Source organism: Acinetobacter sp. COS3 (assembly GCF_000475335.1).
GTDB lineage: Bacteria > Pseudomonadota > Gammaproteobacteria > Pseudomonadales > Moraxellaceae > Acinetobacter > Acinetobacter venetianus.
In genome coordinates this window covers 1-57,671 of record NZ_AXCD01000003.1, presented here as the reverse complement: position 1 = coordinate 57,671, position 57,671 = coordinate 1, and the positions used below count along the sequence as shown (strand labels likewise).

At 37.9% G+C, this 57,671-nt stretch carries 52 protein-coding genes, 1 tRNA gene and 1 riboswitch (1 of these 54 running past the window's edge); of the genes, 27 read left to right on the top strand and 26 right to left on the bottom strand.

The genetic code is table 11. The annotated features are described in order from the left end of the window. The 8 genes from IO68_RS18700 to IO68_RS18665 all read left to right on the top strand — a co-directional run. Positions 1-131, top strand: the 3' end of a protein-coding gene (locus IO68_RS18700) for a hypothetical protein (protein WP_004880080.1). Its footprint begins 295 nt before the window's first position; the window shows 131 of its 426 coding nt (coding positions 296-426); the start codon falls outside the window, past its left edge; it ends in the stop codon at positions 129-131. Positions 132-332: 201 nt separating this feature from the next. Continuing rightward, on the top strand, positions 333-1,697 hold the full coding sequence (yegQ, locus tag IO68_RS18695; protein WP_023012513.1) for a tRNA 5-hydroxyuridine modification protein YegQ: 1,365 nt from the start codon (positions 333-335) through the stop codon (positions 1,695-1,697). Positions 1,698-1,700: 3 nt separating this feature from the next. Then, positions 1,701-1,955 (top strand): YfhL family 4Fe-4S dicluster ferredoxin, encoded by a 255-nt coding sequence (locus IO68_RS18690; RefSeq protein ID WP_023012512.1) that lies wholly within the window; start codon positions 1,701-1,703, stop codon positions 1,953-1,955. Between the two features lie 175 nt (positions 1,956-2,130). After that, positions 2,131-3,066 (top strand): ABC transporter permease, encoded by a 936-nt coding sequence (locus IO68_RS18685; protein WP_031234651.1) that lies wholly within the window; start codon positions 2,131-2,133, stop codon positions 3,064-3,066. A gap of 2 nt (positions 3,067-3,068) precedes the next feature. Then, positions 3,069-3,947, top strand: coding sequence for an ABC transporter ATP-binding protein (locus tag IO68_RS18680; protein WP_023012510.1), 879 nt, complete (start codon positions 3,069-3,071; stop codon positions 3,945-3,947). Positions 3,948-4,001: 54 nt separating this feature from the next. Next, positions 4,002-5,018, top strand: coding sequence for an isopenicillin N synthase family dioxygenase (locus tag IO68_RS18675; RefSeq protein WP_031234650.1), 1,017 nt, complete (start codon positions 4,002-4,004; stop codon positions 5,016-5,018). Next, a complete protein-coding gene (locus IO68_RS18670) occupies positions 5,015-5,890 on the top strand; it encodes a hypothetical protein (protein ID WP_023012508.1) in 876 nt (291 codons plus the stop codon). Before IO68_RS18675 ends, IO68_RS18670 begins: the two co-directional genes overlap by 4 nt. A 10-nt stretch (positions 5,891-5,900) precedes the next feature. Then, on the top strand, positions 5,901-6,230 hold the full coding sequence (locus IO68_RS18665) for a DMT family transporter (RefSeq protein WP_004880095.1): 330 nt from the start codon (positions 5,901-5,903) through the stop codon (positions 6,228-6,230). 49 nt (positions 6,231-6,279) lie between these two features. On the opposite strand, the gene IO68_RS18660 is transcribed toward IO68_RS18665, so the two are convergent. The 7 genes from IO68_RS18660 to IO68_RS18625 all read right to left on the bottom strand — a co-directional run bounded on the left by IO68_RS18660 (position 6,280) and on the right by IO68_RS18625 (position 16,239). Next, on the bottom strand, positions 6,280-7,311 hold the full coding sequence (locus IO68_RS18660) for an ABC transporter substrate-binding protein (protein ID WP_023012507.1): 1,032 nt from the start codon (positions 7,309-7,311) through the stop codon (positions 6,280-6,282). A gap of 81 nt (positions 7,312-7,392) precedes the next feature. Beyond that, on the bottom strand, positions 7,393-7,830 hold the full coding sequence (locus IO68_RS18655) for a CopG family ribbon-helix-helix protein (protein WP_031234648.1): 438 nt from the start codon (positions 7,828-7,830) through the stop codon (positions 7,393-7,395). 301 nt (positions 7,831-8,131) lie between these two features. Then, positions 8,132-11,734: an urea carboxylase gene (gene uca / locus IO68_RS18650; protein WP_023012505.1), complete on the bottom strand. Its 3,603-nt coding sequence runs from the start codon at positions 11,732-11,734 to the stop codon at positions 8,132-8,134. Positions 11,735-11,746: 12 nt separating this feature from the next. Next, positions 11,747-12,391 (bottom strand): urea amidolyase associated protein UAAP2, encoded by a 645-nt coding sequence (locus tag IO68_RS18645; RefSeq protein ID WP_023012504.1) that lies wholly within the window; start codon positions 12,389-12,391, stop codon positions 11,747-11,749. Positions 12,392-12,408: 17 nt separating this feature from the next. Beyond that, positions 12,409-13,146: an urea amidolyase associated protein UAAP1 gene (locus IO68_RS18640; protein WP_023012503.1), complete on the bottom strand. Its 738-nt coding sequence runs from the start codon at positions 13,144-13,146 to the stop codon at positions 12,409-12,411. 48 nt (positions 13,147-13,194) lie between these two features. Then, a riboswitch (guanidine-I (ykkC/yxkD leader) is annotated at positions 13,195-13,290 on the bottom strand. Positions 13,291-13,495: 205 nt separating this feature from the next. Then, on the bottom strand, positions 13,496-14,749 hold the full coding sequence (gene glyA / locus IO68_RS18630) for a serine hydroxymethyltransferase (protein WP_023012501.1): 1,254 nt from the start codon (positions 14,747-14,749) through the stop codon (positions 13,496-13,498). A 254-nt stretch (positions 14,750-15,003) separates the two neighbouring features. Continuing rightward, positions 15,004-16,239, bottom strand: a complete 1,236-nt coding sequence (locus IO68_RS18625) for an alpha/beta hydrolase (protein ID WP_023012499.1) — start codon at positions 16,237-16,239, stop codon at positions 15,004-15,006. A gap of 252 nt (positions 16,240-16,491) precedes the next feature. On the opposite strand from IO68_RS18625, the gene IO68_RS18620 reads away from it, so the two are divergent. From IO68_RS18620 to IO68_RS18610, 3 genes are all read left to right on the top strand, one after another. Beyond that, positions 16,492-17,184 carry a putative quorum-sensing-regulated virulence factor gene (locus IO68_RS18620; RefSeq protein ID WP_023012498.1) on the top strand — a complete coding sequence of 231 codons (693 nt, stop codon included), beginning with the start codon at positions 16,492-16,494 and terminating at the stop codon, positions 17,182-17,184. A 139-nt stretch (positions 17,185-17,323) separates the two neighbouring features. Continuing rightward, on the top strand, positions 17,324-17,899 hold the full coding sequence (locus IO68_RS18615; protein WP_023012497.1) for a hypothetical protein: 576 nt from the start codon (positions 17,324-17,326) through the stop codon (positions 17,897-17,899). 125 nt (positions 17,900-18,024) lie between these two features. Continuing rightward, a tRNA-Arg gene (locus tag IO68_RS18610) sits at positions 18,025-18,100 on the top strand. Between the two features lie 606 nt (positions 18,101-18,706). Here the strand turns inward: IO68_RS18610 and IO68_RS18600 are convergent. Then, a complete protein-coding gene (locus tag IO68_RS18600) occupies positions 18,707-18,979 on the bottom strand; it encodes a hypothetical protein (RefSeq protein ID WP_004880128.1) in 273 nt (90 codons plus the stop codon). A gap of 377 nt (positions 18,980-19,356) precedes the next feature. Between IO68_RS18600 and IO68_RS18595 the strand changes: the two genes are divergently transcribed. The 8 genes from IO68_RS18595 to IO68_RS18560 all read left to right on the top strand — a co-directional run bounded on the left by IO68_RS18595 (position 19,357) and on the right by IO68_RS18560 (position 26,398). After that, the gene (locus IO68_RS18595) at positions 19,357-20,292 is read left to right on the top strand and encodes an ABC transporter ATP-binding protein (RefSeq protein WP_007482099.1); all 936 of its coding nucleotides are present in this window, start codon (positions 19,357-19,359) and stop codon (positions 20,290-20,292) included. After that, on the top strand, positions 20,289-21,062 hold the full coding sequence (locus IO68_RS18590; RefSeq protein ID WP_007482100.1) for an ABC transporter permease: 774 nt from the start codon (positions 20,289-20,291) through the stop codon (positions 21,060-21,062). The genes IO68_RS18595 and IO68_RS18590 overlap by 4 nt, the downstream gene beginning before the upstream one ends. Beyond that, the gene (gene queF, locus IO68_RS18585) at positions 21,059-21,874 is read left to right on the top strand and encodes an NADPH-dependent 7-cyano-7-deazaguanine reductase QueF (protein WP_023012495.1); all 816 of its coding nucleotides are present in this window, start codon (positions 21,059-21,061) and stop codon (positions 21,872-21,874) included. Before IO68_RS18590 ends, queF begins: the two co-directional genes overlap by 4 nt. A 33-nt stretch (positions 21,875-21,907) precedes the next feature. Then, entirely contained in the window at positions 21,908-22,567 is a 660-nt protein-coding gene (locus IO68_RS18580) for a hypothetical protein (protein WP_023012494.1), read from the top strand. Positions 22,568-22,732: 165 nt separating this feature from the next. Continuing rightward, a complete protein-coding gene (rodA, locus tag IO68_RS18575) occupies positions 22,733-23,875 on the top strand; it encodes a rod shape-determining protein RodA (RefSeq protein ID WP_004880139.1) in 1,143 nt (380 codons plus the stop codon). A 19-nt stretch (positions 23,876-23,894) separates the two neighbouring features. Further along, complete coding sequence (mltB, locus tag IO68_RS18570; RefSeq protein ID WP_004880141.1) at positions 23,895-24,896, top strand: lytic murein transglycosylase B; 1,002 nt, start codon at positions 23,895-23,897, stop codon at positions 24,894-24,896. 289 nt (positions 24,897-25,185) lie between these two features. Beyond that, positions 25,186-25,797 (top strand): septal ring lytic transglycosylase RlpA family protein, encoded by a 612-nt coding sequence (locus IO68_RS18565; RefSeq protein ID WP_004880143.1) that lies wholly within the window; start codon positions 25,186-25,188, stop codon positions 25,795-25,797. 148 nt (positions 25,798-25,945) lie between these two features. Further along, positions 25,946-26,398, top strand: coding sequence for a DUF962 domain-containing protein (locus tag IO68_RS18560; RefSeq protein ID WP_023012493.1), 453 nt, complete (start codon positions 25,946-25,948; stop codon positions 26,396-26,398). Positions 26,399-26,436: 38 nt separating this feature from the next. Here the strand turns inward: IO68_RS18560 and IO68_RS18555 are convergent, their stop codons facing one another. Both IO68_RS18555 and sthA read right to left on the bottom strand, forming a co-directional pair. Beyond that, the gene (locus tag IO68_RS18555) at positions 26,437-26,907 is read right to left on the bottom strand and encodes a DUF3465 domain-containing protein (RefSeq protein WP_023012492.1); all 471 of its coding nucleotides are present in this window, start codon (positions 26,905-26,907) and stop codon (positions 26,437-26,439) included. An 80-nt stretch (positions 26,908-26,987) separates the two neighbouring features. Then, a complete protein-coding gene (gene sthA / locus IO68_RS18550) occupies positions 26,988-28,403 on the bottom strand; it encodes a Si-specific NAD(P)(+) transhydrogenase (protein WP_023012491.1) in 1,416 nt (471 codons plus the stop codon). A 191-nt stretch (positions 28,404-28,594) separates the two neighbouring features. Between sthA and lipA the strand changes: the two genes are divergently transcribed. Together lipA and IO68_RS18540 are read left to right on the top strand one after the other, a co-directional pair. Beyond that, complete coding sequence (gene lipA / locus IO68_RS18545) at positions 28,595-29,608, top strand: lipoyl synthase (RefSeq protein ID WP_023012490.1); 1,014 nt, start codon at positions 28,595-28,597, stop codon at positions 29,606-29,608. Between the two features lie 347 nt (positions 29,609-29,955). Beyond that, a complete protein-coding gene (locus IO68_RS18540) occupies positions 29,956-31,659 on the top strand; it encodes a DUF4394 domain-containing protein (protein ID WP_023012489.1) in 1,704 nt (567 codons plus the stop codon). Positions 31,660-31,711: 52 nt separating this feature from the next. Here IO68_RS18540 and IO68_RS18535 read toward each other — a convergent pair whose 3' ends face one another. The 3 genes from IO68_RS18535 to IO68_RS18525 form a co-directional block, all read right to left on the bottom strand. Next, complete coding sequence (locus IO68_RS18535) at positions 31,712-32,818, bottom strand: beta-ketoacyl-ACP synthase III (protein ID WP_023012488.1); 1,107 nt, start codon at positions 32,816-32,818, stop codon at positions 31,712-31,714. Between the two features lie 46 nt (positions 32,819-32,864). Then, positions 32,865-36,719: an ATP-dependent RNA helicase HrpA gene (gene hrpA, locus IO68_RS18530; protein WP_023012487.1), complete on the bottom strand. Its 3,855-nt coding sequence runs from the start codon at positions 36,717-36,719 to the stop codon at positions 32,865-32,867. Between the two features lie 100 nt (positions 36,720-36,819). Further along, positions 36,820-37,980 carry a sterol desaturase family protein gene (locus IO68_RS18525; RefSeq protein WP_023012486.1) on the bottom strand — a complete coding sequence of 387 codons (1,161 nt, stop codon included), beginning with the start codon at positions 37,978-37,980 and terminating at the stop codon, positions 36,820-36,822. A gap of 591 nt (positions 37,981-38,571) precedes the next feature. Here IO68_RS18525 and ahpC point away from each other — a divergent pair. Further along, positions 38,572-39,135: an alkyl hydroperoxide reductase subunit C gene (gene ahpC, locus IO68_RS18520; protein WP_004880160.1), complete on the top strand. Its 564-nt coding sequence runs from the start codon at positions 38,572-38,574 to the stop codon at positions 39,133-39,135. Between the two features lie 253 nt (positions 39,136-39,388). Continuing rightward, complete coding sequence (locus IO68_RS18515; protein WP_023012485.1) at positions 39,389-39,622, top strand: KTSC domain-containing protein; 234 nt, start codon at positions 39,389-39,391, stop codon at positions 39,620-39,622. A 16-nt stretch (positions 39,623-39,638) separates the two neighbouring features. Here IO68_RS18515 and IO68_RS18510 read toward each other — a convergent pair whose 3' ends face one another. Beyond that, positions 39,639-40,835 carry an alkane 1-monooxygenase gene (locus IO68_RS18510; RefSeq protein ID WP_023012484.1) on the bottom strand — a complete coding sequence of 399 codons (1,197 nt, stop codon included), beginning with the start codon at positions 40,833-40,835 and terminating at the stop codon, positions 39,639-39,641. Positions 40,836-40,957: 122 nt separating this feature from the next. On the opposite strand from IO68_RS18510, the gene IO68_RS18505 reads away from it, so the two are divergent. Next, entirely contained in the window at positions 40,958-41,989 is a 1,032-nt protein-coding gene (locus IO68_RS18505; RefSeq protein ID WP_023012483.1) for a helix-turn-helix domain-containing protein, read from the top strand. On the opposite strand, the gene IO68_RS18500 is transcribed toward IO68_RS18505, so the two are convergent. Beyond that, complete coding sequence (locus IO68_RS18500; RefSeq protein WP_023012482.1) at positions 41,982-42,569, bottom strand: O-methyltransferase; 588 nt, start codon at positions 42,567-42,569, stop codon at positions 41,982-41,984. The two genes, IO68_RS18505 and IO68_RS18500, sit on opposite strands and share 8 nt — an antisense overlap. A 39-nt stretch (positions 42,570-42,608) precedes the next feature. Then, the gene (locus tag IO68_RS18495) at positions 42,609-42,827 is read right to left on the bottom strand and encodes a DUF1653 domain-containing protein (RefSeq protein WP_004880168.1); all 219 of its coding nucleotides are present in this window, start codon (positions 42,825-42,827) and stop codon (positions 42,609-42,611) included. A 232-nt stretch (positions 42,828-43,059) separates the two neighbouring features. On the opposite strand from IO68_RS18495, the gene ahpF reads away from it, so the two are divergent. Together ahpF and IO68_RS0116810 are read left to right on the top strand one after the other, a co-directional pair. Next, positions 43,060-44,625 (top strand): alkyl hydroperoxide reductase subunit F, encoded by a 1,566-nt coding sequence (ahpF, locus tag IO68_RS18490; protein ID WP_023012481.1) that lies wholly within the window; start codon positions 43,060-43,062, stop codon positions 44,623-44,625. 161 nt (positions 44,626-44,786) lie between these two features. Then, the gene (locus tag IO68_RS0116810) at positions 44,787-45,131 is read left to right on the top strand and encodes a hypothetical protein (RefSeq protein WP_004880170.1); all 345 of its coding nucleotides are present in this window, start codon (positions 44,787-44,789) and stop codon (positions 45,129-45,131) included. Between the two features lie 60 nt (positions 45,132-45,191). On the opposite strand, the gene IO68_RS18485 is transcribed toward IO68_RS0116810, so the two are convergent. Together IO68_RS18485 and IO68_RS18480 are read right to left on the bottom strand one after the other, a co-directional pair. Then, a complete protein-coding gene (locus tag IO68_RS18485) occupies positions 45,192-45,803 on the bottom strand; it encodes a glutathione binding-like protein (protein WP_007482805.1) in 612 nt (203 codons plus the stop codon). Between the two features lie 212 nt (positions 45,804-46,015). Next, positions 46,016-48,454: an ExeM/NucH family extracellular endonuclease gene (locus IO68_RS18480; protein WP_031234647.1), complete on the bottom strand. Its 2,439-nt coding sequence runs from the start codon at positions 48,452-48,454 to the stop codon at positions 46,016-46,018. Positions 48,455-48,638: 184 nt separating this feature from the next. Between IO68_RS18480 and trmB the strand changes: the two genes are divergently transcribed. After that, positions 48,639-49,355, top strand: a complete 717-nt coding sequence (gene trmB / locus IO68_RS18475; protein WP_004654068.1) for a tRNA (guanosine(46)-N7)-methyltransferase TrmB — start codon at positions 48,639-48,641, stop codon at positions 49,353-49,355. 81 nt (positions 49,356-49,436) lie between these two features. On the opposite strand, the gene IO68_RS18470 is transcribed toward trmB, so the two are convergent. The 8 genes from IO68_RS18470 to IO68_RS18435 form a co-directional block, all read right to left on the bottom strand. Further along, the gene (locus tag IO68_RS18470; RefSeq protein WP_023012479.1) at positions 49,437-50,162 is read right to left on the bottom strand and encodes a putative type VI secretion system effector; all 726 of its coding nucleotides are present in this window, start codon (positions 50,160-50,162) and stop codon (positions 49,437-49,439) included. Continuing rightward, positions 50,143-50,895, bottom strand: coding sequence for a putative type VI secretion system effector (locus IO68_RS34100; protein ID WP_023012478.1), 753 nt, complete (start codon positions 50,893-50,895; stop codon positions 50,143-50,145). Before IO68_RS34100 ends, IO68_RS18470 begins: the two co-directional genes overlap by 20 nt. After that, on the bottom strand, positions 50,876-51,625 hold the full coding sequence (locus IO68_RS18460; protein ID WP_023012477.1) for a putative type VI secretion system effector: 750 nt from the start codon (positions 51,623-51,625) through the stop codon (positions 50,876-50,878). The genes IO68_RS34100 and IO68_RS18460 overlap by 20 nt, the downstream gene beginning before the upstream one ends. Then, positions 51,606-52,340 carry a putative type VI secretion system effector gene (locus IO68_RS34095; RefSeq protein ID WP_023012476.1) on the bottom strand — a complete coding sequence of 245 codons (735 nt, stop codon included), beginning with the start codon at positions 52,338-52,340 and terminating at the stop codon, positions 51,606-51,608. Before IO68_RS34095 ends, IO68_RS18460 begins: the two co-directional genes overlap by 20 nt. After that, the gene (locus tag IO68_RS18450) at positions 52,321-53,070 is read right to left on the bottom strand and encodes a putative type VI secretion system effector (RefSeq protein WP_023012475.1); all 750 of its coding nucleotides are present in this window, start codon (positions 53,068-53,070) and stop codon (positions 52,321-52,323) included. Before IO68_RS18450 ends, IO68_RS34095 begins: the two co-directional genes overlap by 20 nt. Positions 53,071-53,072: 2 nt before the next feature. Continuing rightward, the gene (locus IO68_RS18445) at positions 53,073-55,877 is read right to left on the bottom strand and encodes a T6SS effector BTH_I2691 family protein (protein ID WP_023012474.1); all 2,805 of its coding nucleotides are present in this window, start codon (positions 55,875-55,877) and stop codon (positions 53,073-53,075) included. Further along, positions 55,870-56,796: a hypothetical protein gene (locus tag IO68_RS18440; protein WP_023012473.1), complete on the bottom strand. Its 927-nt coding sequence runs from the start codon at positions 56,794-56,796 to the stop codon at positions 55,870-55,872. Before IO68_RS18440 ends, IO68_RS18445 begins: the two co-directional genes overlap by 8 nt. A gap of 1 nt (position 56,797) precedes the next feature. Continuing rightward, positions 56,798-57,671, bottom strand: an 874-nt coding sequence (locus tag IO68_RS18435) for a type VI secretion system Vgr family protein (protein WP_023012472.1), incomplete at its 5' end; no start/stop codon positions are given.

Sequence of the window (57,671 nt, the reverse complement as noted above, 5' to 3'; positions counted from 1 at the left end):
GTGGTTACATCGGTGCAGCAGCGGGTGCTGCTGGTGGTGCAGCTTTAGGTCGTCAAGTTGGTCAAGATCGTTATTATGACAATCACCAATCTAAAAAATATAAGAAAAAACGTAAACATCGTCATCACTAATTCAAAAGCACCTTCGGGTGCTTTTTTATTATCTAAGCAAGATTTCTGGAGATTCTATAAATTTAGACTTATTTAAAGGTGAGACTAGCATTGGCAAATAAGGATTTAATGCTAAAAATCCTGACTTAAATACTTGGTTGAATCCTTTTCTTGTTCTTCCTAGAATAATCCCCTATTTTTTATATGCCTTTGTGTTTTTACATGAATACCGAATTACTCTCGCCTGCTGGCTCTCTTAAAAATATGCGTTATGCCTTTGCTTATGGAGCAGATGCAGTCTATGCAGGTCAACCTCGTTATAGTTTACGTGTTCGTAATAATGAGTTTGATCATGACAATTTAAAAATCGGTATTGATGAAGCACATGCCTTAGGTAAAAAATTCTATGTTGTTGTCAACATTCAACCACATAACAGTAAGCTGAAAAATTTTATTCGAGATATTGAACCGATTATTGCGATGCAACCTGATGCCTTGATTATGTCTGATCCCGGTTTGATTATGATGGTGCGTGAACATTTCCCTGATGTGCAAATACATCTTTCAGTACAAGCAAACGCGATTAACTGGGCAACAGTAAAGTTTTGGAAAGACTATGGACTAAGTCGTGTCATCCTTTCTCGTGAGTTATCACTTGAGGAAATTGAAGAAATCCAAAAACATGTCCCTGAAATCGAATTAGAAGTGTTTGTGCATGGTGCATTATGCATGGCTTATTCAGGTCGCTGTCTTCTATCTGGCTATATGAATAAACGAGATGCCAATCAAGGTGCTTGCACCAATGCATGTCGTTGGGAATATAAAATCCATGATGCAAAAGAAGATGTCAATGGTGATGTCATCCCTGTTCAGCAATTAGACGAACCTACACAATGTTGTTCAAAAGCGGATTCAGAAGACACCACACAAACGGTTTTAGTTCAACGCAATGAAGAAGAAATGTTTGCCGCAGAAGAAGATGAACATGGAACTTACTTTATGAACTCAAAAGATCTCCGTGCAGTACAACATGTAGATCGTCTGACGCATATGGGTGTTGCATCTCTTAAAATTGAAGGGAGAACGAAATCCTATTTTTACTGTGCGCGCACAGCACAAATTTATCGTAAAGCAATTGATGATGCTTTATCAGGCAAAGCTTTTGATCAACGTTTAATGCATCAACTCGAAGGTTTGGCAAATCGAGGTTATACCGAAGGTTTCTTACGTCGACATATTCACAGTGACTATCAAAACTATGAAGATGGTTCATCACATTTTGATTATCAACAATTCTGCGGTGAAGTATTGGAACGTCACGGCGACTATGTTCGTATTGAAGTCAAAAATCGCTTCCTCGTGGGGGATTCGCTAGAATTGATGACACCAAAAGGCAATATTTCTTTTGTGCTTGAGCATATGCGTGACCTAAAAGGTAATTCAATCGACAATGCTAAAGGCTCAGGTCATATCGTAGAGATTCCACTGCCACAAGATATAGATATTGCTTATGCTTTATTAATTCGCAACCTGCCTCATGCAAAAGAGCAATTACAATCTTCTGCTTTGGCTTATGTAGCGAACTAAGACATGGCACTCTTGATCACGACGGCATGTATCAATTGCGATATGTGCCTCCCAGAATGCCCCAATGAAGCGATTTATGAAGGTGCAAAAGTTTACGAAATCGACCCACAACGTTGCACTGAATGTGTAGGCTTTTATGAATCGCCTACATGCATTGCTGTGTGTCCGATTAACTGTATCGATCCAGACCCTAACTTTTTAGAATCAAAAGACCAACTTCTCATCAAATTTAAAAGCTTAAATTTATATAATAATTAAATAGTTAAAATTAATTTTCTGGTGCTTTCCTTCTATCATGTTTGAAAGTACCGCTTCTTTTTTAAGTTCTGATATTTTCCCCTGCTAAATTTCTATTTAAACACAAGACACTGGCATCAAAATTGCTAAATAGTATTACGTTTTTTAAAATTAGTATTACTACGGGTGTTTGCCTATGCATCATTCAGTATTGTCAAAAAGGAAAAAGCTTTTCTTAGGATTGGGGTCTTTTATCATTCCACTTCTTATTTGGAGCTGTGTCAGTTATTTACCTTTTATTTGGCATCCTCAAGTTCAAATCACTGATTCAGGCAGTGTCTCTTATTTACAGGTAGGAACACGTCTTGAGAAAAGTGCTTACTATGCAGAAGCACAACAAGCGGTTGATCAAGCTAAAACACCTCCAACAGGAATTTTAGTCAACCCAATATATTTACCTGCTCCACATGAAGTTGCGATAGCATTATTTACATCATTTACGACACCACCACAGCAAGCAGACGCACCTTGGCTACATCAAAGTCTGTGGCACAGTATCAAAATCGTATTTACTGCATTTTTCATTTCATCGTTGATTGGTGTACCACTCGGAATCTTATGCGGATTTTCCAACACGATTTCCAAGTTAACAGAGCCTTTTGTTGAGTTCTTTCGCTACCTTCCTGCACCTGCTTTTGGCGCACTTGCGGTTGCTATTTTAGGAATTAACGATGCACCTAAAATTGCCATCATTGTGATTGGGACTTTATTTCAACAAATCTTGATTATTGCCAATACCACAAGAATGGTTGATCGCGGCTTAATTGAGGCGGGTTATACCCTTGGAACAAACAAAGTCAAAAGCCTATTCTATGTGGTGATTCCAGCCGCATTGCCAGATATCTATCGAGATCAACGTGTCTTACTTGGTTGGGCTTGGACATATTTAATTGTTTCAGAATTAATTGGCGCAACCTCAGGCATCACTTGGTTTATTACACAACAAGCGCGCTATCAAAACTTTGATAACGTCTATGCTGCAATCCTGATTATTGGCGTGATTGGTCTAGTCTGCGATCTAATTTTAATGAAATTAGGTATGCGTCTATTCAAATGGAAAAAAGGAGTATAAATATGACTGAGCATTTTGATTCAAAAGCATATTTCGAAAGTATTTATACTCGTCCTATAATGTTAGAAACCAAAAATCTGAGCCAAATCTTCAATCATGGCGATGGTGAACGCCTTGTCCTAAATAAAATTGATTTAACCATTCATAAAAGAGAATTTATCTGTGTGATCGGCCCATCAGGTTGCGGTAAATCCACCTTGAGTCGTGTTGTCGCAGGATTAGATGATTTCCATAGTGGTGAGGTTTTAGTTGAAGGTCAAAAAATCAAAGGGCCTAGCTCTGAACGTGGCATGGTGTTTCAAGGCTATACCCTTTTCCCATGGAAAACAGTCAAAGAAAATGTCATGTTTGGCCCAATCATGAAAGGCATCAGCCGAACTCGCGCAGAAGAAATGGCACGAGAATGGATTAACATCATTGGTTTAGATAAGTATGAAAATCAATTTCCACATGAGCTTTCAGGTGGCATGAAACAACGTGTTGCGATTGCTAGAGCATTGGTCAATGAACCTAAAATATTATTAATGGATGAGCCCTTTGGCGCACTTGATCCTTACACCCGCCAAAAGATGCAAAAACATTTGATGGATTTATGGCAAAACATCGACCTCACTATTATGTTTGTTACCCATGACATGGATGAGGCGATTTTATTGGCCGATCGTATCGTGGCATTAAAAGCCAATCCTGGTGAAGTAAAAGAAGTTATCGAAGTTAATTTGCCTCGACCTCGATCATTCGACTTAATTCACTCAACGGAGTTTAAACAATTACGTGATCACGTGAATCAACTTGTACATAGTCAAGAAGAAGAACTTGACCCATCTTTAGAGGATTTACCTAAAATTCCACGCATGACTCAAGTCAGTACGCAGAAATAAAAATAGCAATTGGGACGACCCAATTCGCTTCATTTATTGCTGGACGACCAGCCTATGGTGAAGATCATGAACCATGAATATGTCCTGCCACTTATCGACATTTCTCTTCTAAATAGCGATTACTTAGAAGATCGGATGCAAGTCGTTCAAGCACTGGATCGAGCCTGCAAAGAGGTCGGTTTTCTGTATATTCAAGGTGAACAATTTCAGCCTGAACTTTTTGATAAACTCAAAGAAATCGCTGAAAGTTACTTTGCTCAAGATGAAAATCAAAAAATGCAAAACTATATCGGGCTTTCAAAAAACCACAGTGGTTATGTGCCGATTGGAGAGGAACAATTCAAAGCCAGTGTGTATGACTTAAAAGAAGCATATGACATCAATTATGACTATCAGGAAATTGAAAATCGCCGCCCTTTACTCGGTCCTACACAATGGCCTAATGATCCTCAATTTAAAGAACAAGTTTTAGCTTACTACCAACATATCAAAGCAATTGGCCATCAACTTTTTAAAGCATTTGCGCTGGCTTTGGAGTTAGAAGAAGACTATTTTGATTCACATTTAAAGCATGCACCGAGTCAATTAAGACTGATCCACTATCCTTTCAATTCAAATGCCGAAGATCAGTTTGGGATTGGTGCTCATACAGATTACGAGTGCTTTACTCTACTTTTTCCAACGGCAGAAGGACTACAGGTATTAGATAAACAAGGTGAATGGATTGATATTCCACTGATTGAAAATACGATGGTGATGAATATCGGAGATATGATGGAAATCTTATCGAATGGTCGTTACCTAGCAACCAAACACCGTGTTAAACGCGTCAAACAAGAACGCTATTCTTTCCCTTTGTTTTTCTCTTGTGATTACGACTATATCATCCAACCAATTATCAAAAATGAAGTTCCTCATTATCCACCAATGAAAGGTGGCGAACATTTATTTAATCAAACAGCGCAAACTTTTAGATATCTAAAACAACGCATTGCTTCAGGTGAGCTTGTTTTAGAAAATGCACGACCGCTTTACTCCTTTGGCTTAAATGAACAAGGAGAAGTGTCATGAACCTTGTGCAATTATTAAAGCGATTAAGGCCAACACCCATCACAGACTTAACCTTACCCCGATATTTATTTGGAAGTTTCAGACGTAAAAGTATCAGCTTCTACAATGGCTTAACGGATGAAAATACGATTGTTTACTGGTTCCAATCAAAATCATTTAGCATTGACCTCCGACTTCCTGACGGCAATCAAACCGTACTACATGAACGTCAGGGTTGGATTGGCGATACAATATGGGACAGCCAAACAGCATTATTATCTTGGGAAATTCAGCAAAGTTATCAGAATCATATTCAATGGCCTGAACCAGCAAAACTCTATCCAATTGGAAATTCTATCTTAGAGTTCGCACCGTCTAATGCTTATGTCGAAGATTGGCGTCAGCAAGCAAATAGAGGATTATTTTTTGGGTTACGACTATTTCAAATGCAATGTTTAAAAACCGAGCAAATATTTCCTGTTGATGGTGGTCTTGTCATCACAGATCAACATATTGCTTATGCCCAATCACGTTTCCCTCAGATTCAACAGCAGATAAACCAATATGCTACTTTAGCTGAGGTGAATGATCTGAAGAGTGAAATTGAAAGCTATGAAGTTTCGATCGCATTGAATGGTTCGAATATCTGCTGGAGTACGCAGTCCACTCAAATTGGTCAAACCATTTTACTTGATCATTTTGAATTATTAGAAGATCAAACCATTACACAATTAAAAATGATTGGTGATGACAAATATCTTCTATATTTTAAACTTGACGTTTATCAGCCTGATTTTGTTTTTGATCATATCTCTGCTTGTTCCGATTCAGGGCAACGATGGTTAGCTCAAGAGCAAAATCATTTACTGAAACATGCAAAAACGACTATTTGAGTGGAGGTTTATGTCTTATCTATTTTTAGCTATAGCAATTGTTGCTGAGGTAATCGCAACCTCAGCGCTTAAAGCTTCCCAAGGATTCAGCGTTTTAGTTCCCTCGATCATTACCATTTTAGGTTATACCGTTGCCTTGTTCTTTTTATCCCTTACACTGAAAACGATACCTGTAGGCATTGCGTATGCGATTTGGTCAGGTGCAGGTATTGTGCTTATTTCTGCCGTAGGTTGGATTTTTTTCAAACAACACTTAGACACCGCTGCATTTATTGGTCTAGGCTTGATGATCACAGGAATTATTGTGATTAATGTATTTTCTAAAAGTACGCATATCTAAAAAAGTTATAAAAAACCGTTCTGCGTGAACGGTTTTTTTATGCATATTGTTATTTTAACTCTTCCACAAGTGCTGGATAAATTAATCCATCCGCATCCACTTCTGCTTTATATATGCCATTGCTCACATTGAATTTATTGACATGGTAAGTAGAGCCATAGATTGAATCAAAACCGTCTCCTTTTGCAAATACTTGCTTATTCGCAGCAAGATCAAGTAAATGTGTACCATCAATAAATTGTTCATACTGTGCAGGGTCAACACCTACACGATTTGCCATAATTTTTACCGCATCGGCATGTGTTGCAGGATCTTGAATATATTTTACAGTCTTATCCCAAACTTGAATCAGTTTCTTCCAATCCTCTTTATGAGCAGATAAATGGCTCGCATTCACTGAAAGCGTATCGTAAATCAAACCTGGTTTGTCTTTAGATGTATAAATAATCTTTGAACCAGCCACTGCTTTTAAAGCTTGATTGGCAACAGGCTGCCAAACTGCAATCGCAGAAATATCCTTACTGGTGAATACTTGCGGGAGTTCGTTGGTGACTGAATTAACAAGTTTCACATCTGTTGCAGGAATTTTAGAATCATCTAAAGCTGTTGAAAGGAGTAAGTGATCTACTAAACCTTTTTCCGTTGCAACGGACTTACCTTTTAGATCACTAATTGATTTAATACCTTCTTTGGCAATAATGACATCATTACCAGCAGAATAATCCGTCACCATGATCATCATGCCCTTGGTTCCACCAGAAGCATTCACTAAATTATCGCCATTTGTAACCAACACTGCGTCTAATTGATTAGCCGCAAAAGCAGAAAGAGACGCTGAATAATCAAACCATTTAAAATCTACATTTAAGCCCGCTTCTTTTAACCAGCCTTTTTCGATTGCTACTTGCCATGCGACAAAGCCCGGCCAATCACTATAGCCAATAGTAATTGGTGTACTTGCATTGCTACTTGTTGAATCAGCAGCTTTATCGGCCGTAGGTACTTTGGCTGAATTATCGCATCCTGTAACAGCCAAACCCAATAATACAGAGATGGATAATGTTGTAATTGCTTGCTTCATAATGTGACCCCATTAGAGAATGTTTTATGACATTGATACGTAAAATCTTTAACTAGAAAATAATGCGTAGCAAACGCACTGTTAATCGTTTTGTTGCAGTGGTGGCATAACTGCATCCATCAGCTCAAGATGGCCTTTAATCACACCTTTTAATGCAGTAAATTGCTGACTAATTTGTTTAAGATCATTACTTTTTCCTTGCAACAGCATGACCTCCAAGATTTTTTGATCATCTAACTGAATACTCAAAGAACTAATCACTTGTTCAAGGAACTCATGTTGTAAATCAGCGAGTTGCACGCGGATGTTGGCTGTATTGCGCTGATATAACAACGTTAAAGTTCCCACCATGACTGAGTTCTCGGTGGTGTATTGATGAATCAAATGGCGATTGATCATATCTACGATTGCTTGAGAACGACTTTCGTAATGTTCTTCTACGATCTTCTGATCCAAAGCTTCAACGGTCTTTTCAGGCACCGTAATACTGATGCGTGTCAGTTTCGGTTTATCCTTCAGTTTGCTTGAGTTACTTTTTTGCACTTGGTCTTTCTTGTTTGACATATAAACTTGCTCTCACTGCTAAAAGATCAACCAAAACATGCATAAGGAGTTTGCAATACTGAATCATGATTCGCTTGGTATCCATCGCCACCTCAGTAATACTAATTTTCCAATTCGTATTATTTAATGCAGTATCTATGCCAGTTTTTATGGGATTATTTACGCTCAAAAGTACTTATAAAGTTTAAAAAATGTGCAAAAAAAAGCCCTATGTTTCATGATAGGGCTTTTCATGCATCATTATATTTTTCAAATATTATGCGGGTGCTAAAGTAAACAAAGCTTGACCTGTTTTGACCGTTTGCGCTTTATCAATCAAGATGGTATCGACTTTCATTTTCGCTGGTGCAATGATTGGAATTTCAATTTTCATCGCCTCTATCACCGCAAGGGTTTCACCCTCCTCAATGATATCGCCAACCGCACATTCAATTTTCCAGACTGAACCCGGCATGTGTGATTCAACAACCATTCCACCTGTAGGTATATTGATTTCAGTATCATCAAGCACAACATCCATGCTTTCGGAAACATATTCAGCTAAACCTGCTTCATGCCATCTACGGCGTTCAGCTTCAAAATTTTCTTGTTGAACCTGCTTAAACTCTTGAATACTTGCCTGATTTTCTTTAAGAAAAGCATTGTATTCCTTAAGATTTAACACACCATCTTCAATTCTAAGCTTTAAACGTCCCGCTTTAAAATCTTCACGCATCTCCAAAAGTTCAGTTTCAGACACTTCATAAAAACGAATTTGGTCGAAGAATCTCAGTAACCACGGCTTATCTAATTCAAAATTCGGATTTTGACGATAACGGCTCCAGACTTGCGTGGTACGTCCAACAAATTGATAACCACCCGGCCCTTCCATGCCGTAAACACACATATACGCACCACCGATACCTACAGCATTTTCAGGCGTCCATGTTCTCGCAGGATTATATTTGGTTGTAACTAATCGATGTCTTGGATCAAGTGGCGTTGCAACTGGTGCACCGAGATAAACATCACCCAATCCCATCACTAAATACGAAGTGTTATAGACGACATCCTTAACAGCTTGTTTCGACTCCAAACCATTAATACGGCGAATAAACTCAATATTATCTGGACACCAAGGTGCATCTGGTCGAACGAGTTGCGTATATTTTTCAGTCGCCAGTTGAGTTTGTGAATCCTCCCAAGCCAATGGTAAATACACAGTTCGAGAAGCAACTTGCATGTTCTCAATATCAGGCAATTCAACTTCAGCAGATTGTAATAATTTCAGTAAATCCGATTGGTCTAAAACACTCGAATTATAGTGAATTTGTAGTGAACGAATCCCCGGCGTGAGATCAATAATACCTTGAATATTTTGCTGTTTTACCCACTGCATTAAAGCGTGAATACGGAATCTTAAATTGAGGTCTAAGACCAGATCCCCATACTCGACCAATAAATAATGATTACCAGCAGGTCGATACGTTACAGTAGGTTTGTCTTCACCTTGTGCCAATGTTGCTAAAACAGCATTTTCTAAAGTGATTTCTTCTGCCTGAATAACTGGTGAGAAATTCACATTCGCTGTTGTTTTATGTTGCAATGCTGTTTGATATTGCTGTTCTAGTTGTTGAGCTTGCTGGTAACTTACAGGAATAAACTTCACTTTATCCCCTGCTTTTAGCTGCCCCAATTTCCATAGTTCAGCATTAATCACAACGGCTGGGCAAACAAAGCCACCTAAACTCGGACCATCAGGCCCTAAAATAATCGGCATATCACCCGTAAAATCAATCGCTCCAATTGCATAAGCATTGTCATGGATATTCGATGGATGTAACCCCGCTTCACCACCATCGATACGCGCCCATTCAGGTTTAGGACCAACTAAGCGAATCCCTGTACGGCTCGAATTAAAGTGAATTTCCCATTCTTGTTCAAAAAACATGGAAATATCATTTTTCGTAAAGAAGTCTGGCGCACCGTGTGGCCCGTACATCACTGCAATTTCCCAACTTGTTCCAAAACTAGGAATTTGAGCCGCATCTAGCGAATGCGTATTTTCTAAACTGCTTTCAAAGACAGGCAACATATCACCGATCAGCAAATTTCTTCCTGCGTGGCCACCAAATTGCCCTAAAGTAAACGTCGCTAAACTCCCTAAATAAGCAGGGACATTTAAACCACCTTTAATACCAATATAGCTTCGACAACCCGTGGAAATTCGTCCGCATTTCAAAACTTGTCCTTTGCGAACATTGATGGTTGACCACATTGGAATGATCTGACCATCTAAACTAGCTTCCATATCTCCGCCAGTTAAAACGATTTGGCTATCACAATGAAACTTAAGCGTAGGACCTTGTAAAGTACATTCCAAGCCTGCTGTATTAAAAGGATTATCCAATAATTGGTTTGCAACATTTAAGCTTAATGCATCCATTGCCCCTGATGGCGGAACACCAACATCCCAGTAGCCCAAACGTCCCGTCACATCTTGTACGGCGGTTTGTATGCCAGATTGTAGAACCTCTATCCTTTGCGTTTTCCATTCAAATGTATTTAAAAAGCGAGTCGTTTGAATTCCTTGATTGAATACCTCACAACGGATAATTTCTTGTAAATATTCTAAATTAGTTTCAATCCCTGCAATTTCAGTATTACTTAGGCTATTTTGCATTGCGTGAATTGCATGATCACGATCATTTGCAGTCACGATAATTTTGGCGATCATCGGATCATAGAATGAAGAAACATTTGATCCTGTTTCAACCCACGTCTCAACACGTGACGATGCATCAAACTTTACGCTAGTTAATAGACCCGCACTTGGCTGGAAATTCTTAATCGGATCTTCTGCATATAAACGGACTTGAATTGAGTGCCCTTTTGATTCGAGTTGTTGCGTTGGTTCTAACCAATCACCGCTCGCTAAAGTCACCATCCATTCAACAAGATCAACACCATAAACCTGTTCAGTTACGCCATGTTCCACTTGAAGTCTCGTATTGACCTCAAGAAAATAGAATTCTTGCGTGTCCGTATCCATCACAAATTCAACTGTACCAGCAGAGCGATACTGTACAGACTGCATCAATTGAATGGCAATTTGTTGAATATATTCACGTTGTTGATGATTTAAATGTGGTGCTGGTGTTTCCTCTATCACCTTTTGATTACGGCGCTGAACCGAACAATCACGCTCACCTAACGCTAGCACTTGACCTTTGCCATCACCAAAAATTTGTACTTCGATATGACGCGCATTTTGAACAAATTTTTCTAAATATAATCCTGCGTCTTTAAAGTTTGCTTGCGCAAGATAGGAAACCGTCTGGTAGGCATCTCTGAGCTCGACTTCATTCCAAACCAAACGCATCCCAATTCCACCACCACCCGCAGTACTTTTCAGCATCACTGGATAGCCAATCTGCGCGGCTTGAACAATTGCATCCTGTTCATCAATAAGTAATTGGCTGCCCGGTAATAAAGGAACTTGATTCTGAATTGCTAATTCACGCGCTGTATGCTTTAAGCCAAAATCACGCATTTGTTGTGATGTTGGGCCAATAAATGCAATGCCTTGTTGCTCACATAAATCACAAAATGCAGCGTTTTCAGATAAGAAACCATATCCAGGATGAATCGCTTCTGCACCAGACTCAAGTGCTGCCCCAAGGATTTTCTCAATATTTAAATAGCTTTGTTGTGCAGCAGAATCACCAATGAAAATCGCTTCATCTGCCATAGAAACATGCAAAGAATCACGATCTGCTTCTGAATAAACAGCAACCGATTGAATGCCTAATTTACGCAGTGTACGAATTACTCGACAAGCAATAGCACCACGGTTGGCAATAAGTACTTTTTTAAACATATGCTATTCCCCTCAAGCTTCATGTACGACGAGTTGAATTTTTGTTGGGTTATAGGCATTGCAAGGATTATTTAATTGAGGGCAGTTAGAAATAAGTACGATTAAATCCATTTCGGCTCTAATTTCCACATATTTACCCGGTGCAGAAACACCATCATCGAACTTTAAATGTCCATCAGCCGTAACAGGAACATTCATAAAGAAATTAATATTTGGACCTATATGACGAACATTAAGCTGATGTTTTTTTGCAATAGGATGCTGTGCCAAAGCATACATAAAATTATTACGGCAACTATGCATCGGGTATTTATCATGTGCATAACGAACCGTATTACTTTCACATGAACATGCACCACCTAAGGTGTCATGTCGACCACAATTATCATCGACGATCACGGCAATTGGACGTACATAGTTACTATAGAGCGTTGTGCCTTTTTCCAAATACAGTTGTTGATTTTGAGCAAGTGTATCTGTCGCGCTATATCGCTCATCAACATTTTCAGCACTGATAAACAAAGTATCAACGGCTTGATTTCCTTCTAAATCAATAATTCGGAAATATTGACCTTGTTTTACCTCACACATCCAAGCCTCGCCTGCTGGACAAACTTGATCTAAAACTGTTTTTTCAAATTGTTGTAATGCTGTCATTGTCTATTCCCCCCAAATTAATTTGATAATGCGTAATAACGTTGATTGTTGGCAAAACCACGTTGGTTTTGCGGACATGAATCTCGGCAAATATCATGCTCAGTTAAGGGATTAGCTTTAAATAAACGAAGCTGAATATCAGCGGGGTTATAATGATCAGATTGATCTAATGGATGTGGTGCAGCAGAAAGAAAGACTAAACAATCCATATCAAATCTCAATTCAATGATTTGATTCAGATTGTTATTTTGCACATAAGACAGTTTTCCACCGTCATCAGGCTGTACTTTCGAAAATAAATTCACGGTTGCTGTTAAATCAGCTTGGGATAAACCGAACTTAGTTAGCTCAATCAACAAACTCTCTAAACCATTTTGATGCATATCATTACGTGCATCTTGGAAGCTCTTTTTACCGAAGTTTTTAGCAATTTGTTCAGCTGTGCTTGGTCCACAAAACACATCATTCCAGCCATGATCATCTTTCACTATTGATACCATGACTCGTCCGAGATCAGAGTACAATACATGCCCTGTCGATAAAAATGCCGTATGTTGAGCTTTCAAACTATCAGGCATATTAAAGCGCTCTAATTTCTCATCAGCATTTACACAGAATAATGAAACATTTGCATTCTGATTTAATGCTTCAAGTTGTAAAACAGTGCCTCTTTGGATTCGACCAGACCAATGATGCCCACCCGGTAATGTTTCACTCCAAAGTGTCTTATTGTCGTGATAGACCGATTGACTCATAACAAACCTCTTGTGGATAATTTAAACCTCGTTATGGCAAAATGCCTGACCTCCCGGGCTTTTATCCCTCCGTGTAGTTCTGTCGAACCGTCATCTCTCGGACCAGTCACGCCAATCAGCATCGGAACCCTAGACAACTTTTAGCTATATCTAGATGAAGCAAAAGACATGCCAAATAAGTATTACGTTTTTTATATTTAGTAATACCAAAATGATCAATTTTAGTGAGAATTTGAGCGTTTCATTAAAAATGGGCACCAAGATGATGCTTAATGAGAAAGTTGATTCTTCTATTTCCAAGTTTTTAGACATAAAAAAAGCGCCTTACGGCGCTTTTTAGATATACACATTAGTTTGCATATACTGGGAATTTTGCACAAACAGCTTCAACTTTTGCTTTCACATCAGCGATAACTTTTTCGTCACCTTTGCTGTCGATCACATCAGCGATCCAACCAGCAAGTTCGCGAACTTCCGCTTCACCGAAACCACGTGTTGTAACTGCTGGCGTACCAATACGGATACCAGAAGTGACAAATGGTGAACGTGGATCATTTGGAACCGCGTTTTTGTTTACAGTGATATGTGCAGCACCTAACCAAGCATCAGCATCTTTACCCGTTACGTCTTGCTTAATTAAAGACAATAAGAATAAATGGTTTTCTGTACCACCAGATACAACATCATAACCACGCGAAATTAATACTTCAGCCATTGCTTGAGCATTTTTCACAACTTGTTGTTGGTAAGTTTTGAATTCATCAGACATCGCCTCTTTGAAGCAAATTGCTTTAGCAGCAATTGCATGCATCAAAGGACCGCCTTGGTTACCAGGGAATACAGCTGATTGAAGTTTTTTCTCGATTTCTTCGTTTGCTTTCGCAAGGATTAAACCAGAACGAGGACCTCGAAGTGTTTTATGAGTCGTCGTTGTTGTTACATCAGCAATTTGAACTGGGTTAGGATAAACACCAGCAGCAACTAAGCCTGCAACGTGAGCCATATCAACAAAAAGATAAGCACCTACTTTATCCGCTATGTCACGGAAACGCTGCCAATCAACAACTTGGCTATAAGCAGAGAAACCAGCAACGATCATGCGTGGCTTATGTTCTAAAGCTAAACGTTCTACTTCTTCATAATCGATTTCGCCAGTTTCAGGGTTTAAGCCATACTGAATCGCATTATAAGTTTTACCAGAAAAACTTACTTTAGCACCGTGCGTCAAGTGACCACCGTGAGCTAAACTCATACCCAAAACTGTATCGCCCGGGTTAAGAAGCGCTAAATAAACAGCAGAGTTTGCTTGTGAACCAGCATGTGGTTGAACGTTTGCATAGTCAGCACCAAACAAAGCTTTTGCACGATCAATTGCAAGTTGTTCGATGACATCAACATATTCACAACCGCCGTAATAGCGTTTGCCAGGATAACCTTCTGCATATTTATTCGTAAGTTTTGAGCCTTGAGCTTCCATTACAGCTTTAGAGCAATAGTTTTCAGAAGCAATTAACTCGATGTGAGCTTCTTGGCGTTCACCTTCAGAAGCGATCGCTTGAGCTAATTCTGGATCAAATTCAGCAATAGAGATATTGGCAAACATTAGCGGAGGGTCCTATAAATTAGGGCTTTTAAGCCGTGCTAAAGATTGGTGCGAATTATAGCATGAAGTTTGCTGTTACAGAGCTTGATATTTATTTAATTATTGGTGAATTTTATTCATGCATGGCTATTTATTTCTTTTTTGAGAAACCAATTATTTCTTTTTTATACAATTCTATTTTTTTAAATCGTTGAATCATTAAAGCCCAGTTATCTAAACAATAGAAAACTGGGCTTCCCCTACCATGAAATTTATTAGTTCATTGGTGGCATAGCTGTTTTCACATCATTCACGATGTTTTGAATATTTAGGGCATAAGCTGTACCGTGATCCCAATCAGCATTCGTTATATATTGCACCTGAGAACCCTTCAGCGTTGCAGCTGAAACTAGCGCATTTGTCGCAACCATCGGCACAGTTGTATCTTTAGCACCTTGATAGATCGTAACAGGTTGATCTAACTTAACCTGTGCAGGTTGCGAATCGCTCTCCAAGAAAGTTTTCACCAACGGTAATAACATGAAATTTTCTTGTGTCCGCGGGTAGTTTGTTAAATTACCATTTTGACCTGCATAGGTTTGCATCGCAGCAGCAAATTTACCTCCCAGAACATCATAACAATCTGACTCTGCATTGCTCGCAATTAAATCTGTTGGTGATTTAAAGACATTTGAATAGTTAAATGTTGGTTGAAGATTTCTCAAACCAGCTGTAATCAAAGCTGTAAAAGTATCCAATTGTGCATAAACAGGTATTTGCTGAGCAACTGGTGCATCTTTAACAGATAACTCTCCACCATATAAAATCGTACCTAAATTTGATGCTGGAGCGACAGCAACAGTCCCCTTATAGTCCAACTTTGCACGACTTGCATATTGAGCCGCACCTAGCGCTGCTTGACCACCTTGAGAATGACCTACAGCCATCCATTGACGTGATATAACTTTCCCTTGTCCAGCTAAATAAGAACGAGCTGCAACAACTGCATCAGTAATAGAATATGCTTCGCTTTTCACATTTAAGAATGGATGTAATTCGCGTCCGCTTGGCTCACCTAAACCTTCATAGTCCGGAGCAACAACTACATAACCTTCAGCAAGAAATTGACTAATCATTGCTTTAATATACGGATTCGTTTCGTTACGACTCGGTGCACACTGATCCGCCACGCCAGTTGTACCATGTGCCCACGCAACAATTTTCCATCCTCCAGCTGGCATAGGACCACCAGGAACAAATACTAGGCTCGTAGCCATTGTTACTTTTCCATCCTGTCCTAACATTTTATAAGTCATGACTGAACTTTCAGAAGCAACTGCACTGAAATCCGACTTTACATAAGGGACAGGAATACCAACGACTGGAGCACTTATATTATTTTCAGGTATATCTGATTTCGATGAGGTGTAACTATCTCCATCACTACCACCACATGCTGTAAGCAATAAGCTAGAACTCAGCATAACCGCCGTAAGTAATTTCATCTTCATGAAGTTTTTCCTTAACTCTTTTATTTATTGTTTTCCTTAGGTTTGAATTTCTAAGGCATTAACCTTTATAAGAATTACGCCCAATATTGCTTTGATTCAAGTACTTTTTTCATTTCCAGCATTTTTTGACTTTTATTTAGGCAGAAAGCACACTAGTACACATAAAATATCGTTATGCTTTCTCTTAGTGATTGTCTTATGTAAATTTCTTGTAAGATAATAAAATTCTAAATTCAACTCGAGCCATTTTTTATGCAAGCCATTATTTTAGATACAGAAACACATACATTAAATGGCTTGCCTATTGAAATTGCTTATGCACCTATTGAAATTCAAGCTGGAAAATTAAGTTTAGATAAGTCACAAATCTTTGACCAACTCTATCAAGTTGGGCAACCGATCTCATTTGCTGCAATGGCGGTACACCACATTTTAGAATCTGATTTAATCGATCAGCCCTTTTATAATGAATTTCAACTTCCACCAGAAACTCAATATATTATTGGCCATAACGTTGATTATGATATTGCTGCTATTGCTAGATGTGGTGTAGATACTTCAGCTCTAAAACCTATTTGTACTTTGGCTTTGGCTCGTCGCGTATGGGAAAATGCAGAAGCTCATAACATTTCGGCTTTGATTTATTTAATTTCAAAAGGCAGTGACAAAGCGCGGGAAATGTTAAAAGGTGCACATCGTGCGGATGCTGACATTATTTTAACGGCCAATATTTTGATGCATATCATTCATCAATTAGATATCCAAAATATAGAAGAACTCTATATTGCTTCAGAAGAAGCGCGTGTACCTAAAAGTATTACTTTTGGCAAACATAAAGGTACAGCTATTCAAGATCTCCCTGCCGATTACATTCAATGGCTTTTACGCCAAGAAGATCTTGATCCCTATTTACGTAAAGCTCTTGAAGCAAAATTGATTAAATAACCCCTGCTCATAGAACATTTAGAACAGTTTTCCAAACAATCTATTCAAGACAATGATATTTAATAATTTGTTAACATTATTGTCATTTTTTAACCTTATCTTAATCTCCATCTAAATCTTGGTTGGGGGAGATTAAGAAATGTCACATTTTTTCAAAACTGAACTCGGGCAAAATGCCTTGCAACAACGAAATATCGCTTTGACAGCACGTCAACGTCGTTTATTACTTTTGATAGACCATGATGATTTCAAAGATCTTGATAAAGACTACAAAGAAAGAATTGCACCCTCTGAGTTAGTAAAACAACTCATTGACATGGGACTTTTAGCTGAGCAAGAGACTCGTTCAAATAAAGTTGAAGCTAAAGAAAACGACTCATTCATACAAGAAGAAATTGTCAAAGCTGAAAATACTGAGGCCATTCATAAAGAACAGACAAAAGAAATTTCAGAAGTTAAAACACCTGCTTCTGAAACCATTGAATTAGAAAAATTACCTTTTATCGAAATTCAGCAAGTTATGATCCAAACACTAACAACGTTTTGTGGACTAATGGCACGTCCGCTAATACAAAAAATTCAGTCCATAAAAACCGTACAGCAATTAAAAGCATGTCAAATGCAGTGGATTACTTCTTTGCAAGAATCTCGTATTCCACCCACACAACTGAATCAGACTCTTAAACTCATTAATTATTCAGTTCAGCATTTATGATTGAGATATTCTTAAACATCTCGATAAGTTGAGAATAAAATTGATGTTTTAATAAACAAGAAGCATCTTTGTTTCATGCTATATATTTACCTGCATGTATTTTTTGCCTATGATGTGGCACGCATGCGCTCATAGCTCAACTGGATAGAGTACAGGTCTCCGAAGCCTGTGGCGTGGGTTCGAGTCCCGCTGAGCGCACCATCTTCTTATTTTACTTAATCCAATTCATGATAAAAATTATGACTAAGATAAGAATCCGCCCCGCAACCAAAACCTGTTTTAAGTTATCAATTTTTATGGCAATCCAAATTTAGCGAAATTGTGATACCAAAATTATTTATGAATCAATATAAAAAATTCAGCTTCCGATTGAAAATGCTCTTTGCTTAATTACATTCTTATAAAAATAACGCCAAAATGTTCATATATAATTTATCAACAATCTACCTAAGCATTTACTTTTAGATCACATGTCTAGTTTTATTTTTGACTAACTCATAAAAAAAAACAATAAAATCAATTAATTAATAGCACATGCTCTTTTTGAAGTATTTTCATTCATTAAAAACTTATCTAGTTGATTTTAGAAGTTTTGTTTATACTTAACTCTAGTTTGTCATCGTTTAGATGATTTAGAAAAACAGCAGCAAAAAAGTTTTGATTCACAGAAAGTTTGTCATCGTTTAGATGATTTAGAAAACCAACACCCTTCAATACAACCATGTGAATCAGTTTATCATCGTTTAGATGATTCATCTGACTTGTCTAATATCAAATGTTTTAGCTAAGTACTTTTAAAACAAGTAGTTAGCTTTTAGCAATATTATTAAGAAACTCTGGCTCTAGCATAAAAAAATCTTTCCCAAAATTTTCTAAAGGAATTTCCGAAACATTAATTTGATATTCAATATCACCATTTAAAAAACTTTGTGATTTCTGTATCGAACGTTCCCAACCAAATTCCTTTCCGCATTGCATCAGTAAATACTGATAAACCTTTACATCATTAATTTTTAATAAGAATGTGTTATCAGATAACTGGTGAATCGAGACATTTTCAGAATATTGCACATCAATCATGATCTACCCCCTAGAATGAATAATAAATGATCAATATTTATCATTATAGATAATTGATGTGATTTCAATTAATTTTCTATGATTATTAATAAGTTAAACCACATTTAAAACATAAATAACCACACAAGTCTCGATCTGGCAAAAAATGTCACACTGTTGATTATTAATAATTGCTTAGGCTAAATATCTAAACTTCTCTTTCAAAGTGCTTACCACAGATGACTATCCAGATTTGGTCAACTAAGATAAATAAAATAGATAGTTTGCCCACCTCTGTAATCGTTCTGTTTTTAACACGCCATAAACCTATTTTTCTACTTGGTTTATTTTTTTATATCACTCAAAATACCCATCATATTTAACAACGTGAGACGTTCATGACTGATGCTTTGGTATTGAGTGATTTGTCCAAAACTTATCGTAATGGTTTTCAGGCGTTAAAAGGTATTGATCTAACTGTACCTGAAGGTGAGTTTTATGCCTTATTGGGGCCCAATGGTGCAGGAAAGTCGACTACGATTAGTATCATCAGTTCTTTAACTAAAAAAACATCTGGTTCAGTTGAGATTTTTGGTCATAACTTAGATACCCACCCCTCTCATGCAAAACAATGTCTTGGTGTTGTTCCTCAGGAATTTAACTTTGGTCAATTCGAAAAAACATTCGATATTTTAGTGACCCAAGCGGGATATTACGGGATTCCTAAAAAGTTAGCAGAACAACGTGCTGAACTATATTTAGAAAAATTAGGTTTATGGGATAAGCGTAATATCCAATCACGTATGTTATCTGGTGGTATGAAACGCCGTCTGATGATTGCACGTGCAATGATGCATGAACCAAAACTTCTTATTCTTGACGAGCCTACCGCTGGTGTAGATATTGAGTTACGTCGTTCAATGTGGGATTTCCTCATCGAAATGAATGAAAAAGGGACATCAATCATTCTCACAACGCATTATCTAGAAGAAGCTGAAATGTTGTGTCGCCGTATTGCGATCATTGATCGTGGCGTCATTAAAGAAGATACCACTATGAAAGGTTTCCTCAATCAGCTCAATGAAGAAACATTTATATTTGACCTAGCAGAGCCGATTACATCCATCAATTTCAACATTATTGGTTTTAAATTTAATCTCATCGACCCAGTGACATTAGAAGTTACAATGGATAAGGCTCATAGCATGAATGACTTATTCTTATTACTTCAATCGCAAAACATCCAAGTCAGTAGTATGCGTAATAAGTCGAACCGTTTAGAAGAGTTGTTCGTAAAAATGGTTGAGAAAAATCTTGCTGGAGCAGATCAATGAACTTCAATCAATTAAAAACAGCACTGTGGACTTTAGTTGTTAAAGAAATTCGTCGCTTTATGCGAATCTGGCCTCAAACCTTACTTCCACCAGCGATCACGATGAGTTTGTACTTTGTGATCTTTGGTAATTTAGTTGGTTCTCGCATCGGTGAAATGGGTGGCTTTAGCTACATGCAATTCATTGTACCTGGCTTAATTATGATGGCAGTGATTACCAATAGTTATGCCAACGTTTCTTCCAGCTTCTTTAGTGCAAAATTCCAAAAGAGCATTGAAGAGTTGATCATGAGCCCCGTACCATTACATTTAATTCTTTGGGGTTATGTTATAGGTGGTGTTTGTCGAGGTGTGTTGGTTGGCTTGATCGTAACCATCATGAGTCTATTCTTTACTCATTTAGAAATTTACAACCTCTTTGTGACTATATATACAGTCATTATTACTTCATTATTATTTTCGCTTGGTGGCTTTATTAATGCTGTTTATGCGAAATCGTTTGATGATATTTCGATTATCCCGACATTCGTATTGACACCACTTACCTATTTAGGTGGAGTTTTTTATGCCATCAGTGCTTTAAGCCCTTTTTGGCAAAATGTCTCTTTAGTTAATCCAATTGTGTATATGGTCAATGCCTTCCGTTTCGGCATTCTAGGTCACAGTGACGTGAATGTTGCATTCTCTCTAGGTGTTGTGACCCTTTGTTGCGTTGTCCTCTATGCAATTGCATATCATTTATTAGCTCGTGGTTCAGGAATGCGTGAATGAGTGTTGAACATTCTTTATTGGGGAAAGACACCCAATACCCTACTCAATATCAGCCAGAGGTTTTATTTCCAATCGCCCGTGCAGAATCGCGCAAGCAATATGCACATATTGAGGGTATCACCCAAGGTAAAGACTGGTGGCATGTTTTTGAAATTTCATGGCTCAATCAACTTGGACTACCTCACGTTGCGATTGGTCGGATAACACTACCTGCAAGCTCACCCAATTTAATCGAATCTAAATCACTTAAGCTGTATTTTAACAGTTTGAACTTCACTCAATTCGAGTCAAAGCAAGTATTCATCGAAACAGTTGAACGTGATTTATCCAATGCTGCCGGTGCTCAAATCAAATTAGATTTATTTCAAGTCGATGATTTAGAAATTTCTAAACCTAAAGGTATTTGTATTGATGATTTGATTCCTGAGCGTTTATCTGAGCATCCAGATTCAACATTGTTACAACTTGATCAAACAACAGATGATCATGTTGAAATTGAGCTATATTCACATCTGTTAAGAAGTAACTGTCCAGTTACTGGTCAACCCGACTGGGGGACTGTTTTTATTCGTTTTCAAGGTAAAAAACCTTGTTATCGCAGCATTTTAGCTTATATTATCTCGTACCGTCAGCATAATGGTTTCCACGAACAATGCGTTGAACAAATATTCTCTGATATTTGGCAACTTTTGAAACCTGAAAAGCTTATGGTCTATGCAACTTATACTCGACGTGGTGGTTTAGATATTAATCCTTGTCGAGTATCTGATTTGTCATGGATGCCCGAGCCAATTCGCTTGGCGCGACAATAAAACGAATAAATTTGATATAGAGGACGTTCTTCAATGACCAGTCATTTCGGTATTCTTCCGTCAGCAAGTTTGAGTCAGGATATTCAACTTGCGCAAGCAAATCGTGATAGTAAAGAGCCACAATACCCTTTACGTGACAAAATTTCTCTTCAACTTACAGATGAGTTAATTGACACGATGCTCGTTCATTTGGTGCAACAATTTCCACCAAGCGAAAAACGAGATACGACTGAAGGACTTGCGATTAAAATTCGCGGCATTGTTGAAACTTTGATGAAACAGCTTTTAGGCAAAGCATCAAATGAGCAAGTTTTAGAATCATTAGCATTCATGGAAAAAAGCTTGTTCGTTGACAATGAAGGTCAGCAACGTATCGGTGCAGTTCTTCCTGATAGCCTTGTGGCAGACATGAAGAAAAGTTTTGCGGAAGTTGCAGCTGGAAATGGCAAAGAACAACGTGAAGCTTTAACAAAGCAGTTTAAAGCTTTTGCTGATGCTTTAATTCAACACTTTATGACAGACTTCAATAAAACATTGGGTCTCGGCATGGTAAAACGTGGTGTAGCAAGCGTTGCAACAAGTGGTGTTGAAACAGCTGTTCATATTGTGATTAAGAAATTAATTCCAAGCCTCAGCCAAGCTGAACTTGATGTATTCACAAAGCACTTTGATCAGTTATTGGTTCAAAAATAAGCTGTGATTTATAAAGAGGCGGTCATTGTAAAATGGTCGCCTTTTTTGTAGCAATTTTTATAAGAATAAAGTCGATATAAATGTCACAATTTCTAAATTTGCATTGTCTAAATCAGCGTTTATGTTAGCATTCGCGAAGCGTTGATTGACTAGATTTAGAATCGCATGGCACCAAGTTCACAATACAAATTTTTACGTCAAGCCCCTCGTGATGGTTTAAGTACAGCCACCCAGCCTTCCCGATGGCAACAGCTACATATTGATCCTTGGCTTTGTCTATTTTTGATTCTAAATGCAATGCTTGGTTTGACTGTTTTATACAGTGCTTCCGCCCAAGACGTTGGACTAGTCACTAAACAAGCAATTAGTTTCGCTATTGGCTTTGTCGTGATGTTTAGCTTGGCTCAGATCCCCCCAAAAGTTTATCAGGCATTTTCCCCCTACTTTTATATCTTTGGGGTTTTATCATTACTGGCTGTGATGATATTTGGTGAAGTCCGCATGGGTGCTCAACGTTGGATTGATATTCCTGGTTTTGGTAGTGTGCAACCCAGTGAATTCATGAAAATCGGTATGCCAATGATGATTGCATGGTTTCTTTCACGTAAAGCATTACCACCGAGCTTTTCTCAGGTCATCCTTTCTTTAATGCTGATTGTTGTTCCGTTTTTATTAATCGCTGAACAACCTGACTTAGGAACTTCATTACTTGTACTTGCAAGTGGAATCTTTGTCCTGTTTTTAAGTGGACTTTCATGGAAATTGATCGCTGCTGCCGCGGGCGCTGCAGGCATAATTATTCCGATCGCTTGGGAATTTTTACTACATGATTATCAACGTCAACGTGTTTTAACGCTTTTTAACCCTGAGGCGGATGCACTAGGTACAGGTTGGAATATTATCCAATCGAAAACCGCTATTGGTTCAGGTGGTTTTTCAGGCAAAGGTTTCTTAGAAGGAACACAATCACATCTTCACTTCTTACCAGAAGGACATACCGACTTTATTATTGCAGCTTATTCTGAAGAGTTTGGCTTGATTGGTGTTACCCTACTTATTCTGCTTTATTGTGCAATTATTATTAGAACTTTCCAAATCGGTTTACAAAGCTTTCATAACTATGGTCGCTTGGTTGCGGGTGCATTTGGTTTGTCGTTTTTTGTTTATGTATTTGTAAATGCAGGTATGGTCAGTGGTATTTTACCTGTTGTAGGTGTGCCTTTACCCTTTATGAGCTATGGCGGTACTGCAATCATCACACTGATGTCTACTTTTGGACTGGTTATGTCTATTCATACACACCGATAATGAGGAACTTAAAAAACATATGTTTCATCAAACTTTCAATAAAACTTTTAAATTTTTGACTTTAGGTGCCAGCTTATTTTTGAGCAGTAATTGGGCACAAGCAAACGAGTTTTATACTAATCCGAATTATCCAGCTTTTAAACAAAAAGCGATGACAACATATGGCTTGAGTAGTGAGCAAGTTGATGCAGCAATGAGTGGTGCTCGCAACTTACCTAATATTTTAAATATTATGACTCGCCCAGGTGAAAGTAAACCTTGGTATGAATATCGCTCTATGTTTTTAGTAGAAGGTACAATTCAACGCGGCGCTCGCTTTAAAGGTCAGTATGAAGATGCGCTCAATCGCGCAGAACAGCAATTTGGTGTCCCTAAAGCAGTCATATTGGGTATTTTAGGTGTAGAAACTGGATACGGTGCAAATAAAGGCTCTTTCATTACTCGAGATGCACTTGCAACACTTGCATTTGGCTACCCACGCCGTGCTGAGTATTTTGGTGATGAATTAGCTGCGCTTATCTCTTGGACTTATAAAGAAGGCTATCCAACAAATAGCATTGTAGGTTCATACGCTGGTGCGATCGGCTACCCACAGTTTATGCCTAGTAATATTCAGAAGCTTGGTGTCGACTACGATGGAAATGGTCATATTGATCTAAGAAACTCTGCTGTTGATGCAATTGGTTCCATTGCAAACTATTTAGCTCAACATGGTTGGCAACGTGATCGACCAATTGGCTTTCAAGCACGGTACTTAGGTAATAACCCAGATAGTATAATTGCAAAGGATTTAACTCAACCAACTCCTTACGGAGAGTTGAAAAGATTAGGTATTGCGCCTATTGATCCACTTGTTAAAATTGATGATTTAGATTTGGTAAATGTCATCCAACTGCAAGATCAATTTGGTCCAATTTACTATATTACTTACCCTAATTTCCAAGTGATAACGACCTACAACAAAAGCCGTATGTATGCAACTGCAGTATGGTTATTAGGCACAGAAGTAGCTAGTCGATAGACTAGCTTTTTTACAACATTCTGAAAAGTCAATAAATTTTTAATTAAAAAAGTTTAAACAATCAGCAAAATTCATATTTTGTTACAATATTGGTTGTTTTTTAACCAGAAACTGTAAGTTTTTGCCCTTTTTGTAACTATTTATCGTTAAAGACTAGACACACTTCGTAAGCGCTGAATATTATCGCCACAAGTTAAAGTAATTGCAAAAGTGAATAATTAGACATGTGCACTATATTTCAAGGTGGTTTTATTGAAATAGAAAAGCATGATCTCTAGGAGTTTATACAATGCAGTTTTCGCTAAAATATATTCTAGCGCTGACGGCAGGCTTAAGTTTAAGCCCGTTACATGCAGAAATGGTACAATCTTCATCATTGACTAATGATGTGGAAGGTTCCAACCTAGCTGCACGCGTTTTAAGCAAAGATTCTCAAAATTTTAATTCTCGTTTCTCTAACGTTAATAGTCTTTCAATCACTGAGAGTTCAGGTGACAAAGTCCGTCGCCAGACGATTGCTGCAAAGATCGATATCCCTGAAGAAGAGCCTTCAGTGATTGAAAAACTGAATACTGTTGCTTCAAACACCGTTCGTAAATTTACCCAAAATGGCGTTGCATCTTGGTATGGTCGTCAATTCCATGGTCGTAAAACTGCAAGTGGTGAAACATTCGATATGAATGCAATGACTGCTGCACACCGTAGCCTTCCTTTAAACTGTTACATCCGCGTAACAAATAAAGACAATGGTAAAAGCGTAGTTGTGAAAGTAAATGATCGCGGCCCATTCCATGGTAATCGTGTGTTAGATCTTTCTTATGCTGCTGCGAAGCAACTAGGTATGTCTAGTGCAGGAACAGGCAATGTAAGTATTGAACGTGTTGATGGTCCAAACTCTTAATTTTTAAGTTTGGATACTCAACCAATAAAAGCCACTTATTAAAGTGGCTTTTATGTTTTTCAGCTTCTTGTTTTATTTTTGACCGCTATTAAATTCTTCGGTATATTGATGACATAACACATTGTCATTATTGCAAGGAGTGCGTGCTGTGAAATCAATAGATGAATGGTTTGATGAGTATAGCGATAGTCACCAAAATCAAACCAATAAGAAAATTCACTGGGTATGCGTCCCTGCTATTCTATTTTCAATAATTGGCATTCTTTCCCATTTTAGTATGCTACTTACCGCATTATTGCTTGTACTTACTTTAGTATTCTATGCTCGTTTAGATATCGTTTTAGCTGTTGCTATGGCAGCTTTACTCGCTGTAATGGCTTGGTTGATTGTAATTTTACCTGTAGGTGTTGGATTTTATATCGGCGTTTTTGTGATTGCTTGGATTGGACAATTTTATGGTCACAAAGTTGAAGGCAAGAAACCTTCATTCTTCAAAGACCTCCAGTTCCTCCTGATCGGCCCTGTATGGTGTATGAATGCTTATTTAGCTAAAATCCTACCTAAATGGAAATCTCGTCAAAAATTGGCGCTTACAAGCTAATTTAGCGCATATTTAAAAATTAAAATTTAGGGAAGGTATTATTGATATACCTTTCCTTTATATTTCAGCCATCCATCAGTATGTTTTCCGCGTGGATCATGATGAGTCCAATGAATAACACCACCTTTTTCGCTATATTCATATTCACCGTAGAACTCAACGATATCTCCTTTTTTAAGCCCCTCTATTCTTGGCGCTAAATCAATATTGTGCGCAATCAGAACGGTTAAACCATTCTTTAGCTTAAGAATCATTTTTTGATGTCTTGAACCTTCATTATCATCAGCCAAGATTGCTTTTACTTCACCTCTGGATTGAGCTTGAATATTGCTGCGTTGCTGCTGATAAGCTTGCATGATCTTTTGCTGATCATCTATGCTAAGTTGTTGCGCAGAATCCTGAAGATCAGAATTATTTAATGCGTTTTGTTTTAAATCTATACCGAAATATGTGGCAATAAGTAGAACTATAATTGCAACGATTACTAAATTATTTTTTTGAGTTTTCATATCAACCTTTTTTATCCAAAACAAATAGCAAAATGCCAATCATATAGATTGGCATTTTAATCTTACAATGTCTGTATAGCTTAGAATAGTCGATTCATACCATTCAAAGCAGCCACACGATATGCCTCAGCCATGGTTGGGTAGTTAAATGTGGTTTCTACAAAATATTTTAAGGTATTGTTTGGGCTATGCATAACGACCTGACCAATGTGAATAATCTCAGCCGCATTGTTACCAAAGCAGTGAATACCTAACACCTCTAATGTATCGCGGTGAAATAAGATTTTTAATTCGCCAACAGTATCCCCCGTAATTTGCGCACGCGCTAAATGACGGAAAGATGCCTGACCTACTTCATATGGTACTTTTTCTTCAGTTAGCTCTTGTTCAGTTTTACCGATCGAAGAAATTTCTGGAATGGTATAAATTCCAGTCGGCACATCTTTGATTGGTTTAACATTCTTTTCGCCAACCATGTTAGCACCAGCACAGCGCCCTTGGTCATATGCTGCTGAAGCAAGTGATGGCCAACCGATTACATCACCTGCAGCAAAAATATTTTCTGCTTCAGTTTGATATTGATCATTTACCATTAATTGACCACGGCTGTTCGGCACTAAACCAACATTTTCCAAACCTAGACCATCGGTATTTCCTGAACGACCATTACACCATAGGATCGCATCCGCTTTGATTTTCTTACCACTTAATAAATGCAGAACGACATGATCATCAAAAGTTTCAAGTCGATCAATTTGCTCATTATGGCGAATCAATACACCTTGTTCACGTAAGTGATAAGAAAGCGCATCTGCGATTTCATCATCTAAATAACTTAATAATTTTTGCTGAGTATTGATCAAATCAACTTTGTGATCTAAACCGATAAAAATTGACGCGTATTCACAACCAATAACGCCTGCACCATAAATGATGATTTTTTGAATTGCGAAATCCAAATCAAGGATCTTGTCCGAATCAAAAACACGTGGATGCGTAAAATCTAAACCTTGAGGTTGATAAGGGCGACTTCCTGTTGCGATCACAATTTGCTTGCAAATGATCGTGTCTTTGATTCCATCTGGTCCAAAGATCAAAACAGTATTTTTATCTTGGATGTATGCACGACCGTGAAATACATCAATTTTGTTGCGATCATAGAAACGAGTATGCGTATCTACTTGTTGTTGAATCACTTTATGAGCATTACGTAATACTTGTTTCATAGTGAATTGTTTCCATTCACCTACTTTTTGAAACATTGGATCACGTTGATAACGGATAATACTTGATACTGTTTGACGCAATGCCTTACTTGGGATTGTACCTACGTGTGCACAGTTACCACCGAGTTGATCACGAACATCAACAATTGCAACACGTCTACCTGCTTTAGCTAGCTTCATTGCCGCGCCTTCACCAGCTGGGCCAGAACCGAGAACTACTGCATCAAATTTAACAATGTTCCCACCAACGACCTCTTTCTTACGTGGCATTCAAAGCTCCTTTAATTTCTAACCGTTTATTGCTTAATATATGATAACTAATATGCAGCGGGTTGATGTATTTCTCAACCATATATTTTTATATATTCACATTTTCAAAATGAATACCTGTTTTCAACCTAAAAACCTATAAATTTGACTATAATATTCCAGTATTTCAAGTCAAAGGTTGTGGAAAATATATGTCTGAACACCGTAAACCTGAACAGGGTATAAAACTTCGTGGCGCAGAAAAAGTCGCAAGAATTCCTGTTAAAGTTATTCCTACGGTTGAAGTACCTCGTAAACCAGACTGGATTCGCGTCAAAATGACTGCACCTGAAGAGGTTCAGCGTATAAAAACAACTCTACGTTCGCAAAAACTCCATACTGTTTGTGAAGAAGCTGCCTGCCCTAACCTACCTGAGTGTTTTGGTGGTGGTACTGCGACTTTTATGATTATGGGCGATATTTGTACTCGCCGTTGTCCGTTCTGTGATGTTGCACATGGTCGACCAAATGCTCTCGATCCTGATGAGCCACGTCACATGGCAGAAACTATTTCTAATCTTGGTCTTAAATATGCAGTGATTACTTCTGTAGACCGTGATGATCTATTAGATGGTGGTGCTCAACATTTTGTTGACTGTATTAAAGAAGCTCGCGCACTCAGTCCAAAAACTTTATTAGAAATTTTGGTTCCTGATTTCCGTGGTCGTATGGATATTGCCTTACGTATCATGACTGAATGCCCACCAGACGTTTTCAATCATAATATTGAAACTGTTCCTCGTCTGTATAAGGCAATGCGTCCAGGTTCAGACTATCAGCACTCTTTAAATCTATTAAAAATGTTTAAAGAATACTGCCCTGATGTTCCAACTAAATGTGGTTTGATGGTCGGCATTGGTGAAACTGAAGAAGAAGTTATTGCATTACTCGATGATCTTCGTGCGCACGATGTAGATTACGTGACCATTGGTCAATATCTACAACCATCGAAGCAACATGCTCCAATTGACCGTTTTGTGACACCAGAAGAGTTTGAGCACTATGCTGAACATGGTCGTAAACTCGGTTTCCGTAACATTTGGTCTGCGCCAATGGTTCGCTCAAGTTACTTTGCTGATCGTCAATATCACGGCGAACCAGTTCCAGCAGTACGTCGTAAAGTTGACCCAGCTAAAAAGATCGCAGTTCAAACTGTAGAAGCCTAAGCTTTGATCCTAATAAAAAAGAGAACACAAGTGTTCTCTTTTTATTTCCAAAAATTTACATTAATTATAAATTCAATGTTTCTTAGCGCCTGTGAATTCGGCGTGAATAATTACAACATAGAACTCAAATACAGAAAAATCACATAAAAACATTGTTTTACTTATTGCTCCCCCACGAATAACCTATTTACAAGAAAAAAGATCATTGAAAATAAAAAGCTAGAAAATTTTCAGTTTTTTTATTCAAAACTTTTTACTGAGCATAAAACAACACAAGAAGCGAAAACTTTAATTGCGTTATTGGATCAGTTAACGCTTTCTTAGCAAACAATATCAGGATGAAAATAATGAATAAACAACTTGCTACACTGACCGTAACTGCGCTGACGAGTCTGGCACTATTCGGCTGTAACAGTGATTCAAACAATGATACTGAATCATCAAGCTCCAATACCGGTGATACCTTAATTCTCACCAGCAACGGTATGATTAGTTCAGTTGACCGTATGATGCCAAATAAAATCGTATCCAACATGAAAGTTAAAGGTCTTCAATCAGGAGATGAACTTGTAGGTATAGATTACAGACCTAAAAATAGTATGCTCTATGCAGTAGGATTATTAGGAAATATCTATACCCTTAACCCATCAACGGGTGTTGCTACTTTTGTAAAAAAACTAGTTGCTGATCCAAATGATACGACTGACGGAAATGCCCCTTTTAGTCAAATTATGGGTGATGCCAATTTAATTACAGTGAACTTCAACCCAGTCGCGGATCGACTACGGGTCATGACCAACACAGGACAAAACTTACGAATAAATGTTGATACTGGTGCCACAATTACAGATGGTACTCTTAGTTTAACGGGTAGTAGCCCAGCAGTCATTGCAGGAGCATACACCAATGCATTTGACGGTACTGGCTCAACTAAGCTCTATAGTATTGACCAAAACTCTGATCGAATTTATCTACAAAATGCCAATGCAGGCACACTTGGTATATCTACCATGCTGGGTGACGATGTAAATACAAATGGTGGCGGTGGCTTCGACATTGATCCAGTCAATAATGTTGGATTTGCAGCATTAAAACTCAACACTGGGAATTATAAATTTTATCAACTTAATCTTGCCAATGTCGGAACAAGCAATGCTGCTATTTTTGCAATGGATGATTTAGCAACAAGCTTTAACTCAATGGGTGTTCGAGGTATTGCACTAAAACGGGCCAACGATGCAATGGCACAAGGTTTTGGTCTTACTCAAAATAATAAATTAGTAAGTTTTGCTTTAAATAACCCAAATATGGTGACAGAAAAAAATATTACAGGTCTGTTAGTTGATGAGAAATTTATCGGGATTGATTATCGCCTTAGAACGATGACAGATCATTCAGGAAAATTGTATGGTCTGACCAATAAAGCCAATATTTATACAATTAATACAGATTCAGGTGTTAGCACCTTGGTTTCTTCTCTAAAAACAGCTATGGGAAGTAGCTATACAACTTTAGATGGTACAAGCTTCGCTGTAGACTTTAATCCAGCGGCTGATCGTTTACGTGTGATAAGCGATACTGGACAAAATTTAAGAATCAATGTTGATACTGGAGACACCATTAAAGATGGTGATTTAAATGGTGTAATGAACGCCAAAGTTACGGCGGCAGCTTATACCAATAGCTTCAAGACTTCAGTGACAGGCTTAGGCACAGAATTGTTTGATTTAGATCAGATGAGTCAAATGCTTCTTAAACAAAGCCCACCAAACGACGGTACACTAAATAGTATTGGTAATCTTGGTATTAACCTTGGAACTGATAATGGTTTTGATATTGCGGGCGGTGACAATGGTTACGCTCTTGCAACGGTTTCAGGTAGTACAGGTCCATCTATTCTCTATCGAATTGATTTGAATAGCGACACCACTATTACCACTCCACGAGCAAGATTTGCATTGAGTGCCGATGGTATGCCAAGCTCATCGGCCTCTACAATTGGTAATAGCACAACTCCTCCACTCATTGATTTAGCGATTCTTTTAAAATAAGACATAAAAAAACACCACATGATTACATGTGGTGTTTTTTATTTATAAATGCTTAAGCAATATGCTTTTGTACTACGATTGAACCAACCGAATAACCCGCACCAAATGATGAAATCACAGCATATTCACCATTGTTGACTTGCTCACCTGTACGGTGCATTGCAATGATTACACCAGCAGAAGAAGTATTAGCAAACTCATCTAAAATAATTGGTGCACGATCTAAATCAGCATCTTTACCAACCACCAATTTTAAAATCAGTTCATTCATATTGGCATTGGCTTGATGCAACCAGAAACGTTTCACTTGTTCAGGTGTTAATTCTAATTTCTCTAATTGCGCAGTAATAATTTTTGCAACTAGCGGACAAACTTCTTTAAATACCTTACGTCCATCTTGACGGAACAATTTATCGTCAACCACTGCATCTTCACTACGGTTTAAGAAACCAAAGTTATTGCGAATGTTATTTGAGAATTGGGTAAATAAATGAATATCTAAGATTTCATAACCTGATTTTGTTTCAGTTTCTTCAATAATCGAAGCTGTCGCAACATCACCAAAAATAAAGTGAGCATCACGAGTACGATAATCTAAGTGACCTGATGTAATTTCGACATTTAGTAATAAAACACGGCGAGCACCACATTTCACAGCATCATAAGCTTGCTTTAAACCAAATGTTGCAGCAGAACATGCTACATTCATATCGTAAGCATAACCCTGAATACCAAGTGCAGACTGAATTTCAATCGCAACAGCTGGATAGGCACGTTGCATATTTGAACAAGCCAAAATAACTACATCAATATCTTCCGCTGTTACGCCTGCATTTTCCATTGCTTGTTTCGCGGCGATAACACCCCACTCTGCTTGCAGGGAAAGTTCTTCATTGCTACGTTCTTGTAAATGTGGACGCAAACGCTTTGGATCCAGAATACCTGTTTTTTCTACGACATAACGGCTTTTGATGCCTGATGCTTTTTCAATAAATTCAGGGCTTGAACCACGTAGAGCTTCTAGCTCGCCTGTTTCAATTTTATCTGCATTTTCTTGATTATATTGTTCTACATAAGCATTTAAACTTTCTACCAATTCTTCATTGGAAATAGATTCGGTCGGGTGAAATAGACCTGTACCTGTTATACGGATGCCCATGTAAAACTCCTGTAAAGAATGGTTCTAGCTTTCATCATTGCTCAGTTTAACCGATTGCTAAACGATCCCATAGTTTTTGTAATCTATTTGGCGAAATTGGCATCTTTGTTTTCATCGGTTGAGAAAATAAAGAAATACGAAGCTCTTCCAACATCAAATACAATTCTTTGATTTTAGGATCATTTTTAAATTTAAACACTTTGTCCATCCAAGGATCGACATCATCAATTGCAGCAAGGTCACGTTGTAGATTATTTGGCAAACGATCTAAACGCAATAGCAGTGCTTTCAAATAACGCGGGTATTCCTGCCAAATTTCAGTAGGTCGCGTATAAACAAAGTTAGCTAAAGACATTAAATCAAGTTGGTCCTCAATGTCATCCATACTCCGACCAAAGATAGTTTGATCTAGTACAAGTAACTCTCGACGAACCTGCTGCCACTGTGTAAAGATCTCGGTGAGATCGCTTAATGCTTGCTGTCCATTGGCTAAAAATTGCTTTTTAGTATCTTGCAACAGCTTTTCAAACTCATCTGCATTTTTAGGAAGCGCTGTAATCGAAAGCTGTAAAGTTGCATAAACCAACATTTGTTCGAGCTTTGCGCGTTCACCTAATGGTGAGTATGCGAGTGCCAATGGTTTAGAAATTTGCTTTTTCAACTGACGGATCAGATCTCCCAATTGCATATGAATTAGGCGAATAATCCCCTCTCGATGTTGTTTAATCGCTTCTTCTTGATCATTGAATGTTTGAACCACCACGCCAGATTCATCTTTGCTCTCAAGTTCAGCAAATGATTTAGTTGGAACTAAAGCTTGATACTGCTTAACAACAACCCCTGTGACCTTTTGTGACGCCTCAAAAATAAAACTTTCAGGGAATGTTTGAAACTCACCTTGTTGCTGTTTGACTGGTCGATGTGTTTCAACTCGGCAACGTGCTTTTAATTCATCTAAATCACGACCTTGTGCAATCAGCTTGCCTTTTTCATCAACCACCTTAATAAAAGGCACAAGATATTGATCAATACGCTCAAATGAAAAATCTTTTTCCGTAATCTGCTCACCACGTAAAGCAAAAGCTAGATAAGTGAATAAATGCTCACGTAAATGCGTTGCATCTATACCTTTGATTAATTTTCTAGCTGTGTCTGGAATAGGCACGAGATTGCGACGCTTATCTTTTGGTAATGCTTTGAGCAATGCTTCGATTAAATCTTGTCTCCAGCCGGGTATACCCCACGACCACGGTTTCTCATCAACTTGTGGTAGTGCTTGCACTGGAATCTTAACAGTCGCTCCATCTTCGTCATGGCTTGGATCGAAGCGATAGCTTGCAGCCAAACGCAGCTGACCATTATGTAGATAATCAGGAAATTGTTGTGTTGTTGGTCGATCATTGAGCCACAGCGCATCATCTTCAACAAAAAGATAACGTGGCTCTTTAGATTCAACTGTAGCACGCCAATCTTCAAAGCTATGACGACTCGCAACATCGGTGGGCACTTTTTCAGCATAAAATTGGTAAATGGTTTCCTCATCTACCACCAAATCACGACGACGTAATTTATCTTCAACTCGCTCAACTTCTTCTAACTTGAGCAAGTTATGTTTTAAAAATGGTGGCGTTATTCCTAGATTCCCAGTCGTGAGTGCATCGCGCAAAAAGATTTCGTGCGCTGCTGGTTGATCTACTTTTTCAAAATTAATTAAACGCTTTGGCTCAATAATCAGACCAAACAATGAAATCTGTGCATAGGCATTAACCACACCTGTTTTCTTCGACCAATGCGGTTCAAAGTAGTGATATTTCAATAAGTCACGGGCAGCCAGTAAAATCCATTCAGGATCAATTTTTGCCAAGGTTCGCAGATAAACTTGCGAAGTTTCCACCATCTCAAATGCCATGATCCAAGAGGTATTGGTTTTATGTAAGGTACTGGCTGGAAAGACTTTAGCTTTTTGCTGGCGTACTGCCATAAAGGTATTACGTTCATCGGTTTTATTGGCGATGAATGAAAGTAAACCTGTTAATAATGCACGATGCAGATTTTCATAATTTGCACCTTTTTCATTAAAACTCAACTTCAAACTTTCAGCGAGCTCAACGAGTTGTTGATGTGTTTGTTTCCACTCTCGCAAACGTAACCAGCTCAAAAAGTGCTGACGTGCAAACTGACGACGCTTATTCTCAGATTGCGTATCAGGGCTAGTTTGCAACGTATTCCAAAGTTTTAAATAGAATAAAAAGTCTGAATCAGCTTCTTTAAATAGTGCATGCTTTTGATCAGCTTGCATTTGCTTATCAGCTGGACGCTCCCGCGGATCTTGAATCGCCAAAGCACTCACAATAATCAAAGCTTCTTTGAGCACACCAAAGTGCGCACCACCAATAATCATCCGTGCTAAACGAGGATCAATCGGCATGCGTGCCATCATTTGTCCGACTTTTGTTAGCTCGTTTTTACGATCATTCAGTGCACCTAACTCGATCAGTAATTTACGACCATCATTGACTAAACGAAAATCTGGTGGCTCAATAAAATCAAAGTCTTCTAAGCTACCCAAGCCTAAACTTTGCATCTGCAAAATCACTGATGCTAAATTTGTTCGCTTAATCTCAGGTTCAGTAAACTCTGGTCGACTCATAAAGTCTTCTTCGCTGTACAAGCGAATACACACACCTGCTGCAATACGACCACAACGACCTTTTCGTTGATTAGCAGCGGCTTGAGAAATGGCTTCAATTGGTAACCGTTGTACACGCGAACGATAGTTATAGCGAGAAATACGGGCAAAACCGCTATCAATCACATAGCGAATATTCGGTACAGTTAAAGCGGTCTCTGCTACGTTCGTCGCAATGATGATACGTCGACCTTTACCACCTGGATTGAAAATCTTTTGTTGTTCAGCAAGTGCTAGACGAGCATACAAAGGTAGTACTTCAGTATGTCTTGGCCCATACTTTTGCAAGGTTTCTTGTAGCTCTCTGATCTCTTGTTCCGTACTGGCAAAAATCAAGATATCAGCATGCTCAGGATGACCTTTTCCTTCTGCGTCAGCAAAACATTCTTCTACTGCTTGAACCACTGCTCGGGGTAGGTTTTCTTCAAAATCATCGAACTCATCATCATCACTACCCACGATGCTGAGTTCTGAAATCGGACGATATCGTACTTCTACAGGAAAACTACGCCCTTCAACTTCAAAAATAGGCGCGTCATTAAAATACTGACTAAAGCGATTAACATCTAAAGTCGCCGAAGTCACGATCACTTTCAAATCTGGGCGCTTAGGTAAAAGCTGCTTGAGATAACCCATGATAAAGTCAATATTGAGCGAGCGTTCGTGTGCCTCATCAATAATGATCGTGTCATATTTAGACAGAAAGCGGTCATTGGTTAACTCTGCTAACAAGATCCCATCCGTCATTAATCGGACAATAGAATCTTGTGAACCTTGCTCATTGAAACGAACCTTAAAACCAATCGACTCACCTAGCTTTTCACCAACTTCTTCCGCAATACGTTGAGAAACACTGCGTGCAGCCAAACGTCGTGGTTGAGTATGCCCAATCATCCCCGTTAATCCACGCCCTGCCAACATGGCAATTTGTGGAAGCTGTGTGGTTTTACCCGAACCCGTTTCACCTGCGACAATAATGACCTGATGCTGCTGAATCGCCTCAATTAAACGATCTGCATATTGCGTCACAGGTAAGTCTTGATTCAGTTTAATTTTAGGCAAACGTGCTAAACGCTGCTTAACTTTATGGTTCGACTTTTCAAAGAATTTTTCGATTTCAGCTGTTTCTGTTTTCTTATCTTTACGCAGTCTATTTAAACGGTGACGGTCACGTGCCATAACCAATTGATCTACATTTAAATGACTCTGCACTGAACAGCTTTCCTGAAAAATAAAATAATCGGCTATTTTACGCCTTAAACCCTTGCTATGCAAAGCAAGTACAGCAATTGAATTAAATCAATCATCCTTTTTATGGCTTGGGTGTACGACCGAAACGATCTCGGAAACGTTTAACATATCTTTTAAATGGCCAAGCAAACTGCTTCACAAAGCTGTTTGGAATCTTATAGCCAACCGTTCCATAAACACTTGCCAAATGATTTGGCATATACACACTTTTAAAAATGACATCATAAAGCGGAATAAATGCAGCATAATTTTTATCAATCGCAGGTTTTTCTGAAGAATGATGCCAGTGATGAAATTCAGGTGTCGCAATCAACCAACGTAAATAAGGAAAACGAAAACGCACATTTGAATGAATAAATATTGCATGGAATGAAATAAAAATTAGATAAGCAAATACCGCAGAGGTATGAAAACCAAGCATGAAAATAGGTAAAGTCGCAATAAAGCGCGTCATCAATACTTCAACGATATGTAATCGTGACGATGCAAGCCAATCCATATATTCAGTAGAATGATGAATCGCATGAAAACGCCATAAAAAGTTAACTTCATGCATTGCCCGATGCAACCAATACACGACGAAATCAACAACAATCAATAATTCAATGAATTGCAACCAAATCGGCTGTGCTTGTACATAAGGCACGATAGGATTATTCGGTAGATGGGTAATCCAATACTGAATTGGCATCACTGTAAGAAAGGTAAATAATTGAATCCCAATATGACTAAACATGAAATATTTCATATCCGTCACCCAGCCTACTCTTAAAATCTTCTGCTCTGGATTCTTGGCAAAAAAACCTTCTAATGGAATAAATACCACTGCCAAAATCACTAAAGTAAGAACGAAATAATCAATCCCAGCGTAAAAAGGTAAATTAGGTAGTGTCGGTGCTTTAATTAGACCACAGCCTAATATTGCGGCGAATAGTGCAAAACAAATACCATAAAAACCATAACGATTTTGACGAATAATTGAGCTAAATACCCCAAAACCTACACTCAGAACAATACCTAGCATTAAACTAAAATAAAAAACTTTGTAGTGTTGAACGTAAACTGGACGTAATTCAGGCATCGTCAATACCGTCGGAAACAGAAAACACAGTGCTCCAAATAGGCTTAATAGGCCGAGTGACATTGAAATAAAAGCACTGATTTTTCCAAGTCCAGCATTCAGCGCTAAGTTTTCGAATTTTTCTCTTAATTGATCAGTCATGTTTGGTATAAATTCACTATTTATGCGAGATATATTTATTCGCTCATCACCTTATTATTTCACTGATGACAAATACTATTCATCATTTCAATGATTTAAATTTATTCTAAGATAAACATCTAATGATGTATATGATTAAAAAATAACAAGGCTTTTCAAATCTCATTAAAAGCATGGTGGGTACGTTATTTAACTACAAAATAAAAATGTCTGATTATAATCTAGTGTAACGATCTCAATCTTTATTCAATCGTTTGTTAGCATCATTCATATCGCAGAATTTTTAATCGTATATCTCGGTTTTTTATCTATTTTTATATTTTTTCAATTTTACCCTTGAATTTTAATGGTTCAGGCTGCATGTTGTTATGCGAGTTAGTTTTCGGATGTTTTGTCATTTTTGCTTCATCTCGATGAAGTCAAATAGTGAAATATCCTTGGGTGAAAGTCGAACTTTATTGAGTTATTCAATTTTCCGATTTTAGTCATGTAAAAATACTATTTCCCCAATAACTAAAAATTATTTATTCTTGCTTTCGTAAACAAGTAAGGCACTAGCCTCTCAATAAAACCTCAATCATGGAGACAATGATGAGCTTAATTAATACTGAAGTTAAACCATTTAAAGCGACTGCATACCACAACGGTCAATTTGTTGACGTAACTGAAGCTGATCTTAAAGGTAAATGGTCTGTTGTATTCTTCTATCCAGCTGACTTCACTTTCGTATGTCCAACTGAGTTAGGCGACCTTGCTGACAACTACGCTGAATTCCAAAAATTAGGCGTTGAAATCTACGGTGTTTCTACTGACACTCACTTCACGCACAAAGCTTGGCACGACACTTCTGACGTAATTGGTAAAATCCAATACCCATTAATCGGCGATCCAACGTGGACTCTTTCTAAAAACTTCGAAGTATTAATCGAAGCTGCTGGTCTTGCTGACCGTGGTACTTTCGTAATCGATCCAGAAGGCAAAATCCAAATCGTTGAAATCAACGCTGGTGGTATCGGCCGTGATGCTTCTGAACTTCTTCGTAAAGTAAAAGCTGCTCAATACGTTCACGCTCACCCAGGTGAAGTATGCCCAGCTAAATGGAAAGAAGGTGAAGCGACTCTTGCTCCATCTATCGACTTAGTTGGTAAAATCTAATCATTTAGATTAACCAATTTCCAAAGAAGCCACTCTTTTTAGAGTGGCTTCTTTTTTGTCTGATATTCTTACTAATCCATGCCTTTTTCGTCTTCTATTTCATAGCAAATTTTTTACAATTCTTATACTTATAAATTTATAGCTAAATTCATTTATTAATTGTCAGCCTCTAAAAGTTGGAGTACTGTCAAATTATGAAACAAAAGAGTTCTTAATATGTAGTCAGTGATCAAACTCAGATGGGGGTAAATATATGGACAAAGCTGTAGTTGTAACCTCTTGGAAATACGATGTTTCTTCTCGTTATCTAAAAATATTTTATAACAATGGTTCAGGAGAGCTATATCATCCTGTTCCAGAGTCTATTTATGACAATTTGCTTCGTTCTACAGACAAAGCTGCATTTGTGCATAAATACCTTGAGTTTGATCTTCATTTTAAACGACTGTGTATATCAACTACCCAACAAAAAACAGCCCTTCTATAGGGCTGTTTTTATTCGTTTATGCAGCTTCAATCTGCTCTGTTGCATACTTTTCTAATATCTGCTCTTTGGCTTCTGGATGAATATTAATTCGTTGCAGATCACCTTTATAATGCTCAACGACTCGATCATCCATAATTTTTGACCACCATGAAGGAATAAAGGCCGGTAAAATCATCGCTCCATAGCCCGCTGGTAACTGTGGTGCATCTTCAAAATGACGTAGAGTCTGGAAGCTACGTGTTGGATTTGCATGATGATCTGAGTGACGCTGTAATTGATACAAGAACAAGTTAGTCACTACATTATTATTGTTCCAACTATGCTCAGGTAAAGTACGCTCATATTGACCATTGGCTTTCTTTTCACGTTTTAAACCATAATGCTCAATATAATTTACTGATTCAAACAAGGTTATCGCATAAGCAGCTTGTGTGACTTGGAAAGGTAATGAGCGCACTCCAAATTTGCTAAACATAGCAGCATGGTACACAACAGACATCGCCCAACCATGAATCAATTCATTCTCTTTACAGAAGAATGGTAATTTTTTACGCTCTAAACGATTTTTCTCAATTTCGATCGCCGATTTGAAACTACCGATCACTGTACGAGGTAAAAATTTCCAGAAAGTTTCACCAAGTCGAGATGAGGCTGGATCTTCTGGTGTTGCAACACGGCGATGATGACCATAAGGATGCTCAATACGGAAATGGTTATAGCCTGAAGGTGCTAAAGCTAAATGTGATAAATAATGTTCGAGACGACCACTTTTATGGCTCAATTCATGCGCCGTATTAATGGCAATACCATTCACCATTCCCACCAACGTACCAAGTAACGCTTGATCTGCAAGTGATGTACCTTTACGACTTGCCAAATAAGTGCCGTAAATATTGGTCGCATATTGCAATGGAATAAAGAGTTTAACAATTCGTGCGTAATATGGATCTGCTTCTAAATCTGCAATCGCATCAAGTGGTGGATTTTCTGTGTCCTCACCAATTAACTTATCCAATGCAGGAATAACACCATGAATAAATAATGGGCCAAAAGAGGCAAAGAATTTTTTGGTTTTTTTCGGCCCAAATTGATAACCCGCTAAACCACTCATTGCAATAGTCGGTACTGCCAAACCCAATAACCACAAATGACGTTTTTTATCTTTAAAAGTTGTTGTTGCTTGCTCTACATCCAGTTGAGTATGCATATTCATTAGAAATTCCTCAATCAAACACAAAATGTTTTGCTTGAGTTTATTTTGGTCTTTTCAGATGACTATATATTATCATTTTAAGACTTGATATTATCATTTTAAGACTTTACTGAGTTTATATTGTGCAAAAGCAGCAAATACCCGTTATCCCAGCACGTTACTATCTACGCTTGATTGAAATTTTAATAAATACAAATCAGTATGATAACCAACTCCTTTGTACTTTTAGAGATGAATTATCTCAAACTGAGCTTTTGTCTATTCAAAAAATTGAACAGTTTATTGCAATGGGGTTAAGCCTACCGAATACCGAAGACTTAGCCTTTGAACTTGGGAAAAATCTCAAGCTGAGTTCGCATAGCTTGGTCGGCTATGCACTAATGACCAGCCCTAACTTAGAACATGCTTTACGCTTAATCGCACAGTATTTCCGTTTAATTATGCCGAGTTTCAAGCTTTCTATACATTCAGCAACAGACCCTCAAAAGATTGAATTATTGTTTGAACCCATCTTACAAATGAATAAACAATGCCTTGATTTTCATATTGAAGCGATTGCTGTGGCGTTTTATTACAGTCTGTTTGAACTTGCTGGACAACAATTACAACGCTATCAAATTTACTTGAATATTCCCGAGCCGATTTACCAAGAACGTTATCTACATTTAGTCAAAGCACATTTCCATTTTAACTACACATGGCTTACAGGTATCCGTGTCATTATTGATCGACAGCAATTGGCTCTGCCCTTGCCCCTCGCCGATGCGCACAGCTTGAAAGTGGTCGAGCAACGTTGTCAGGAACAACTACAAAAAATTTATCATCAAGGTGAAATCGTAGAATGGATTAGCATGATGCTCCGCCAAGCCAATCAAGTACCGACTCTGACTGAATGTGCGAAGGTACTGAATATTTCCACCAAAACCTTACAGCGTTATTTACAACAACAAGGTGTGGAGTTCCAAACTTTGAAACAGCAAATTAGTACAGAAAGAGCGATTGATTTACTTGCAAACTCAAACTACACGATTACGCATATTGCTTATGAGTTAGGTTATACCAATCCTGCCAATTTCACGCGTGCTTTCAACAAAGTGATGAACTGTAGTCCTCAAGCTTACCGTTTAAAATCGCAAGAAAGAAAGGCTACTTAACCACGACCATACACAACCCAGCACCCACGGGTAGAATTGTGCTCATAAAATTTTCATCTTGTTTAATCAACTCAAGTAAGGGTTTCACTTCGGCAGTATGTGAAATTACATTATCAATAATCAGTGTGCCCCCAGTGGGCTTTAATAGTCTTTTTAAATCATGCCAGTAGCTTACATAGCTACCGCGTTCCGCATCCAACAAAATTAAATCAAACTGCTCAACACTTTCTGTCAAATAGTCGGCAGCATCACCCACCCAAAAATCAATATATGCTTCTAAGCCAAATTCTTCGGCATATTTTTTAGCTTGTGCACTGCGAAATGCATTTATTTCTAAGGTTTGAACTTTTGCCGAGACAGATTTTGCTGCTTCGGCCAACCATAAGGTTGAATAGCCTGTCGATGTTCCGATTTCTAAAATATGTTGTGAATGCTGAGTACGCACTAACATTCCAAGCAGCTTCGCCGATTCAGCCTCAATGTTGCGATAGCGTCTAAGACGGTCTGATTGCCGAGCATCATGTTGTTTAAACTCATCATATAAATCAGCAATACGTTGTAAAAATACTGTACTTGTCATATCTGACTCTCCATGATGCTCTTATTTAAAACACTGAATCTAGGTCGTTTGAATTAACTTAAAACGAGGAACAGTCTGTCCATCTTCAAGCTGAACGGTTTCTGTAAACATGGTTAATGGACGTACCCACATTGAATAATCACTATATAAGCACTGATATACAACTAACTCTTCTTCAGTTTCGCTATGTCGAGCCACATTGAAAACTTGATAAAGCTGCCCTTTGTAATGTTGATAGATTCCACGCTGTAGTGCCATGTTGTTTACCCTTAAATTTATGCCATGAAATGATTGCAGTTATATAACAACTTTCAATCTAATCAAATTTTTATACACACAAATGATCATAAATTTATCCATTGCCATATAAATCCAAAAAACCGATTAAACTCACAAAAACATACTGTTTTATCTATTTAACGATTTTGCGTACTATAGCCTTATTGAATGAATTTAGTAGATTTTAAAGTCTTAGCATTTGGAGAAATACATGTTAGATCAAAATATTAAAACTCAATTAAAAGCTTACTTAGAACGTTTAGAAAGTCCGATCGAACTGGTTGCTGCTTTAGATGACTCGGATAAAGCAGAAAAAATCAGAGAACTTGTGACTGAGATTGCTGAACTTTCTGGCCAAGTTACGGCGCGTTTTGACGGTTCAAACGCTCGCCGTCCTAGTTTTGGTGTAGCTAAAGCAGGCGAACAACCTCGTGTGTTCTTTGCAGGCTTACCAATGGGACATGAGTTTACCTCTTTGATCTTGGCATTATTACAAGTGTCGGGTTATGCCCCAAAAGTCTCTGATGGAGTTTTAGCTCAAATCAAAGGCTTAAATTTAACTGCAAACTTTGATGTGTTTGTATCTTTAAGCTGTCATAACTGTCCAGATGTGGTGCAAGCTTTAAACCTGATTGCGATTAATAATCCAAACACCACGGCGACCATGATTGATGGTGCTTTCTTCCAAGATGAAGTTGAAGAACGCAAAATTTTGGCAGTACCCATGGTCTTCCAAGACAATCAGCATATCGGTCAAGGTCGTATGACTTTGGAAGAAATCATTGCCAAGTTAGATACTAACTCTGCTGAGAAAGATGCTGCGGCAATCAATGCCAAGGATGCATTTGATGTCTTGGTGATTGGTGGTGGTCCTGCGGGTGGTACAGCGGCGATTTATGCAGCACGTAAGGGTATCAAAACAGGTATCGTTGCTGAGCGCTTTGGTGGTCAGGTGATGGATACCATGGATATTGAAAACTTTACCACGGTTCAAAAAACGGTTGGTCCGAAGTTTGCCCAAGATATGGAAGCGCATGTACGTGAATATGGCGTAGACATCATGAACTTGCAACGTGTTAGCAAAATCACTGGTGCAGATCAAACAGCTAATGGTTTGGTTGAAGTTGAACTTGAGAATGGTGCTAAGCTTGAATCAAAGACCATCATTCTATCAACAGGTGCACGTTGGAGAGAGATGAATGTGCCAGGTGAAGCAGAATACCGTACTCGTGGTGTGGCGTACTGCCCACACTGTGATGGCCCATTATTCAAAGGCAAACGTGTTGCTGTGATTGGTGGCGGTAACTCTGGTGTTGAAGCTGCGATTGACCTAGCTGGGATTGTTGAGCATGTGACTTTGGTGGAGTTCGATACCAAACTTCGTGCCGATCAAGTCTTGCAAGATAAGTTAAATAGCTTACCAAACACTACAGTGATCATGAATGCTTTAAGCACAGAAGTGGTGGGTGATGGTTCGCAAGTCACGGCATTGAAATATAAAGACCGTGCGACTGATGTAGAACACACTGTCGAGCTTGCAGGAATCTTCGTACAAATTGGTTTATTACCAAATACAGATTTCTTAAAGAACAGTGCGGTTGAACTCAGCAATCGTGGTGAGATCGTGATTAATGATCGTAATGAAACCAATGTTAAAGGTGTGTTTGCGGCAGGAGACTGTACGACTATACCTTACAAACAAATTATCATTGCGACAGGTGAAGGTGCGAAAGCCTCTCTTTCTGCTTTTGATTACATGATTCGTTCAGGTTCATAACAGAACACTCAAAAAACATGTGCACGCATTTACATTTCTAGATGTAAGTGCGTGTTTTTACAAGTTATCAACAAATTTTCAACTTTATTCGTCAACGTTTTTATGTTTATATTTTCGCTATCCATACTTGTTGGATGCCACAACGAAAAGGAAATATGAAAATGAATAAATTACTTGTTGCATTTGGTCTCGCTGCTACTGTTGCGCTTGTGGGCTGTAATAAAGATAAAGCGCCTGAAACTGGTGCAACTACGGGTGAGCACTTAGAAAATGCTGCAGAACAAGCAAGCGCTGATATCCAAAACGCGACTGCTACTGCAACTGACAACATCGCAACTGCTGCGGACAATGCTGCTGATCAAATCGATGCTGCTGCTGATCACACAGCTCACGCTACAGCTGAAGCTGCTGCTAAAACTGAAGCTGCTGCACGTGATGCAACTGCTGACGTAGCTGGTGCAGTAGAATCTACTGCTGCTGATGTTAAAGAAAAAGCTCAACAATAATTTATTGTTGATCATTAAAAAAGCCTCTGGAAACAGAGGCTTTTTTAATGGCGTATTAGATTAAGCTAATAAACCTTCATCACGCATTGCAATTTGAACAGACTGACGCTCAGCAACTTTATTACGTAATGCAATGATGTTGATATATGGCATAAGGTCATGCTCAATATGATTTGACCAATTCGTCAACACAAACAAGTAAGCATCCGCTGGCCCAAAGTTATCGTCAACTAAATAATCATATTCAGACTCAGCCAGATGATTATCAATATATTTCAATAAACGATCTACCTCAGCATAAGCTTTAGTTTTCTCATCATCAGTTAAATGACCACCAAAGAATACCGCATAAGCATCGTGCAATTCAGAATTTAAATAACCTAACCATTCCAGAACTTTGGCACGCCCCATTCCAGATGGTGGAATAAGATCCTGTTTAGGATCATGCTGAGCAAGAAATGGTAAAATCGCAACGTTTTCAGTCAAAATCAAACCCGGATTAATCTCTAGAGCAGGCACGTAACCTTTTGGATTAATCTCATAATAATCTGAACCTTTTGAAGTTTTATGAGTCTTTAAGTCAACTTTTTCTAAATCAAAATCTACGTTTATTTCATTTAAGATAATATGTGCTGCTAAAGAACATGCGCCTGGTGAATAATACAACTTCATATCTAATCCTTGTTTTCTAATAACTATTTATGCTCTTGAACATTCCAACGAAACCCGAGAGACAGATATAGACTCACATTTAAAATAACTTTAAAGCTAAAAATATCTACACACTTACTATTAATGAATTTTTTTCTGCCTTGCAAGTTATATTCCGTGACGATTGATTAAAATATGAAAGAATAGATTACTCAATGTCACGGATTTCATTTTTATGCTCGACCAAATAATTGGCTTAACCATGAGAATAAAGCGTTCAAGAACTCTGAAATGATATTCTTAGGATTCTGATCAGGCTGCGTAGCAGAACCTTTCATATCCAAATCCACGATCACGGGGTCATGGTCAGATGAACGATATGGATCAGCAGAGTAGAATAGTTCCTTTTGCTCCTCTGTCTTATATTCTTCGTTGTAATCAAGGACTGTTGGCTCGTCGGCATTGATATGCCAAGCAAAAGCTTTTACAACATGTTTGTACAGTTCAGAATCTGCAATCGCATGATCAAGGTTGCCTGCACCACCATAACCTTCTGCATTACTTGAAACACCGAATACATAGCTATAGGCGTTTGCACCCTCTCCCACTTTTGCGTCGTTTAACAGAACTTTATAATTTGCTTTTTCAAAGGTCAAAATTGGATCTTCTTTGGCATAGCTATTCATGTCTCCGAGCAGCAAAATGTTCGGGTTTTTAACTTGAGTCGGATTCTTAGCAATCCATTGTGTTAATTGTTCAACTGCTTTCACACGAGTAGGATTCCAACAACCTTGTCCATCATTTTGATCTGCATCCAAAGATGTTGTATCAACACCTGAACAGCCTTTTGATTTTAAGTGATTCGGAATCACTGTAAAAATTTTCCCACCTTGAACTGGCTGGAAAGATTGTGCGATTGTGCTACGGTTTTTATCACCTAAATCTAGTACTGCTGCTTTATTGACGGGTTTAACGCGTTTACTGTTATAGATAATCGCGACTGCAATCACGTCTGTACCTAATTTATCTTGTCGCTCAGGAATAACATACTTCCAATCATTGCCTAATGCTTTCGTTAAATAGGCGACTGCACTGTCACTTCCATAGCCATTGTTTGCAATTTCCATGAGTCCATAAACATCAGCATCAATTGTTTTTAGTGCACTCACAATTTTACGATGTTGCTTATCAAACTCAGCTTGGCTTGTCGCACCGCGCTCAGTTGGGAAACCATTTTTAGCATTGTCATAATTCAAGACATTGAAAGCAGCTGCACGGATATATTGGCTTTGTTTTGCTGCAATTGTTTGACGTGGATTGGTATTTGCAACCAACTCTGGCAAATTACGTCCAACTACAGGCTGTACGCGCCAGTTATTAAATCGATATTCTAGAATCCCTTCAGCATTTTTAAGTTGATAGCCTGAACGTAATGTATTCAATGCACTAAAGTTTTGTGGCAACCAAGGCGTTCTATTCTGATTGTTATAACCATCATCAAAAATGATTTTTGAAAGTAAGTTTTGTTGTGCTAACGCTTTTGCTTCATTTGATAATGCTGGATAGAGATTAGTTGGAATAAATAAACGCCCTAAACTCAACGATAACTCGCCATAACGACCAAAATTATAATTTTCACTGACTGTTAACGTTTGAGGAAGTTTAACCAACATCCCTTGATAGCGTTTTGCTGAATTTTCTGAACTATCACTTAAACTTGAAAATGGCAGATTGATTGCCAGTGGTTGTACTTGATCAGCCATATTCAGATTACAGGTTTGAATATCTTGTTGTAGTTGATCAATTTGCAATTGATTTTGATAACTGGTGAGACGACCTTTTAAGATCACTTCTTCACCTACTTGCCCACCTTTTATCGCACTGCTCGCTGGGATATATACAAAAATCGCATTGCTCACATTTGCCTTAGCTTTGCTATCTGCAGTTTGAACATAAAAACCTGAGAAACCATTGCTATAACGATAATCCGCGGTAATGATGCCTCGAATCGTATAAGTTTGATTTTGTGTTGCTTGAGCTAAATCTGCAATTGGCGTATCTCTACTGCTACATGAAACAGTTTCTGTCGTTGGTGGTGTCGTCGTTGATCCAGTTAAATTTGAGAAATCATTGCGATCAGTCCAAGCTTGCCAAGATTGATCTAAATCAAAAGGACTTGTTGGATCAACACTCAAAACAGGATTTTCTGTTTGAATACGCTTAAAACTATTCGCAATACTATAGACAGTTGTCCCCCAACCTGAAGTTGGACGTTCACCGATACGACCAAAACGATCTACAGGCGTACCACGATAAACCAAGACAATCGCATCATCACCATTGAATGACAAACCTGCAACTTGATTTACCTTACTGCCAAGCTGTGCTTGTAATTCAGAACGACCAATTAAATATTTTTGCTTGCTCGCTAAAGTCCCCTGCAACTGGAATGTTGCAGTTTTGGCTGTTCCACCATTGTTGAATTGTTGGATTTCATAATCAGCCAAATTCACAGTTGTTCCGTCAGGGTTATAGATTTCTAAACCCTTACGATTACTACTGCCATCTACATATTGGCTAAACATAAGTTGTGCATGTGCAACTGAAAATATAGATGATGCACCTAATAGGCTTAAACACATTGCGATCGAGTGAAATTTAAATGTTTTCATAGCTTTTTTACTTTATGTTCAAATCGACAATAGGCTATGCAATTACTGTGACATCCACATGAAGTTTTCTTTACAACTTTTAAGCAATTTTAGAAATTTTCTCTTAAATAAAATGCCTTAAAAATTTGACTTGATCCCCTGAACACTTAAAATACGGCCTTTCTATATTTATATCTCCAGAATCATGTCAAACGATCAGTTAGAAACGCAAATTACGGAACTCGACAATTTACCTGAGCACCGTGAGATTGTGACGTTTATGCGTCGTTCAGCTCCGCTCAATACTTCGCAACGTACTGCTTTAGAAGATTATCGTGATTTAATTTTGGAATACCCTGTTGGTGATTTACGTCAACATTTTGAGCATCCTGAACGTCCTTTGACCGTTGAAATTGGTTTTGGTATGGGCCGTTCTTTGGTATTAATGGCCAAAGCAAATCCTGAGCGCAATTTTGTCGGGATTGAAGTTCATGTTCCTGGTATCGCACAGTGTGTCTATGAAGCTGGTATGGCTGGCTTAAAGAACTTATTTGTATTGGATGCCGATGCAATCCAAGTATTACGTGAAATGCCAGACAACAGCATTAACTGCGTACAGCTTTATTTCCCAGACCCATGGCAGAAGAAGCGTCACTTTAAACGTCGTTTCGTAATCCATGAGCGTATGCAACTGGTTGAACAGAAGCTTGAATTGGGTGGTACTTTCCATTCAGCAACTGACTGGGAACCGTATGCAGAGTGGATGCTTGATATCTTAGACAATCGTCCAGATATGGAAAATCTAGCAGGTAAAGGCAATAGCTATCCTCGTCCAGAATGGCGCCCAGTGACCAAATTCGAACGTCGTGGTCTTGAATCAGGTCACAAGATTAATGATTTTATCTTTAAGAAGATTAAATAAGTTGGTTTAGTTTTCTGAGGAAGCCACTAATTGTTTAGTGGCTTTTTACTTCTTCTCATTTATTTATAGATTTTATATGACTCAATCAGTTCTTTCATCTACTAGTGGCTGAGGATCATATTTTAAAAATTCAGTATAATTATGAACATCATCATAGATACGATTAGTTTCTTTATCTTCGTATGGCTTCAGATGATTCTTATTAATTTCTGCATTTAAAGCATCAATATCATTAATACCTAATATTTTATAAATTCGTTCTGATTCCTCTGCATACCCTCTAAATTGTTTCTTAACGCTATAACCGATAGAAAAAACTATTATAAATGACCCTATCAAGCCAGAAAGGAATAAAAACATTTTAAATTCAAAAAAGAATAAAACCAAAGTTGTAAAAATATTAATTCCTAAAAACAGATATAATGCATTACGATTATGAGTCTTGTCAGATATTTCTACTGTATGCCCAAAAGGTGCTACCATTCCTAATAGTTTAGTGTTTTTATTCATAATTGCTAAAACATTAAAATTCTGTTTAACCTCTTCATCATAAACCACATAGACATACTCTCCTTCTTGAAAAAAGACACCTGTAAATGCTGCATAAAACTCAATATCATCAATATAAAAATGAAAATAATAGCCAGGTAAACCATTTACCCCAGCTAAAGTTGCTGCTGCACCCATTCCTCCAGAGTCAGCAAACATTGACACTGTGGCAGTTGCTTGCGATCTCAGCTTTGGTAATTTACTAACAATTGCATCAACACATTGGAGATTTTGGACTTTACCGTAGATGACTTTCATCAGTTCTTAAATCTACTAGTGGCTGAGGATCATAATCTAAAAACTGTGTATAATTATAGACATCGTCATACATGCGGTTATTTGGGTCTATATAAGCCTGCATGCCTGTTTTTTCCAAGGCGGTTAAATCTGTAACACCTAATATTTTATAAATTCGTTCTGATTCTTCTGCATAGCCTCTGAATTGTTTTTTGATACCATAAGCAATAAATAAAGGTAAAACAAATGAGAATATGATTGCATAGATATAGAGATATATAGATTCAAAAATGTCATGCATATTAGTAGCAAAATACGCCATTATACTGCAACTACCAATAGCCATTACTCCTCCCATAATTAAAGCTGTTTTATTATGCGCTTTATCCGACATTGCTACTGTATGACCGAATGGAACAGCCATACCTAACAAGTTTTTATTCTTGTTCATAACCGCTAAAACATTAAAGTTCTCTTTAACCTCCTCATCATAAACAACATACACATCTTCTCCCTCGTGGAAAAAGACGCCTGTAAAGGCTGCATAAAACTCAATATTATCAATATAGAAATGAATATAGTAACCAGGAAACCCATTCACCCCAGCTAAAGTTGCTGCTGCACCCATTCCACCAGATTCAGCAAACATCGACACTAAAGCTGTTGCTGCTGCTTGCGATCTCAACTTGGGAAGTTCACCAACTATTGCATCAACACATTGGAGTTGTTGGACTTTACCGTAGATGACTTTCATCAGTTTTTATATCTACAAGTGGCTGAGGATCATAGTTTAAAAATTCAGTATAATTATGAACATCATCATAGATTCGATTATTTTCTTTATCTTCGTATGGCTTCAGATGATTCTTATTAATTTCTGCATTTAAAGCATCAATATCATTAATACCTAGTATTTTATAAATTCGTTCCGATTCCTCTGCATATTCTCTAAATTGTTTTTTAACGCTATGTCCAATTAACAAAATCATAACTAAAGAAATTATAATAGTAATTGTATATATATAGATTTCTCTTGCTCCTAGGAAAAAGAATACAATTGACATTCCTATTGCAGTAATCCCTCCCATCATTAATGCATTCTTATTATGGGCTTTATCTGACATTTCGGTAGTATGCCCAAAAGGAACGACCATACCTAACAGATGATTATTCTTATTCATAATCGCTAAGACATTAAAATTCTGTTTAATATCTTCGTCATAAACCACATAGATATCTTCTCCCTCTTGGAAAAAGATGCCTGTAAATGCCGCATAAAACTCAACATCATCAATATAGAAATGAATATAGTAACCTGGAAATCCATTTACCCCAGCTAAAGTTGCTGCTGCACCCATTCCTCCAGATTCAGCAAACATTGACACTAACGCTGTGGCAGTTGCTTGCGATCTCAGCTTTGGTAATTCACCAACAATTGCATCAACACATTGGAGTCGTTGGGCTTTACCGTAGATGGCTTTCATCAGATCTTACATCTACTAATGGCTGAGGATCGTAATCTAAAAACTGGGTGTAATTATAAACATCATCATACATACGGTTATTTGGGTCTATATAAGCCTGCATGCCTGTTTTTTCCAAGGCGGTTAAATCTGTAACACCTAATATTTTGTAAATCCGTTCTGATTCTTCTGCATAGCCTCTGAATTGTTTTTTGATACTCAATCCAATTAAAGAGATCATAATTAAACCAGAAAAAATTAAAAATAAATAAAATAATATATCTCGTGCACCAGTAAAAAATGCTATTAATGAAACAATTAATGTACTTCCAATTGCCATAAAAATTGTATTTCTATTATGGGTCTTATCCGACACTGATACAGTATGCCCAAATGGAATAGCCATACCTAGCAAGTGATTGTTTTTGTTCATAATCGCTAAGACATTAAAGTTCTGTTTAACCTCTTCATCATAGACAACATAAATATCTTCACCCTCTTGAAAAAAGACTCCTGTAAAGGCTGCATAAAACTCAATATCATCAATATAAAAATGAAAATAATAGCCAGGTAAACCATTTACCCCAGCTAAAGTTGCTGCTGCCCCCATTCCTCCAGAGTCAGCAAACATTGATACTAAAGCTGTTGCAGTTGCTTGCGATCTCAGTTTTGGAAGTTGTCCAACAATTGCATCAACACATTGGAGTTTTTGGACTTTACCGTAGATGACTTTCATCAGTTCTAACATCTACTAGTGGCTGAGGGTCATAATCTAAAAACTGTGTATAATTATAAACATCGTCATACATACGGTTATTTGGGTCTATATAAGCCTGCATGCCTGTTTTTTCCAAGGCGGTTAAATCTGTGACACCTAATATTTTATAAATTCGTTCAGACTCTTTTGCATAACCTCTGAATTGTTTTTTGACGCTTTCACCTATTAACCAAAACATCCCCCCCCCGCCAACAATGCCAACTACTGCATAAAAAATATAAAAATCAAAAGATTGAATCCCAAAAAATAAAGAACCTAATATCGGAAAGCCTATAATACTGCCTATAGCCATAAATAAAGTATTTTTATTGTGAGCCCTATCTGACATTGAAATGGTATGTCCAAATGGAACAGCCACACCTAACAAGTGATTGTTTTTGTTCATAATTGCTAAAACATTAAAATTCTGTTTAACCTCTTCATCATAAACCACATAGACATCCTCTCCTTCTTGAAAAAAGACACCTGTAAATGCTGCATAAAACTCAATGTCATCAATATTAAAATGAAGATAATAACCCGGTAAACCATTTACACCTGCCAATGTTGCTGCAGCTCCCATCCCTCCAGATTCAGCAAACATTGATACTAAAGCTGTTGCGGTTGCTTGTGATCTCAGTTTGGGTAGTTGTCCAACAATTGCATCAACAAATTGGAGCTCTCTTACTTTTCCATATTTCACTTTCATGCTTATACACCAACAACTTCTACAAATGCCTGATTAAAGACTTCTAGCTCTTTTGCCTCGTTGACAAAGTTCACTTCATCATTTCCAAAGGCAGATTTTTTACACCAACTCTCTAATGCATTATCTGCAAAATAAGCTTTATAAATAATCTCAATTGCCGTTAAACCTAAAATAACTAGATTTAATCGTGCTAACCAAACCACACTGCCTAAAAAAGCAAGAACACGATAAACTTGAGTGCGAATCAGCATTCCTGAAAAACGTATTAAGGCAGGACGTTTGGCTGCCGTTCCAACATTTTGTAAAAAATCAATCGAAATTTTGGTAAAACCTAAAGCCAAACCTGTATAAGCAATACCACGAGACATATAGATCAAAGATAAAAATTTGTCTTTAGAATAATTATCCACCATTTGCTTAAAATCATATGCTGCAAACAATGCACTACCAACAATTGCAAAACTATTAGCAGCGAACTTAATCAAGTTATGTGAAGCACTTTTAGTTGTTGCAGTAACAACTCCAACCAATTCCAGACTGGCTGTGATTAAGCCACATGCTCCTCCCCATATTTGCAGCTTCTGATCTAAAGTTGTCATTGGTTTGCTGAGCTGGAACATTAAATTAATTGCTTCGAGTGCCATGACAAAAGAAGCAACCCGTGCAGTACCTTTGTTTTTGCTGTCATTTAAAATTGAATCTAAAGTTGCATTGCTGACTTTCGGATCTCGCCGCTGCGGATCTAGTCCCGGGGTTGCAAACAACATCAGTGAATGCAAATTTACACCTTTACTAAATACACCCGTACGAGCGTATAAAAAGCAGCAAATTTGCGTGGCAATTAAACGATCGAGACTGGTACTTCTGGCTTTTTGTGCTGCTACACGAATAAACTCTGCGCTCCAACGCCCTACACGACCCACAAAAGTCTTATCAAAATCGGGCATATAATGCTTATTAGCACTATTTGATGCCCATTCATCCCATGCGGCATCTAGGGCAGCAATGGTAACTATTAACTGCTTATAGGTGCCCTGAGTGGTTGTCCAGTCGGTATAATTTACAACCGATGCGAAGAAGGTTTGTGTACCCTCATTATAATAATCAATAGCAGATTTCTGGTTATAAAGAACAGCTCGCATAAACACATTATCAGAATCGACTTTACGCTTGGTAATCCAACCATCCATCTGAGCTGCACCGGCCTTTGTTACGCCTGTACCAGCAACAGCCTGCATCATGTATTCATAAAAAACAAAGCCACTTATTTTATCTTCTGGATCAAAGGCGTGTAACTCTTGTACTAATTGAGACGATTTCAGCCAAATCAAATGATCAGCACCCACCACATTTGCGTTGTCCATTCCACTTTTAGTCTTTGTAGCAACATTCGATTTAAATGTCTGCATCTCATCATATTTGACTAAAGGCTTATATTTATTCTCCCACTGATTCATTGCAAAAGCGGTATTGCTTTCAATCTTTGCCTTTTCCAGTGCTTTTGCCTTGTGTTGAGCGATTTCCTTTTGCTGTTCATAAGCCTGTTTGGCAGAGCTTGGTGGGGTCATACCATATTGTGCAAAATAATCCTTACGCGCTTTTTCAGTAATTTTATACTGTTCTGGATTTTTTCTTTTCATCTCCTCCATGACTCTATTATGCAACTGAAAATTACGTTCACTATAAGGCTGGTTCAACTGGGCTTCGATTGATTTCATATCAACATTTTTAGTGTGTTCTGCCCAATTTTTTGCACTTTGTAAGGCTTTAGTTTTTAAGCCTTCTTCAATCGACTCAACCAAAGGTATGCTATTAAAGCGCTGCTGATTACTAATACCATCTTTATAGGTATTCATAAATTTTGTTAATTCAATAAATTGATCATTTCTTCTTTCATTTAAATCAATTGCAATTCCTAAGGCATCATATAGAGCCACTCCACATACCGCTTTAGGAAACTGGGCAAATTTACCTGAAATTTTTTGCTTTCTGGTTTGATTTGTCTTACCAAATTTCGCAAAATTAGGTGTAGGAACATGACGATCAAAAATTTGCTGGTTATAACAAAAGTTTGATTTTTGCCCTCCTCGCCAAGCATTTAAATCAATCTTCTGCCATTTCTTTTCATTGGCATAACTAACACGATTTGCTTGATAGAGTTTTAATCTTGCTTGTGTAAGAAATCCCTTTGAAAATAGAAGATAAGCTGTTTTTGCCTTTGACTTCTGAAAAGGCGCAAGACAAATCATTGAGCTATTTGCAAAGTGTTTTTCATTGGTACAAGCATATGGTGTTGGTACACAATTCGGGTCAAAAATATTCTTGAGCTTTGCTAGAAATCCTTCTTCATTGACACGATAGCCTAACCATCTGGTTGCTCCATTCTCATACTCAACAAAGGCATATAAATAACCTGTATTTAAATATTTTAATGTGTACTTCGAATAAGCAATGGACTTATCACCCACATAACTATTTAACTGTGCAGGTAGAGAAACCGCTTGCATATCTGCTTTCTTAGCGATGGCATAGCGTGTAGGAAATAGAAAAAAACTATCATCTTCTGCATGACAAAATGGGCAATCCTTTTTTTGCTCATTTACCCCTTCTGAAGAAAGCTGTTTTACTGCAATTGCTTTGGGTGCGCCTTTAGATTGATTGGCAGGTAATTCAGCTTTCTTTTGTTCAATCTTGGCTAAATCGTATTTTTTAAGATTCTGCCCCCAAGAAACAGTTTTATTTGCTTGATTGTTTTGTGCATTCTGTAAATAAGGGGGAAGCTTTTTTGTTGAATTTTTATTATCCATTTACACGATCTCTTTCTAAAACATTGGCTTGCAAAGTTGAATCTGTATTGAGCTTTTCAAGCATTTGCTCATAATCTTCTCTATGCCATAAAGTTTTAATTTCTGCATGCTCAGTCAAAGTTGAACCGACTTTATAGAACCAATATACAAGCTCACTCATCACATTAAACTCAACATTCGCTGAATTACCTTTAATCAAAATCAAGTGTTCATAGGTCAACATAGGGTCGATTTGATTTGACGGAATATTCTTATTAACTAGATATTTATTCATGCTGTTCACGTCTTCACACATCATTAAAAAATCAATTACCTGTTTTGGAAAAATATTATTAAATTTAAACGTATAGGCTACAGGTACTTTGGTGAAAATTCCCTTAGGGTGGAGGTACTCCCAAATTTTATAATCCGCCAAATAATGATGATAAAGAACCTCTGGCGCCATATTTTGAAAAACATACTGAACCCGAGGATCATACCAACGTAGAACAAAGGCTTGAGCAGAGCCTTCTGACTTAGCAATTAAATTTTTTTGAAATCTAGTTTTTAAATTATCTAAAGAATGTTCGCTGCAACCCCAACCACAAATAATCTGGCGTGTGGATGTATAAGTCAGTTGTTCTAACAATATTTCGACAATCTTAGGTGCATATTTATAGAATTTAATATCATTTTTAAGCCTTAGCAGAGCAAGAGGCTGTTTTGCCCCCCGTGTAATCGGCTTAGCGATAAAAACTTTTTCTACCGAAATAAGGGGATCAAAATCATCAATAATTTCACTAAACAAATCAGGTTCAACAGTCCGATCTATAATGAAATCAATAACTCGATTCTCTTTATAAATTTGTGCAAATCTAGATAGCAAAAAATTTTCATCAATTGCTTCAATTTGTGTATTTAATTTAAATAAATTTGACATTTTATATCTCAACCAATGCAGCACCATTGGTTGCAGCAGAGTGCTGCTTCGCAGAACAGTCTGGTAAATCAATCGCAGGTACACTCACAGATGCAGCTCCCATAAACAAATGCTGCCCGGCCTTCACCTCAAACTTGCTACCTGTGATCGGGAAAATACCTGAACCATTCAGCTTAATCTGTGAGCCTCCAGCAGTAATCACAATCTCTTTGGGGCTAGTAATTTCAATACGGTCTTCGGTAGAAATAATCTGGATGCCTTGTTTGGCTAATAGGTCCATTCCATCAGCCTGTGCCAACATCTCAAACTTACCTTTAGCAGCGACCTGCTTAATCCCACTCTGTGCAGCAAACAGGCTCGCTTTACCACTGACATGAGCAATCAAGTTCTTTTGCGTACTTAGATTGATACTGTCGCCCGCAAAATGGTTGATTTGCCCATCTGCTGATAAATGAATATCTTCATTGGTACTTAGACCAATACCTGCTGGCGAACTCAATAACAGCATCGCCTTGTTAAACTTGGCAATATCAGACTCAATTTCATCAGCAAATGCTTTAAGTTGCTCAATTGACTCAATCTCATCCGTCTGTTGGTTCTTCGCAACTTCACTGAGCGCTTTGGCATTGCTTTGGTTACCTTCAAACTGTTGCTTAGCTGGCTGTGCATCAAGATGTTCACCTTCAGCTTGTTCTTGAGAATGAGTGGTGATGAGTAAGCCTTCACCTGCTCGTACTGCACCCCATTGGTCAGTGCGCAGTTCAAATCCCTCTCCACGGTCTTCACTCTCTGCTTGGTCTTTGGGATAGCTGAGTTTACCGAGATTGAGTTGACTGGCGGCATGACTGCTTTGCAGTTGGGCACTGATCTGACCT

Bases quoted from the DNA above. Each gene is read 5' to 3' on its own strand.
- yegQ (WP_023012513.1), top strand. From the start codon at position 333: ATGAATACCGAATTACTCTCGCCTGCTGGCTCTCTTAAAAATATGCGT.
- IO68_RS18690 (WP_023012512.1), top strand. From the start codon at position 1,701: ATGGCACTCTTGATCACGACGGCATGTATCAATTGCGATATGTGCCTC.
- IO68_RS18685 (WP_031234651.1), top strand. From the start codon at position 2,131: ATGCATCATTCAGTATTGTCAAAAAGGAAAAAGCTTTTCTTAGGATTG.
- IO68_RS18680 (WP_023012510.1), top strand. From the start codon at position 3,069: ATGACTGAGCATTTTGATTCAAAAGCATATTTCGAAAGTATTTATACT.
- IO68_RS18675 (WP_031234650.1), top strand. From the start codon at position 4,002: ATGGTGAAGATCATGAACCATGAATATGTCCTGCCACTTATCGACATT.
- IO68_RS18670 (WP_023012508.1), top strand. From the start codon at position 5,015: ATGAACCTTGTGCAATTATTAAAGCGATTAAGGCCAACACCCATCACA.
- IO68_RS18665 (WP_004880095.1), top strand. From the start codon at position 5,901: ATGTCTTATCTATTTTTAGCTATAGCAATTGTTGCTGAGGTAATCGCA.
- IO68_RS18660 (WP_023012507.1), bottom strand. From the start codon at position 7,311: ATGAAGCAAGCAATTACAACATTATCCATCTCTGTATTATTGGGTTTG.
- uca (WP_023012505.1), bottom strand. From the start codon at position 11,734: ATGTTTAAAAAAGTACTTATTGCCAACCGTGGTGCTATTGCTTGTCGA.
- IO68_RS18645 (WP_023012504.1), bottom strand. From the start codon at position 12,391: ATGACAGCATTACAACAATTTGAAAAAACAGTTTTAGATCAAGTTTGT.
- IO68_RS18640 (WP_023012503.1), bottom strand. From the start codon at position 13,146: ATGAGTCAATCGGTCTATCACGACAATAAGACACTTTGGAGTGAAACA.
- glyA (WP_023012501.1), bottom strand. From the start codon at position 14,749: ATGTTTGCCAATATCTCTATTGCTGAATTTGATCCAGAATTAGCTCAA.
- IO68_RS18625 (WP_023012499.1), bottom strand. From the start codon at position 16,239: ATGAAGATGAAATTACTTACGGCGGTTATGCTGAGTTCTAGCTTATTG.
- IO68_RS18620 (WP_023012498.1), top strand. From the start codon at position 16,492: ATGCAAGCCATTATTTTAGATACAGAAACACATACATTAAATGGCTTG.
- IO68_RS18615 (WP_023012497.1), top strand. From the start codon at position 17,324: ATGTCACATTTTTTCAAAACTGAACTCGGGCAAAATGCCTTGCAACAA.
- IO68_RS18600 (WP_004880128.1), bottom strand. From the start codon at position 18,979: ATGATTGATGTGCAATATTCTGAAAATGTCTCGATTCACCAGTTATCT.
- IO68_RS18595 (WP_007482099.1), top strand. From the start codon at position 19,357: ATGACTGATGCTTTGGTATTGAGTGATTTGTCCAAAACTTATCGTAAT.
- IO68_RS18590 (WP_007482100.1), top strand. From the start codon at position 20,289: ATGAACTTCAATCAATTAAAAACAGCACTGTGGACTTTAGTTGTTAAA.
- queF (WP_023012495.1), top strand. From the start codon at position 21,059: ATGAGTGTTGAACATTCTTTATTGGGGAAAGACACCCAATACCCTACT.
- IO68_RS18580 (WP_023012494.1), top strand. From the start codon at position 21,908: ATGACCAGTCATTTCGGTATTCTTCCGTCAGCAAGTTTGAGTCAGGAT.
- rodA (WP_004880139.1), top strand. From the start codon at position 22,733: ATGGCACCAAGTTCACAATACAAATTTTTACGTCAAGCCCCTCGTGAT.
- mltB (WP_004880141.1), top strand. From the start codon at position 23,895: ATGTTTCATCAAACTTTCAATAAAACTTTTAAATTTTTGACTTTAGGT.
- IO68_RS18565 (WP_004880143.1), top strand. From the start codon at position 25,186: ATGCAGTTTTCGCTAAAATATATTCTAGCGCTGACGGCAGGCTTAAGT.
- IO68_RS18555 (WP_023012492.1), bottom strand. From the start codon at position 26,907: ATGAAAACTCAAAAAAATAATTTAGTAATCGTTGCAATTATAGTTCTA.
- sthA (WP_023012491.1), bottom strand. From the start codon at position 28,403: ATGCCACGTAAGAAAGAGGTCGTTGGTGGGAACATTGTTAAATTTGAT.
- lipA (WP_023012490.1), top strand. From the start codon at position 28,595: ATGTCTGAACACCGTAAACCTGAACAGGGTATAAAACTTCGTGGCGCA.
- IO68_RS18540 (WP_023012489.1), top strand. From the start codon at position 29,956: ATGAATAAACAACTTGCTACACTGACCGTAACTGCGCTGACGAGTCTG.
- IO68_RS18535 (WP_023012488.1), bottom strand. From the start codon at position 32,818: ATGGGCATCCGTATAACAGGTACAGGTCTATTTCACCCGACCGAATCT.
- IO68_RS18525 (WP_023012486.1), bottom strand. From the start codon at position 37,980: ATGACTGATCAATTAAGAGAAAAATTCGAAAACTTAGCGCTGAATGCT.
- ahpC (WP_004880160.1), top strand. From the start codon at position 38,572: ATGAGCTTAATTAATACTGAAGTTAAACCATTTAAAGCGACTGCATAC.
- IO68_RS18515 (WP_023012485.1), top strand. From the start codon at position 39,389: ATGGACAAAGCTGTAGTTGTAACCTCTTGGAAATACGATGTTTCTTCT.
- IO68_RS18510 (WP_023012484.1), bottom strand. From the start codon at position 40,835: ATGAATATGCATACTCAACTGGATGTAGAGCAAGCAACAACAACTTTT.
- IO68_RS18500 (WP_023012482.1), bottom strand. From the start codon at position 42,569: ATGACAAGTACAGTATTTTTACAACGTATTGCTGATTTATATGATGAG.
- IO68_RS18495 (WP_004880168.1), bottom strand. From the start codon at position 42,827: ATGGCACTACAGCGTGGAATCTATCAACATTACAAAGGGCAGCTTTAT.
- ahpF (WP_023012481.1), top strand. From the start codon at position 43,060: ATGTTAGATCAAAATATTAAAACTCAATTAAAAGCTTACTTAGAACGT.
- IO68_RS0116810 (WP_004880170.1), top strand. From the start codon at position 44,787: ATGAATAAATTACTTGTTGCATTTGGTCTCGCTGCTACTGTTGCGCTT.
- IO68_RS18485 (WP_007482805.1), bottom strand. From the start codon at position 45,803: ATGAAGTTGTATTATTCACCAGGCGCATGTTCTTTAGCAGCACATATT.
- IO68_RS18480 (WP_031234647.1), bottom strand. From the start codon at position 48,454: ATGAAAACATTTAAATTTCACTCGATCGCAATGTGTTTAAGCCTATTA.
- trmB (WP_004654068.1), top strand. From the start codon at position 48,639: ATGTCAAACGATCAGTTAGAAACGCAAATTACGGAACTCGACAATTTA.
- IO68_RS18470 (WP_023012479.1), bottom strand. From the start codon at position 50,162: ATGAAAGTCATCTACGGTAAAGTCCAAAATCTCCAATGTGTTGATGCA.
- IO68_RS34100 (WP_023012478.1), bottom strand. From the start codon at position 50,895: ATGAAAGTCATCTACGGTAAAGTCCAACAACTCCAATGTGTTGATGCA.
- IO68_RS18460 (WP_023012477.1), bottom strand. From the start codon at position 51,625: ATGAAAGCCATCTACGGTAAAGCCCAACGACTCCAATGTGTTGATGCA.
- IO68_RS34095 (WP_023012476.1), bottom strand. From the start codon at position 52,340: ATGAAAGTCATCTACGGTAAAGTCCAAAAACTCCAATGTGTTGATGCA.
- IO68_RS18450 (WP_023012475.1), bottom strand. From the start codon at position 53,070: ATGAAAGTGAAATATGGAAAAGTAAGAGAGCTCCAATTTGTTGATGCA.
- IO68_RS18445 (WP_023012474.1), bottom strand. From the start codon at position 55,877: ATGGATAATAAAAATTCAACAAAAAAGCTTCCCCCTTATTTACAGAAT.
- IO68_RS18440 (WP_023012473.1), bottom strand. From the start codon at position 56,796: ATGTCAAATTTATTTAAATTAAATACACAAATTGAAGCAATTGATGAA.